Origin of the sequence: Lactococcus cremoris subsp. cremoris KW2 (genome assembly GCF_000468955.1) — a bacterium.
GTDB lineage: Bacteria > Bacillota > Bacilli > Lactobacillales > Streptococcaceae > Lactococcus > Lactococcus cremoris.
On record NC_022369.1, the window covers coordinates 2,018,496 to 2,076,166 of the forward strand.

Sequence of the window (57,671 nt, forward strand, 5' to 3'; positions counted from 1 at the left end):
ACTGCCTCACCAATTCCTGCACGAGCAATCTCAAAAAGATGAAATCCAAGATTGAAGCCCCCAATAATATTTAAATCACTCACTTGGCAGTCCGCCCAATCAGCCATATACTGACGAACTTCTGGTCGTTCTGAAATCAAAATTCGTTGTTTTTTAAATACTTCTGGCCTTACTTCATCTAATTCTGCAAGTTCTGAATCGGATTGTGTGAGCATCATCCAACGCTCAGGAAAGCCAATTTTTTCTACATTATATTTTTCTGTAGACGTTGGCTCTAACAAAAATCCGACATCCACAAGTCCATTATCAATCTTCCATTTGATGTCATCTGCATTTCCTGACAAGATTGTAAAAGTGATGGCAGGATACTTATTTGTGAGTGTTTGAAGAGTTTTAGCAATGCTGGAACTTGTCCACCCTTCTAAGGCTCCAATTGTCAAATGTCCTGATAATTCCGCATTTTTCCGGTCTTCAAAAACTTGGACAGTCTTACTGGTCAGCTGTAAAATCTCTTCAGCTTTGATTTTAAGAAATTGACCATCTTCAGTCAAGATAAGCTTTTTCCCATCACGCATAAAAAGCTGAGTATCTAATTCTCGTTCAAGTTCTTTAATTTGTCTAGATAATGTTGGCTGTGTAATATATAACTGCTCAGCAGCTTTGGATACCGTCCCAGCAGTGGCAACTGTCCAAAAATACTTTAATAATCGAAGTTCCATTTATCCTTATCCTCTTCAAATTTTTATTGCTTCTGTTGAACTTTGATTCAAATTCATTTCGCTTGGAAGCATGACTTCATCATAATTTTCAATTTTAAATGTTAAATAATCTAAAGCAGATTGTTTTTCAAGAATTTCTGCTCTCAATTGTTCCACCTGACTCTTCAGAATTTCAATTCTTTCTTCTTTAGTGTTAGGATTTCCTTCAGTTACCAATGCCATATAACGTGTCAAGGGTTCTACTTGCACTCCTGCATCTCTCATATGTTTAACGAATTTTAATGTTCTAATATTCGCTTCTGAAAAATCCCTAATTCCCGACTCTGTCCGTGCAATTTTAGGAATTAGCCCAATTCTTTCATAATATCTGATATTATCTGTTTTTATCCCTGATAAGTCGGCAGCCTTTTTTATATTCATTCTTTTATTTTAACACTTGAAGTGAACTTTAAGTCAATAAAAAAACATTTAACAAAAGTTAAATGTTTCAATTTACAAATTAAGCCAAGGCTCCCATTGGATCCCATGGAAGCAGAACTTGAGGTTTTGCTTCATAAGCAGCTAATTCTTCTTCGCTTAAAAGGTCTTTGCGGACAACAATTTGATAAGTATATTCATCCATCCATTCATCAGAAGCAACGAAATATCCTTTTTGACCGGCATCTTTACCCCAAGAATTTTCAACTTTCCATTTAGTTGAATTTCCGTCAGCATCTAAATCAACACCCGCTAAAACCATGGCATGAGTCATCAGTGATTCGCCATAGTCAAGACGTCCAGCCTTACTTTGTGTGAATTCAATATCCAATGAAGATTTAAAATCATAAGAATCCATTGTCAAAAGTCCTGCTGAACGGTTTGATTCTTGACCAACATCACAACCAAACCAGACAGTTTCGCCCGCTTGCATTTGGGCAATAGCCAATTTTTTGAAACGGTCCATTTCAACGTTCAAGTGTTTGACTTCTTTACCACCGACTACATTACCAAGAAATTCAACGGTATAGCTTTTGTTATAAGGTTTATCAGCAGTTGGAGCATTAATGACCGAAACATAATTGTTCAAATCAATTCCAACATATTCATTGTAGAATTCTTTTGGTGTTCCAACAAATTTTTTGTATTCATTATCTTTGTTGCGGAAAGCAAATTCAAAATTTTGTGGTGGCAAACCTAGAGTTACAGCAAGGAAATTAAAAACTTCTTGTAAAAGTTCTTCTTTGACCGCTTGAACATCACCGTCTTGCTCAATTGTATAACGTAAGATTTCAGCATCTTGACGGAGCAATTTGTTCAAGTATTGATTCAATTCACGTGAGCTACTTGAAGCTTGTGATTCAGGATAAACAGCTTTTGGAACAATTCCATATTTGTCAAAAATGGCTACCATCATATCCCATTGACCACCATCTTGTTGTGGAGTTTGCAAGAGGAATTTCAAACGACGGTCGTCCATCGCAACATCTCCGATAATTTGTTCCATAAACCAGTTTGATTTTTCATATTTATCCCAGAAGAAAGTATAAGCTTGTGAAAACTCAAAATCTTCTGTTTTAAATTCATTAATAAATTTATGACGGAAAGTGTTCAAAGCAGCAAACATCCAGCAACGTCCAGATTGTTTTTGATTCGTTACAGGGTCTTTTGTCAAGTCAAGTGAAAACTCAGGCAAATTCGCTGCATGTGAACCACGCACTTCGAGTGATGAAAGCAAACCATTTTTAGTCACGGCATTTTCCACCGCACGCAATTTTGTGTTTTCAGCAAAATTTTCGTAGAGTTTTTGTGTGAAATCTGATGTTACTGTCATAATACCTCCCAATAAATCGAAACTTCTGACAAAAGTTTCGATAAAAATAATCATTATCGATTTTGATTAATGATATTCTATTATTTTTTACATTCTTCTATTATAATCTAAATTATCAAAAAAATCAGCTAGGAAAGCTGATTTTCTAAATCTTTCTTTGCTTCTAAAAGCCACGGGTGCGCAACTTTCAAGCCATCATTGATGATGAAGTCTATATAATAAAGTGCTGCACTTTGCAAATTTACTGACAGAGCTGTCAGTAATCCTTCTTTGAATGGTGCATTATCCCCACCATCCCAAGAAATTTTGTCAGCAAGAAAAACAATCAAATCTAACTCTGTAAAATTTTCCTTCAGTGTTGTGTGGCACTCAATCGCTGACAATATATTTTCGTCAGTAATTTTAAAATGCTCACGCGCCAGATACTTAGAAAGTTTTTGATGAATAATCAAAGGAAATTCACGCTCTTCTGTCAGTAATTCTATACCAAATAATTCTGCTTTTTCTACTCGCTGATGATTTGGATAAACCCCACCAATATCATGCATAAGTCCAGCAACAAAAGCTTGACTCTTACTGATAGACTGACTAATCTCTTTTTGTTGCACTCCATCAGTAAAAATTAGCTTCAAATTTTCGTCAGTACTTTTTGCAATTAATTTTTCTTTTTGAACTATCCCACTTTTCGCTGAATAATCAATTACCAGTTGTTCAGCTGTCTTTGCCACGGCTAAACAATGTTCAAAAAGTTGATCATTTCGCAGAAAAAGCCTAACCTCTTCAATCAACTGCAACTCATCCATTTTATCACTCTCTAAAATCACTTATTTTCTGAAAAGATACTATCCAAACCATTTATGAGTGTTTGATTTTTTAATGACTGATTATCAATATTGTAGTCCCCGATTATCCAAGAATGTTTTTTCAGATTTGCGTTTTGGTCCTCAGAAAATTGAGCAAGCATTTTGAATTGTTGGTCTGCTGTCATAAATATAATCACAGCACCAATTCCCTTAGCAAGAGGCTGCGTTTTATCCGTTCCATCATTTAACCAGTAAGTCTTTGCTTTCATTGATTTATTGGTTAAATCCTGCTGAAAAGCCTGGTTATCAATTTGTTTATAACCTTTACTGGCCAGATAATCTTTCACACTACTCAACTCAAAATAGAGTGCTGGGGAGCTAGATGATGGAATCACCTGCTTAATAGATGCACTCACTTTTGTTTGTCCCGTATGATTTGCTACATGTTGTCCACAGGCTGCTAAAATTATTAAACTAAGAACTAATGATAAACCAATTTTTGTTTTTTGTTGAGCTGACATTTAGTTTCCCCAAGTTTTTGCCAATTTTATTTATTTTCACTTTAATTGACAAGCGATAATTTGGCACTTTCGTTTGATTTATTACTTTATCACCCCTAATAAACTTTAATCAAATAAAACTCAGCTTTTTTAATAATTATACCATTTCTTCAAGCAAGCGAATCAGACCTTGGGCTGATTTTTTCCCTGCTTCAATGATGAATTTATCAAAATTAACATTGGCATCATGGTCAGCTGTATCCGACATCGCCCGAATAATTACAAAAGGTTTCCCAAGTGCTGTTGCAGCTTGTGCAATAGAAGCCCCTTCCATTTCGACTGCTAAAACATCTGGAAAATGTTCTTTAATTTCAGCAATTTTACTAGAACTACTGATGAAACTGTCAGAACTTGTAATCAACCCAACATGCACATTTTCTAAAACCTTTTTCAATTCAGAAACAAAGTATTTGCTTGATTCAAAGTACAGAGGTTGTTGAGCCATTTGTCCATAGGCATAACCAAAAGCAGTGACATCTACATCATGATAAGCAAGTTTATCAGCAACCACAACATCTCCAATTGCCAATCCTTGAGCTACCGCTCCTGCAGAACCTGTATTGATAATTGCATCAACATCAAAAATATCAACCAAAAATCCAACTGCCAAAGCTGACATGACTTTACCAATACCAGATTGAACCAAAACTACTTCGTGACGGCCAATTGAACCACTATGAAAAACTAAACCATGACGGGTATGTTTTTCAGCATTTTCTAAATTTTCAACAAGTATGCGAATTTCTTCATCCATCGCACAAATAATTCCTATTTTCATTTTTTCCCTTATTTCTAATTATTTTGTTTAAAAGTAATACAAAAAGAAAGCAACCACCAGTAAAACAACAATTAAAGTAACAATGAAAAGCCATTTATTAATTGCTTTCCCTCTTTTTTGAGCTTTAGCGTTTTCAATCCTTCGACTTTTATAAACAGAGTTTTTACTTAATTTTTTTTCAATACTGTCATATTTCTCAGCAATTTCAGTATCTTCTTCAAGCTCTCTTTGAAGCCGACGTTCAAGATTTTTCTTCTCTTGGTTTGCTTGTTCAATTACCTCATCCGTTAAAAGTGGTTTAGGCATTGTCTTCAACCTCCTTTTTAAAGTGTTGCATTTCCCAATACCAAATAGCCATAATTGTTTTTGCATCGGCAATTTGTTCAAGTTCAATCATTCTTTTCGCTTCGCTTAAAGTAACTTCAATTTGTTCCAAAAACTCTCCATCATCAGCGGGTCTTGGATGCTCTACCTTTGTTAGGTCTGACGAGAAGTACACATAAGTTTTTTCTGATGAAAAACCAGGTGTTCCATAAAAAGCTGTGATTTCTGTTAAATTTTCTGCTCGGTAGCCTGTTTCTTCCTCAAGTTCACGAAGCGCAGCAGCCTTGGGGTCTTTTTCTTCTCCTATTTCAAGCTTTCCAGCCGGAATTTCAAAAATAAATTTTTCCAATGCCTTACGATATTGACCAACCAAAATCATTTTATTATCGTGAACGGGTGCAATAGCCGTTCCACCATTATGAAAAACAAGTTCTCGAAAACTTTCTGTTCCTCCTGGCAAACTAACCGTATCCCTCACAACATGAAAAATCTTTCCTTGAAAAATTTCATCTCTAGTCAAAGTTTTTTCTTCAAATTTTTTATCATCAAAATTTAACATTGTACCCTTTCCATGGAATTTACTTTTGAAAAAGTAAAATTTCCCTCTCATCAAATCGAAGGAAAGAGCTTCACGAGAAACTCTTTCTTATTATTTTAAATTATTGTCCACGATAATGTGGCATTTTTTTCGCACGTCCAAGTTTATTCACTTGTTTTCCACGTCCAATTTCAACTGCTTCATCTGGGACATCCTCAGTCACAACAGACCCAGCTGCTGTCAAGGCATTTTTACCAATGTGCAAAGGTGCGATTATGGTTGAATTTGAACCAATAAAGGCAAAATCATCAATTTCAGTATTGAATTTATTTTTACCATCAAAGTTAGCCGTAATTGTACCAGCACCAAAGTTCACTTTTTCACCCACTGTTGCATTACCAATGTAAGTCAAATGTCCGGCCTTGGTTCCTTTACCAAGAGTTGAGCCTTTAATTTCAACAAAGTTTCCAACATGAACTTCTTCACTCAAAACAGTTCCTGGGCGTAAATGAGCATAAGGTCCAACATTACTTCCAACACTCATCCGACTTTCTTCAACTGTTGAGTTACGAACCTCACAATTTGAATGAATTTCCGAATTTTCAATGCGGCTGCCATTTGTAATCAAAACATTTTTACCAATAAAAGTGTTCCCCTTAATGGTTACATTTGCTTCAATCACCGTTTCTGCCCCAATTGTTACTTCACTGTCAATATAAGTTGTTCCAGGATCAATCAAGGTCACACCATTAACCATATGTTCATGATTAATACGTTTACGCATTGTCGCTTCAGCTTGTGAAAGAGCCACACGGTCATTCACACCTAAACTTTCATCAAAATCATCAAGAATATGAGCAGCTATCGTTTGACCTGCTTTTTTGAAGATTTCAATAACATCAGTTAAATAATATTCACCTTGCGCATTATCGGTTGTGATTTCCGTCAGTGCTTTAAAGAGAGATTTGTTATCAAAAATATAAGTCCCTGTGTTAATTTCGGTAATTGATTTTTCAAAATCATTGGCATCTTTTTGCTCAACAATTTTTTCTACTGAACCCTTTTCATCCCGAATAATTCGACCGTATCCTGTTGGATTTGGTGCAATAGCAGTCAAGATTGTTGCTGTTGCTTTTTGGGCAAAATGATAATCAAAAAGTGCTCCTAATGTTTCGCCTGTAATTAAGGGAGTATCGCCAGCGATAACTAAGGTTGCCCCTTCTTCATTAGCCAACAAATCCGCAGCAATACGTACAGCATGTCCTGTTCCTAATTGTTCTACCTGTTTAACAAATTGAGTTCCCTTAGGTAAAGTCGCAATTACACGGTCTGCTTCGTGTCCAACGATGACCACGTTTTTGGCAATCTCCACTTCGGATACACTTTTAAGCACATGCGCCAGCATTGATTTTCCAGCTACTTGATGCAACACTTTTGGAAGTGCTGATTTCATTCGTGTTCCTTTACCAGCCGCTAGGACAATAGCGAATTTATTCATAGATTTCTCCTTTTTTGTTACAAATAAAATAAAATGTTTACCTAATTATACCATAATCACTGACCATTTTCGTTATCTTTTTAATTCACCCGCCCACAGCACTTTCAAGTTTGCAAATCTTTTTTCAAAAAAATAGCTAGATTTAATTTGTGATACTAACATATCGATTTCTCGCTTTAAATTATGATAAAATGGACTGAAAGATAGAAAGGATTTTATTTATGCAAACTATAGGATTTATCGGAGTCGGAAAAATGGCCACAGCTATCATTTCTGGACTTGATAAAAATAAATTTGAAATCATCATTTCTGGTCACAATTTACCCAAGACAAAAAAACAAGCTGAGGAACTTGATGTTAAAGCTGCTGAAAATCATGAAGAACTTGTTCAACAATCAGACTTCATTGTTCTCTCTGTCAAACCACAGGTTCTTCCTTCTGTTTTAAGCCAGCTGATTAATCATTTATCAAAAGATAAAACTTTGATATCAATTGCTGCTGGATTAACTTTATCTGACTTAAAACATCTAGCTGATTCAGAAAATCAACCGATTATTCGGGTAATGCCTAATATCAATGCTCAAATCGGTCAATCTACCTCTGCGATTGTCAAAAATGAATTTGTTGATGATTCAGCTTACACAATAGCCCAAGAAATTTTTAAAGCAGTCGGCTCTGTCCACGAGATTGCTGAAAAAGATTTTTCAACTTTTGCAGCAATCGCTGGATCAAGTCCTGCATTTATTTATATGTTTATTGATGCTATGGCTCGCGCCGGTGTACTTCATGGACTTCCTAAAGATCAAGCTACTGCTATTGTTTCTGAAACAGTCAAAGCCTCAGCTGAAATGCTTCTACAGAGTGGTGAAAATCCTTGGTCTTTAGTTGATAAGGTTTCAAGTCCTGGTGGAACTACTGTAGCAGGTGTAGTAAGCTTAGAACAAAACCATTTTGGTGGAACAGTTATTGATGCAATTTCTGCAACAATCGAAAGAGAAAAACATCTTAAATAAATTTAAAAATCTAAAAAAGAAGAATTTCTTTTTTAGATTTTTAATTTCAAATAATAAAAAAAATGCCAAATGGCATTTTTTTATTAACGACGAAGTCCCAATGAAGCGATAAGTTCACGGTAACGTTGAACGTCTTTTCCACGAAGGTATCCAAGAAGGTTACGACGGTGACCAATTTTTTTCATCAAACCACGTTGAGTTGCGTGGTCTTTTTTATGAGATTTGATGTGGTCGTTAAGGTGGTTAATTTCCCAAGTCAATACAGCGATTTGTACTTCAGGTGAACCAGTATCGCCTTCTTTACGAGCGTATTGAGCGATGATTTCTTGTTTTTTTTCTTTTGAAATTGCCATGAGTTTTTCTCCTTTATTTGTATTGCCCAGTCCGAGTGACAGCTTGGCAAGCATGAAACCAAGAACGGGTTGTAAAAAACTACTCTACCATGATACACTTTTTTGACTGATTTTACAAGCCAATAAGAAAATAAATAGAACTAGAAATATAATCTAGTTCTATTTAAGCTTTAACTATGTGATGTTGTTGTCGAACTTGAAGTAGAATTTTCTGGCGATTGCTCAGTTGTACTTGAAGAAGACGAGCTCGTTGTTGAGCTTGAAGCTGATGTTGATTCAGAAGTTGATGTTTCTGATGTAGAAACAGAAGATTCTGAGGATGATTGCTCAACTGCCTGAGTAACCTTAACAACAATTGGGGCATCTATCGAAACCAATTCACCAACAGTTGGAGTAACTCCAAATACCCATCCTGTCGGACTTCCTGGAGTATCAATATAGTTTAAAGTAACATTAGTGAAGCCAGCTTGTTTCAAAATTGCTTTATAGCTTTCAGCATCCTGATTAGTGTAAGATGGAATGGCAATTTGTTTTCCACTTGAAACTTCAAATGTAATTTTATCACCACTTGTCACATCAAAACTAGAACCCTTTTTAGGTGTTTGTTTAATGATTGTACCTGCGGCATAAGAATCACTAGGGACAGAGGTTTGGACCACTTGACTTTCATCAATACCATAATCTTTAAGCAGAGTGGCCATTGCATCATCAATTTTTTCACCAACAAAGTCTTTCATTTTGATAATATTTTCATTTCCAGATGAAACGTAAATATCAACAGAACTTTTAGACCTTACGGTAGCCCCACTTGCTGGATCAGTTTTAATCACTTTACCTTCTGCAACGGTTGTGCTTTGTTGTTTATGAACCGTTCCCACCTTAAGATCAGCTGCTTTAATCTTTTTCTTCGCTTGATCCAATGTTAAGTTATTAGTCACATTAGGAACCTTAACATTTGTCGGTGTAGAAACAGCCCATGCAAAGGCTCCACCACCAATGACAAGAAGGAGAACAACAAGACTGATAATCAATCCTTTTTTAGACTTTTTATTTTTATTCTTATTGTTTTCTGTAGTTGATGATTCTGATTGCGCTTTTTCCTGATCATCTGTTTTCTTATCAATCAAAGGCTTAGTATCATAAGGATTAATTAGATTGGCAGGCATGATTTTTGTTTCATCATGGTCCTTGTTGAAAACTAATTTTTCTTCCCCACGTCGATCAAGACTAGTCGAAGTAGCTACATCTGTCATCATTTCTTCAACATCAGCATATCGATTGTTGATATCTTTTGCTGTTGCTTTGATGACGACATTTTCCAATGCTTGCGGAACTTCTGGGTTGAGATTTATGATGCTTGGAATATTTTCTTGGAAATGTTTGAGGGCAATTGCTACGGCTGAATCCCCATCAAAAGGTATTTGACCTGTTAAAAGCTCAAATAAAATAATCCCAATGGCATAAATGTCTGATTGTACAGTAGCATTTGAACCACGCGCTTGTTCAGGTGATAGATAATGAACTGAGCCAAACATCGTATTTGTTTGAGTGAGTGAAGTTTCAGAAAGGGCCTTTGCAATTCCGAAATCTGTTACTTTTACCGTTCCACTACTTGAAACTAAAACATTTTGTGGTTTTAAATCACGGTGAATAATTCCATGTGAATGAGCCATATCCATTGCTGATAGAATTTCTGTAATAATTTCAATGGCTTCATCATTAGCTAGAGGAGCATTTTGGTTGATGTATTGTTTGAGCGTCATACCATCAACAAATTCCATTACAATGTATTGTTGACTTTCGAATTCACCGACGTCAGAAATACCTACGATATTCGGATGAGAGAGTTCCGCCATCGCAAAAGCTTCTCTTTGAAAACGAGCGATTGCAATGTCATCATTTTCAAAATTAGAACGAAGTACTTTAATTGCAACTTTTCGATCACCAAGGAAAGTATCTTCTCCTTGATAAACGTTTGCCATTCCCCCACGTCCGATTTCTTTGATAATCCGATAACGATCGGCAAAGATTTTACCGATTTGAATCATCAACTAACCTCCTGTGCTTGTGTTTCGGCTTCTGATGTTTCTTCGAACTTAATCAAAACAACAGTAATGTTATCAAGTCCTCCATGTTCATTAGCTAACCGAATCAAAGCCTCGGATTTATTATCTAAAGTCAAATCTTCTCGTTCTAAAACTTCCATAATTTCAGTGGTTGAAACCATGTTTGTCAATCCGTCAGAGTTCATTAAAATGATATCTCCAGCTTGAAGTTCTAAAGCTTGAATATCCGCTTGAACTTCATTGGTCTGCCCCAGTGAACGAGTAATGATATTTTTATTAGGATGTACTTCAGCTTCTTCTTCTGTAATTTGCCCTGCGTCTACAAGCTCTTGAACTAAAGAATGGTCTGTTGTTATTTTATTTAACTCACCATCACGCATCAAATAAGTACGACTGTCTCCCACATGGGCAGACACAATTGTGTTTCCTTTTATAACTAGAGCTTCAAGAGTTGTTCCCATTCCTTGATATTCGTCAAGTTTACCAAGACTTGCAATATTTTCATTTTCATTGCGGACTTGATTTCTAAGCCAAATTTCAAGAGTTGCTTCTGGTGTTCCCGCATCAAAAAATGTCTCTGACCAAAGTTTGCCGAGATCTTCCACGGTAAGTTTACTTGCGACATTACCTGCTTTGTGTCCACCCATACCATCAGCTAATAAAAAGAGCTGATAACCGGCACGGTTGACATAAGTACCGGCATAGTCTTGATTAGTACTACGTTTTGAACCGATATCTGATAAAATACTATATTCCACTTTTTCTCCTTAACAAGAATAAAGTTTTATTTTTAGGTCTAAAAATTACTGATAGAGTTTAAAAATTTTCGAGAAAAAATGATTCTTTCTCAAATTCTCAAAACAAAATATTCGTCAGTAAATTATTCACCTATTTTTTTAAATTTCGCGATGAAGAATCCATCCGTATGATACATTTCAGGGGTAATGAAAAGACAGCCCTCTTTAATCACTTCTGGTTTTTCATTTGAAATTTCAACTTGTTCAAAATTTGGATGATTTTCAAGGAACTCATGAACAACGTCAAAGTTTTCTTCATCAAAAATTGTACAAGTACTGTACACCATTATACCACTTTTTTTCAGGCTTTTCGAGGCGCTGTTTAGAATTTCTAATTGAATTTTTTGTAAATCTATGAAATCCGAACTTTCTTTCCGGTAACGGATATCTGGTTTACGGCGAATTAATCCAATTCCTGAACATGGAGCATCGACTAGAATTCGATCAAATTTTTCTGGACCAAAATTCTCATAAATCATTGTCGCATCAGCTTTTTGAGTGGTAATTTTATCCGCAACATGCTGACGTTGTGCATTTTGATTAATTAAATCAAGTTTATGCTCGTATAAATCCAATGCCGTGATATGACCAGTTGTCAAATATTGAGCCATATGTGTGCTTTTCCCACCTGGGGCAGCACAGGCATCAAGAACTTCTTCTGTTCCTTCTAATTCAAGTTGAGGAGCAACTAATTGACTTGTTTCATCTTGAATCGTAATTCTTCCAGTTTGAAACTCTTCTGTAATTGAAAAATTTCCGCTGTCAGCAATTAATGCTGTTTCTGTCAGTAAAGACGGACGAGTCCCAGCAATTTCTACAGTTGGATCAATTTTTCTTAAGCTCACATGACTTGGTTTTTCAAGACTTTCGAGGATTTCTCCTGTTCTTTTCCCACCGAATTGGCGAACCATTTTATCCAATAACAGTTTTGGCATTGAATATTTAGTTTCCCAATCTTTAGGTTCTTCATTTCTGTGCTCAGAACGCATAAAGTTTCTTAAAACAGCATTAATAAAATTAGCTGTTGCTTGTCCATCATGTCGTTTAGCAATTTTTACAGCTTCATCAACTGCTGCCGAAGTAGGCACCTTATCCATAAATAGGACTTGATAAATTGTGAGTAATAAAAGCATTTTAGCCCAAGGTTTAGGCTCTTTTTTTAATAAAGGAGTAATGTACCACTCTAATAAAGCTTTTTTAGAAACTACACCGTAGACAAGGGCTGTTACAAAGCCTTTATCCACTGTGGATAGTTCAGAATCTCGCAAATTTCGATCCAATGAAATATTTGCATAGGCATCATTACCAAAAATATCATTTAGTACATCGAGTGCGGTTTGTCTTGCATTTTTTGTCATAGAGCTATTATACCCTTAGTAGTCAATAGCTGTCAATGACTTTTCTTAGATGATTGCTCTATAACTAATAAAAACTAAGCTACTTATTCTCTTTCTTGTATTATATAGCTTACTTTTACTCTCTTTATTTGAAATAAAATTATTTCAAAGATAAATAAAAAAACTGGCATAATGCCAGTTTTTTTTATTGATTTTATTTCACGCGGGAGTCATCACCCATATCATCAACTTTTTCTTTAACTTTGTCTACCTGATCAGATGTAAATTTCCCTGTTGTTTGAGCTGCGCCAACCACACGATCTTGTAAACTTTTTTCATCATCTTTTTGTTGTTCTTTTGTCTTAATATCTACGACCGTTACATTGACTTCAACAACTTCCAAATCAGTCATATCCGAAACTTCTTTACGGATAACTTCTTTGATTTTTTGGTAGATATCTGGAACATTCTTTTTATATTCTGTTACTACCTTAAGGTCCACGGCAACTTGCTTTTTGCCGACTTCAACGCCAACACCAGCGGTGACATCCTCTGTATTTACAAGTTTTCCTGTGAGATTTGAGAAAAATCCTCCATCAACAGCAAGTAATCCATTGACAGATTCAAGGGCAAGTCCGACAATTTTTTGGATGACTTTGTCTTCATATGCTAAGTTGCCTTTAACTTCAGTTGTTTCCGTTTTTGTGTTTTCTTGTACCATAATTTCCTCCTATTTTTTCTTCTTTATTTGTTCAATGATTCCCGTGCGTTGAAGATAGAGACCTACAAAAATCCCTAACCCAATAAGCAAGAAGAGAAGAATCATTTTCCAAAATCCGATTGTGAAGATACAAACTGCAATAATACAGCCTATTATTCCGCCAATAATCGGGTATCGATATCTTTCGAAAAGATCCATTTCTACCTCCTTAGACTACGCGTGGACTTGTCGAGTCTTTCTTTTCAACAATTGAGCTGACTTTGATTTTTAATTTCACCTCATGATTCAAACCAAAGAAATTTTTTAAACTTTCTTTGATTTCTTGCTCAATCGCTTTTGTTTTTTCAACAATTTCAACTCTGGGAATAATTTCTCCTTGTACATCAATTTTTATTGTGGACTGATATAAAGTCACATTTATTTTAGGGTTTCTAATATAGCCATTGTCAAGCACGAGCTCTCTAACTAATCCTTCGATTGCTGAACGTTTTAGAGTCAAACTTCCTGCTTTATCATCTAATAAAATCTCCATATAGGTTTTGGGATAAAAGATGACAACCAACAAGGCAAATAATAAGAGTATTCCTAAAATTGAAGCGCTGATAAATATATATTGGGGAAGTTTTTCTCCAATGTAAGGAATTTCTGATGAGGGACTAAGCTCCCAACGAAAATTCATTTGATTAAAATAATCCCATAAAATTGGTATGAGAATGGTGAGGAAAAATAAATCAGCCAGAATAAAAATAAATTTTTTTCCTTTTGACACGATACCTCCTCTCTGTTATTGTTTCTTCTAGTTGTTTGCCTTACCTAAAAAGAATGAAACAACAGCTACAACGATGACAGCACCTATAATAGAGGGAATTAGAGCCATTCCGGCCAGCTTTGGTCCCCATGTTCCTAGGAGTCCTTGACCTACTGCAGCCCCAACAAGTCCAGCTAAAATATTAGCAATCCATCCCATTGATTTGCCTTTATTGGTAATAGCTCCTGCAATTACACCAATAATGGCTCCGACAATTAACGACCAAATCATAAAGCACCTCTTTCTAGTACAGTTCCTGTACATTTTTACTATAACAAACTTTGAGGCATTTATAAAATAATCCGCTTTCTTTTTATTACATTTAACCTTTTTTACGATATTTTAGTAAACAAAAAATTCCATCATTAGAAATGATAGAACTTTTTTAGAGATAAATTGTACCTCAGGTCTCATACTTTTAGTTTCTGTGGATAAATATTTCTATTTGAAATATCTTATTTTTATCTAATCCCCAAGTTTATCCCCAACTTGCATTTTTTGACCTAAACCATTAAGAAAACTAACAATGTCCATTTTAGGTTTGCCTGCCGGTTGGACGGTTAAAAGCTCGAGAATTCCATTGCCCGTAGCAACTTTTAATGATTTTTTTGTTTTTTCCACAATTTGACCAGCCTGTAAGGGATTAGCAGAATTGTTAACAATTTCGTCAGCTACTTTGCTTTCATAAATCTTAAAGCGTTCCCCATTCCACAGGGTATGGGCGACTGGAAAAGGATTCATGCCACGAACTTTATTGAAAATTTCACGTGCGGATTTGTTCCAATCGATTTTTTCTTCTTCTGGTGAAATATTTGGACTAAAAGTCACTTCATCTTCATTTTGAGCTTGAGCTTTGAGTTGACCCTCCAGATACTTGGGTAATGTTTCAAGGAGTAAATCACGTCCCACAAAAGCCAATTTTTCAAACATAGTGCCGACATTGTCTTCTTCAAGAATTGGAGTAGAATTTTGAGCAATCATGTCACCGGCATCCATTTTACGAATCATTTCCATAATTGTCACACCAGCTTCTTTTTCGTCATTCATAATGGCATAATGAATCGGTGCTCCACCGCGATATTTCGGTAGTAAGGAAGCGTGTGTATTTACCGCAAAACGAGCGACATCTAATAATTTCCCTGGCAAAAATTGTCCAAATGCGGCAGTCACAATTCCAACTTCTCCTGATTCAAGGAGCGTCATGATTTGAGTCATTTCTACTGAGCCAGATAGCTTTTCTGGTTGAAGAACAGGCAAGTTAACCGTTAAGGCAAGTTCTTTAACTGGTGTCATTCTTAATTCCTGTTTTCGACCAACTTTACGGTCTGGTTGGGTCACAACTGCTAGGATTTCATATTGATTAGAGTCAATCAAGCCTTTCAAAACGGTCGCAGCAAATTGTGGCGTCCCCATAAAGATAATTTTTGTTTTTGTCATAAGTTTTCAAACTCCTCGATAATAATTTTCTTTTGTTTCATTAATACTTGAACGGCCTTGTCACCTTTTGCCATTAATTGACCCAGATTTTCTGGAATGATTTGCCAAGAAAGGCCAAATTTGTCTTTGCACCAACCACACTGTTCGGCTTCTTTAACATGAGAAAGCTTTGACCAATAATCATCAATTTCGGCTTGATTTTTACAAGTCACAGTGAAACTGACTGCTTCATTAAATTTAAAAATTGGCCCACCGTCAAGACAGACAAACTCAAGTCCATTCAGACTAAATTCACCATTTAATACTTTTCCAGACATTCCTACGAAATGCTCATCTAGCTTTTCATCAGGATAATATTCGATGTTTTTGATTTTTGAATTTGGAAATACAGATACATAATAGTTCATTGCTTCTTCGGCATTATTGTTAAACCAAAGGCTTGGGATAATTTTTGCTTCCATAATTGACCTTCCAATCTCTGTAAATTTCGGCTTTATCCACATGGGGATAGTTATTGACTTCAGCAATTACTTTTAGGACAAGTGGAGATGAATTTTCTACTGACAATTCTGTCACTAATTTCCAAACTGCTCTGTCAGAATCGTTTTTTCCATCAGCAACAAATTGTGGTAGTTTTTTGGATACATGATTTAATTTTACATCAAAAAGGTTAAAAATGTGGTGACTAACGACTCGACGGTCATTTTCATAAATCCAAGCCGAATAGAGGCGACTCTTAGCACTTGAAAGGACAGTAAATCCAGTTTCTTCAAGAATTTCTCGTTCAAGAGTTTCAATCATTGATTCACCAACTTCTTGAGACCCTCCGGGCAAATCATAACGATTTTGGTAAGGACCTGAATTTTTTTCAATGACAAGTAATTTCTCATTGTCAATTGCCACTCCGTATACTCCAAAATGTTTCAATAAATCAAATTTCTCAACCATATTTTACCTCATTTTACTTCAAAAATGGACGAAATTTTTCATGTTTTTGTTCAAATTCTTGAATTTGACAAATTTTATTTCCAGAAAATTTAACAAGAGAAATTCCATCAAAAATATTTTCTTCCCCTTTATAGACATAATGGAAAGTCCATGTGAAAAAACTCTTTCATTATCTACATAAGACTTATCCACAGTCCATGATTTCACTTGATTTTCCACAGGATTATTCCACTGACGGAACCACTTTTCAATTTCTGCTTTTCCATGATATTGAGCTCCATAACATTCTGTGTAAATAATATCTGCTGACAGACCACTTAATAACTTATTGATATCTTTGGTCAGCCAAGCGTCAATTGTTTGTTGAAAAAGTTCACTTTTGGTCATTTTCTTTGCACCAACCTTTCACATATTCGACTTTTTCACAGTGATTGAATGCTCTAAAAACTTCTACACATGTGGAAAAAGCCTCCTTGCGTGACTTGCTAAAAACTTCGTTGTCTTCTAGCCAAAAGTTTTTAACAAGCAAAACTTTTTCTTTAGTATGTCGCTCAATTTCCAGACGGCCAACAAAACGATTTTTGTAAAGGACTGGAAGAACATATGCCCCATATTTTCTTTTTTCCTTTGGAGTGTAAATTTCCCATTTGTAGTCAAAATCAAAGATTTCTCGAATCAAATTTCGGTCCCAAAGCAAATTGTCAAGCGGAGCAAGGAATTCCATTCGTACTGGCGATTTTGGATTTACTGACAGACTGTCAGAGCGATCAGGGACAAGGTGCGAACTTGTCAGCAACTTTTCATCTTCTTTTTTCATATAAAAAATTGTTGAAATTCCTTCAATTTGAATTTCTGTAATTTTTTTATCTTCTAAAAGACTTTGAAAAGCTTGATTTCTCTCAAAAGTTTTGAAATGCTCAATCCCCAACCAAGCATCACTTCGCTTGTTCCATAAAAATCCAATCGTGCCAATTCGTCTCAAAACAAGTTGCTGATGATAATCAAGTTCACTTTCAAAAGGACTTTTCGCGCTCAAAAGTTTTGCTGACAAAAATTTTTCTGCCAAGGCATAAGCTTTTTGCCGTCCATTTTTATGATGAATAATCAGCTCACCTTTAAAATACATGGTTTCAAGCGCGGCTCTTGCCACAGATGAAGAGGCACCCCAATCCCAAATCAAATTTCCACTTTCCAAATGACGCAAATCTTTGGCAAAAATATATTCTTTTTCAGAGAGTATTTTTCTGATTTCAATCATCATTTGTAGAACAGGTTCACTTTGTCTACGCGCCATTGCTTCTGCATAGCTGATTCCCGCATATTTTCGAGTAAAAACTGTCAAATCTTCTATTGGCAAAATACAAAGATTTTTGTCAAAAAAATCAATCAAAAGACGGTCTTGATAAAGTAATTCATCAAGCATTTCTTTAGTGAAATACTCAATTCGCGCCTGCAAAGTCAGTTCTGGACTAGTTCCACAAACATCCACCGGATCAAACTGTACCGAACCTGCCTGCCTGACAAAATCCATAAGCCCTTCTTTTCCTGAAAACTGTTTATGACCAAGCAAACCCTGCTTAGTCAATAAAAAATTTCTGGCTTCTTCTTTGGTTAATCTAATCATTTTTAACCTCATCAACTCTGATTTTATACAAAATTTTGTGGTTCGCTATCAATCAAGATTCGTAAATTTTTATTGTCACGAAGTTGGGTTAATTCAAGCACTTGATTCAAAGCGGACTCTAATTCTTCTTCAAAACGATATTTAACTAAAATTTGATAATGATAAAGATTATGTGTTCTGGCAATTGGTCTGGCAGTTGGTCCCAAAATTTTGGCTTTTTCTGTCAGATTTTGCTTTAAAATTTGGGAAATTTCATAGGATTTTTGAATGGCAACTTCTTCCTCTTGATGAGAAACAAGCACTTGAACCGTGAAATAATAAGGTGGATAGGAAAGTTCACGACGAAATCTCATTTCCATTTCATAAAATTTTTCATAATCTTGAGCTTTGGTCATTTCAATGGCATAATGATGTGGATTAAAGGTTTGAATCAAAACTTCACCTTTTTTATCCGCACGTCCAGCTCGTCCAGCCACCTGCATCAGCAATTCAAACGAGCGTTCACTGGCCCGAAAATCAGGTAAATTTAGACCGGTATCTGCATTAATGACACCAACTAAAGTTACGTTTGGAAAATCTAATCCTTTGGCAATCATCTGAGTTCCTAAAAGGATATCAGCTTCATGGTTACCAAATTTTTCAAGAATTTTTTCGTGAGCATTTTTCGTTCGAGTTGTATCCACGTCCATTCGTAATACTCGAGCTTCAGGCATGATTTCTCGAAGTTCTTCTTCGACTTTTTGCGTTCCAGAACCATAATAACGAATTTTTCGCGATTGACAGTTGGGACAAGTTTGAGGAATGCCTTGAACGTGACCACAATAATGACAATTCAGCGTTCTGGTGTCCATGTGAAGGGTTAATGAAATGTCACAGTTGGGACAATCAACAACGAAACCACATTCTCGACACATGACAAATGAAGAATAACCTCGACGATTTAGCATCAAAATGACTTGTTCGTCTTTGTCAATTTTTTCTTTAATTTTTGCCAGTAATGATTGTGAGAAATTTGCTGACTGGTCAGAAATTTCACTGCGCATATCAATGATTTTAATTTCTGGCAAGATTGCTGCTTCATTTGCTCGCTTTGTCAGCAATAATAGCTCATAAACGCCACGCATGGCACGCGCCCGTGATTCTAAACTTGGCGTTGCTGAACCCAAAACAAGGGTGGCTCCATGCCATTTTGCTCGCAAAAGTGCAATATCTCTGGCATGATAACGAGGACTAGAATCTTGCTTATAGGAAGTTTCGTGCTCCTCATCAATGATGATAATACCTAAATTTTCGACTGGCGTAAAAATTGCCGAGCGAGCACCGACAACGACTTGAGCTTTTCCAGACTTAATTTTACGCCATTCATCATATTTTTCACCGTCAGACAAACCTGAGTGCATGATGGCCACTTTGTCACCAAAACGAGCAATAAATCGATTGGTAATCTGCGGCGTCAGTGAAATTTCCGGCACAAGCATGATGGCCGTTTTTCCCATTTGTAGAAAATGGTCAATGGTCTGTAAGTAAACTTCTGTTTTACCTGAGCCAGTGATGCCTTCCAACAAAAATGGTTTGTCAGAAGAAGCAATTATTTTTTCATAAGCTGATTCTTGTTCAGAATTCAGCACTTTGGCGCTATCATTTTCAATCGCTTCAAATTTATCTTTTGTCCGAGAAATTTCAACTTCCTCAATTTTTACCAAATCATGCTCAATGAAAAATTTGATAATTTGTGAAGAAAAATTTAAAGATTTTAGAGCAATTTTTTCTTCGGTCATTCGTAAGAGAAAATATTTTAGCTCCAAGCGTTTTTTCGCTCGTTTTTCAATTTCAAATTCAGCCAATTTTTCCAAATCCGGAATAGATAAATATTTTTCGATCTTCCGATTTTCTTTGGATTTGGCTAAATATTCTACTGACAGCTGTCCAGCACGCACCGCTTTTGCTGACGAAATTTTTTCTTCTTCTGTCAACTGTGACCATTTGCTGACAGCTCCGTCAGCAGATTTCAAGAGTTTGTCATAATTAGAATTCAAAAGATTAGGCAGCATCGCTTTCAAACAAGAAATTTTATATGAGAAAACCGAGTGGCGCATTTCATCAGCTAACCAGAGTTGTTCTTCGGTCAGTACCGGTTCAACATCCAGTAACTCAGCAATATCTTTCAAATTTACTGACGAATTTTCTGCATCCTTTTCTTCCTCAATCCCAACAATAATTCCTTGAACCAAACGATTTCCTGTCCCAAAAGGAACATGAACCCGCATTCCCAGTTCAATCAAACTTTGAAATTCTTTTGAAATGGCATAAGAAAAAGGCTTATCAGTCTGCATCAGAGGCAGGTCAACGATTACTTTAGCAATTTTCATTCAGTTTTGACCTCCGTAATTCTTCTTTTAATTATAACACAGTTCACTATTTGATATTTGCCAATTACGACTAGACAATGGAATAAACTTTGATTCTGTCAGATGTCCTATATCCGCTAATATTAATAAAAATCAGTAAAACAAAATAAAAAAAGCGCCAATTGACGCCTAAAAAATTATTCCACAGCAGCTGCTTTAGCCGCACGACTATTTTTTTGTTTTGCTTCTTCTTCAGCTTCTTCTTTTGCAATTTGTTCTTTGATAAGTTGTTCCTTCATTTTCGCTTGCAAACGTTCCAACTCACGTTTTTCAACCAAAGTTTCGCGCTTCAATTCAGGTGCTGGGTGAATTTTAACTGTTCCATCAGCAATTTCTTCCAAAGCTTGCAAAGTCCGTTTTACGGCTTTAAATTCTTTTGTTGGACGTTCTTTATCACGCAATTCATGAGCGCGTTTTGCTTCCAAAACAACTAAAGAGTATTTTGAGTCCACTTGATCCAATAATTTGTCAATTGAAGGTTCTAACATCATAATCCATTACCTCATTTTCTAAACTTTTCATTTTAATATTTCTGACTTGGCTGTCAGTATTTTTTATATTAAGCTTTTACATCATCAATCATATGAACATAACGTTCAATCACGCGGTCCACTCGATAATGTTCAGCCTCAATAATTTTCTTGACACGTTCAGCAGCAAGTTCAACTTTATCATTGACAACCGCATAATCATATTCACTCATCAAACGAATTTCTTCTTTTGCTTTTTCAAGTCGTGAAGCAATGACCTCAGCTGAATCTGTTCCACGTCCCACCAAACGTCCACGCAATTCTTCCAAATCTGGTGGAGTCAAGAAGACAAAAACACCATCTGGAACTTTTTCTTTCACTTGGAGTGCACCTTGCACTTCAATTTCTAGAAAAACATCTTTTCCTTCATCCAATGTCTGATTGACATAAGTTAAAGGTGTGCCATAGTAATTTCCAACATATTCAGCATATTCGAGCATTTGTCCATTGCGAATCATTTCTTCAAATTCATCACGTGTCCGGAAATAATAATCTTTTCCATCTACTTCACCAGGACGTTGCTTTCTTGTTGTCATCGACACTGAATATTCAAAGTTGTTGTCACTTTCAAAAATTTTAGCACGAACTGTTCCTTTTCCAACACCAGAAGGCCCAGAAAAAACAATTAATAAACCACGCTCACGCATTTTTTCCTCCGATATATCTTTAATTCTCTATATAAATCAACGATTAAGTTCATTCTATCAAAACTCCACTCTAGAAACTAGCTTTTGTAACCCAAAAGATATATAACTTAGTAATCCGAAATAAAAAAACCGTCCTAAGACAGTTTTTTTATTTTGCGTAGTCAATCGCTCGAGTTTCTCGGATAACGGTAACTTTAATATTACCGGGATAGTCCATCTCATCTTCGATTCGATTTTTCACATCACGCGCCAAAATTACGATTTGGTCATCCGTCAATTTATCTGGTTTAACCATTACTCGAATTTCACGTCCAGCTTGCAGAGCAAAGGCTGTTTCCACACCATCAAAGCTTGTTGAAATTGCTTCGAGGTCTTTCAAACGTTTGATGTAATTTTCAATTGATTCACGACGAGCTCCAGGACGTGCTGCTGACAATGCATCTGCTGCTGCAACAAGTACTGCGATGTTACTTAATGGTTCTGTATCGCCATGGTGACTAGCAATTGTGTTGATTACAATTGGATTTTCCTTGTACTTACGTGCAAGTTCTGTACCAATCTCAACGTGGCTTCCCTCAACCTCATGGTCAAGTGCTTTACCAATATCATGCAAGAATCCTGCACGTTTGGCAAGAGCCTCATTTTCTCCCATTTCACCAGCTAAATTACCAGCAATATGAGCCACTTCAACAGAATGGTCAAGCACATTTTGACCATAAGAAGTACGGAAGTGTAAACGTCCCATAATCTTCATCAAGTCAGGATGCAAATTATGCGCGCCCACTTCAAATGCAGCTTGTTCCCCATATTCACGCATCTTGTGATCAAGGGCCTTACGATTTTTCTCAACCAACTCTTCAATGCGAGCTGGATGAATTCGACCATCTTGAACTAATTGTTCAAGTGTCATTCGAGCAATTTCACGACGAATTGGATCAAATCCTGAAAGTACAACTGCTTCTGGCGTATCATCAATGATGACATCAATTCCAGTCAAAGCTTCAAAAGTACGAATATTACGACCTTCACGACCGATAATCCGACCCTTCATGCCATCATCTGGTAAATTGACAACTGAAACAGTTTGTTCAGCTACCGAATCAGATGAAACACGTTGAATGGCAAGTGAAATAATATTTTTAGCTCTTTTATCTGCTTCTGCTTGAGCTTTTTCTTCACTTTGACGAATTGTTTGAGCCATCTCTTTTGTTAAACCATCACGGGTTTCACTCAAGATAATTTCACGAGCATCATCCATGCTCAAATTTGAAATACGCTCCAATTCCAGTCGTTTCTTTTCTTCAATATGCGCTAATTGTTCTTCTCGCTTACTGAGCGTATCAGTTTTTCTAACGAGGTTTTCCTCTTTAGAATCTAAGTTTTCTTCTTTTTTCGTTAAGGTATCATCCTTACGGTCTAAGATTTCTTCACGTTGTTTTAGGCGCTTTTCAGTCTCCTTTAACTCCTGACGTTCCTGCTTAAATTCATCTTCGATTTCGCGACGTTGCTTTTGTTCTTCTTCACGAAGGGTGTAACGGGCTTCTTTTTTGAAGGCTTCAGCCTCCCTTTTCAAAGACTCCGCCTCACGTTTAGCACTCGCCATCACCTCATTTGCTTTATTTTCTGCTTCGTTAAAAAGAGATTCAGCATCTTGCTTATTTTTCTTAATATTTTGGGCATAAAAAATAAATGCGACAACTAATACAACCAATAAGACCAAGAGAACGATAGAAATAATGTCCATTAGTCTCCTCTAAAGTGAGTAATCATTCCAATAAATTCTACTCACAGTTTGATTATAAATTAATGTATTTTGCATAGCAAAACACTCATTAATTATATCATTTTAAGCTTCAATATTCAATGAAAGATAGTGTAACGCTTTCAGAATATTTTAAAGTCATTTATGTCATGATAAATAGACTTCAAAAAAAGTAAATAAAAACAGCTACTTCAATAACTGTCTTTATTTATTCTTTAATCTTCAAGTAAAGCTGCTGCTGCCTCATCTAAAATAAAGGTAATATTTGGATGCGTTCGCAAAATCGAAGCAGGAACTTCCTCCGTTATTGGCCCTTCAAGAACTTTTTTCATAATCTCTGCTTTATTTTTTCCATCAGCAAAGACTAAAAGTTGCTTGCTTGCTAGAACTGTTCGTGGCCCAAAAGTGACATAAGGAGAAGCCGGTTCTTTATCTGTCAGCTCTTTGATTGACCGATAAATTTCATCCCCTTCTTCAAATGGAACAGCAAAAACTTCTCGCTCAAAACTTGTATGTCCTGGCATATTTGCACAAAAATGACCATCTTCTCCTATCCCCATGACAATCAAATCAATCCCACCATCCTGCAAGATTTTTTGATCAAAAACTTGATTATTTTGAGAATTTAACTCATGGAGATTCCCATCATCAATATGCACTCGGTCATAAAAAGCCATTTTTAAAGCACTCATTGTCAAACCATAACGTTCTCCAGCAAGAGGCACTTCATCAAAATTATAATAATGGATATTTGAGCGGTCAAAATTCATTTTTTGTAGTCGATCAAAGAGAATTTCATACATCCCAAGAGGAGTATTCCCCGCTGTTAGCGAAAGATTCACTCTTTTTGGCTGCATCATCTTATCAAGAACAATCGCTGCAGCAAGTTCACTCATCGTTGCATAGTCTTTAGTGATTATTTTTTTCATAGAAGCTCCTTTTTTTATCGTTACTTCTATTTTACAGGATTAAGTATTCTATTGAAAGCAACTCTACTCGTTGAAAATAAAAAAGCGGAAATCCGCTTTTTTATTATTTTTCAAGCATTGCTTTCAATTCATTAGCCTTGTCTGTTTGTTCCCATGGCAATTCAATATCCGTACGGCCGAAGTGCCTTTTTGTCATTCGCTTTAGCGGATAGACAAAATGGACAGCGGAGCTGACAAAGTCAGGTCAGACCGAACATAGTTCGGCGAGGCATTTTATTTAGCTAAAACAGCTTTCAATTCTTCAACCTTGTCCGTTTGTTCCCATGGCAATTCAATATCCGTACGGCCGAAGTGCCCATAAGCTGCTGTTTGTCCATAAATTGGACGAAGCAAGTCAAGCATTTGGATAATTCCTGCTGGACGGAGGTCAAAGACCTTGCGGATCGCGGCCAAAAGTTCATCATCTGAAACTTTACCTGTACCAAAAGTCTCAACATTGATTGATGTAGGAGTGGCCACACCAATCGCATAAGAAAGTTGAATTTGAGCTTTATCAGCAAGTCCAGCAGCCACAATGTTTTTTGCGACATAACGAGCCGCGTAAGAAGCTGAACGGTCAACCTTAGTTGCATCCTTACCTGAGAAGGCCCCACCACCATGTGGTGCATAACCACCGTAAGTATCAACAATAATCTTACGGCCAGTCAAACCTGAGTCTCCTTGAGGACCACCGATAACAAAACGTCCTGTTGGATTGATAAAGTATTTTGTTTCATCATCCAAAAGTTCGGCAGGAATAATAGCCTTAATCACTTTGTTAATCACATCATCATGAATTTCTTCATTTGTTGCTGTAGCAGCATGTTGAGTCGAGATAACGACGGTATCAACACGTTTTGCTTTTCCATTATTATCATATTCTACAGTCACTTGTGATTTTGCATCTGGACGCAAGTATGAAATTTCACCTGATTTACGCAAATCAGCCAATTTCTTAACTAATTTATGTGAAAGTGAAATGGCAAGTGGCATATATTCGGCAGTTTCGTTAGTTGCAAAACCGAACATCATTCCTTGGTCACCAGCACCAATCAAATCAAGTGGGTCAACTAACTGACCATTTTTATCGCGAACTTCTTCAGCTTCGTTTACCCCTTGAGCAATATCGCTTGATTGCTCAACGAGTGAGACGTGAACACCGACTGATTTGTAATCAAAACCATTTTCGCTGTCAGTATAGCCAATTTTTTTGATGGTTTCGCGAACAACATGGGCAATATCAACGTAAGCTGATGTTGATATTTCTCCAAAGACATTGACTGTCCCTGTATATACGACCGTTTCACAAGCAACGTGTGCATGTGGGTCTTGTGCGAGAATGGCATCAAGAATGGCATCTGAGATTTGGTCAGCAACCTTATCTGGATGGCCTTCTGATACTGATTCTGATGTAAATAAATGTTTTTCTGACATTAAAAATGTCCCCCAATCTAAATTTTGGTTACAAGGCGTCTTTAAACTTATTCAATTTTACTGACAGAAAGTTCTGTCATAAGATAGCTGTTATTACTTCAGCAATTTACAGATATCCTAGTATTTTCATCATAGGATAGCCGTTGGCGCTTCAGCGCTTACGGATATGCTAGTTTTTTCATCAGTACTTTTTAAAATAGGTCAAATCCTTTCGGGACTCGTAACTCTCTTATTTTACCTCTTTTTTGGAAAAAATGCACTCTTTCCTTAACATGTTTTAAAAATAAATTTACTGATGAGTTTCATTTCTGTCATAGAATAGCCATGGACGATTCGCCCTACAAGCAAATGCTTCAGGTAGCACGAAGTGCATAGATAGCGATTACGGATATGCTAGTATTTTCATCATAGGATAGCTGTTATTGCTTTAGCAATTTACAGATATGCTAGTATTTTCGTCATAGGATAGCCGTTGGCGCTTCAGTGCTTACGGATATGCTAGTATTTTCATCAGTAAATTTGAAATAAGTTGTTCTTATGATAATTCAGACCCGAAACACTGAATGGTCTTGCTTTTCAACTTATCAATTGTCAAACTTAATGTTTTTTAAACATGTATTCGCGTGTCATTGGCAAGCCTTGTCCTGAGGCTCCTTTGGTCAAGAGATATTGAACGACGTCAATATTTCCAGCTTCAAAACTTGCGGCACAAGCTTGAAGATAAAGAGTCCACATGCGAGCAAATGGTCTACCCATTTCTTTTTCAACTTCACCAAATACTTCAAGATAATTCTCATTCCAAATTTCAAGGGTTTTTTGGTAATGACGTCGAAGAGGTTCAAGGTCGTCCATTTGCAAACCAGCTGTCATGATATGTTCAACATTTTCAGCGATATTTGGAATATATCCTCCGGGGAAAATATATTTTTCAATAAATGGGTCCACTCCGGCACCACGGTGTTGACCAGTAATTCCATGAATCAAGGCACGACCATTTGGTTTGAGATAATCAGACACTTTTTGGAAATACATTTCCAAGTTTTCTTTACCAACATGTTCAAACATTCCGACAGAGGTAATGTAATCAAATGGCTCTTCTTTGAGGTCACGATAGTCAACTAAGTAAACTTTAACCTTGTCAGAAAGTCCCAAATCATCAGCTTTTTTACGAACATAATAATATTGTTCTTCTGAAAGTGTCACTCCTACTGCTGAAAGTCCGTATTCTTGCACGGCTTTAAACATCAAAGTTCCCCAACCACATCCAATGTCAAGTAAACGGCCACCAGGTTTGCTATCAAGTTTGTCCAAGATATGATGAACTTTAGCAATTTGTGCTTCTTCAAGTGTCATTTCTTCATGTTCAAAATATGCACATGAGTAAGTCATTGTTGGATCAAGCCATTTGTTGTAAAAGTCATTTCCGATGTCATAATGACTATGAATATCTTCACGAGATTGTTTTTGAGAATGATTTCCCAAAAGTTTGAGCATTGATTTACCAAAGCCAGATTGGTCAGTTAAAAAACTGTCCGCTTTACGGTAAGCTGATGCAACAAGCTCTTGGATACTCCCTTCAATCTCAATTTCTTCATTCATATAAGCCTCAGCTAATACCAAGGTTGGCATTGATGATAAATCGCTAAATGAGAATTTTTTATTGAAAGTGATGTGAACCTGAGTTTCTCCTTCACCATACTTTTCTGTTTTTCCATCCCAATAAGTCACTGCAATGGGGATATCGAAAGCAACTGCAAGTGCTTTGTTCAAGACTGTTTTTTCAAATACCAAGTTATTTTTCCCTTTCCTAACTTTGTTCTAATAAAACTATACTCCGTAGACAATTGAAAGTCAAATACTTACTATCGTTAGACTTTTCTGAAAACTTTCATCAGCTCTAAAATCGTAAAAAAGAATAAGAGAATAGTTTTTTGATATAATAAAAAAATGAATGACAAACTCGAAAAATCTATCATTTTACAAAAAAATCCTTGGCTATCTGATGTTAAGATTGTTGCTGAATCTGAATCAACTCAAAAAGATGCCAAATTAGATGGCCAAGAAAATTGTCTCTATCTAACAGAAAAACAAAATCAAACTTATGGTCGATTTGGCCGTCAGTATTTTGCTGCGGACTCCGGTGGAATTTATATGAGTTTGTCTCTTATGCCATCAGTTGCACCAGAAAAATTGCCAGAATTTACTTTACTTACTGGTGCCGCGGTTGTATCCGCCATTGAAAAACTTACTGACAAAAAACCACAAATCAAATGGGTTAATGATCTTTATTTAAATAATAAAAAGTTTGTCGGTATCCTTGCCGAAACTTCTCTAAATCCAGCTAAGGGAACTCAGGTTGTAATTGGAGTCGGAATTAATTTTTCTATTTCTCAATTTCCACCTGAAATCGAGAATAAAGCAACTTCTCTATTTTACAATGAAAAGCCAAACATCAATCGTTCAGAATTAATTGCCGAAATCTGGTCAGAGTTTCATCGCCTATCCACTGGAACTTTTTTTGATATCTATAAATCACACTCTTTTATTCTTGGAAAAGAAGTTGAGTTTGTTCAATCTGGTCAGAACTTTTCAGGAATCGCTACAGATTTGACTTCCAACGGTGAGCTCATTGTTAAGCTAGCTAATGGTCAACAAAAAATACTTTCCAGCGGTGAAATATCACTAAAAAAATGGACTTAATCAAGTCCATTTTTCCAGTTATTATTATTATATTATATAGGAGGCCAGTTTTAGGTCATGGTGGACCAGTTATGAATGACTGACAGAACAACTTATGATGAACTTGCAGTTCTGTCAGTTAAATTTATTAAAAATCTGACCAGTCATCTTCTTTTTCTTTTTCAACTGGTTGAGCTTCTTTAGTCTTACGACCTTTGGGTTCTTCCCACGGATTTCCCCATTGGTTTGAATCTTGTTGATTTTGGCGCCCTTTATCTTCATAACGGCGTGCCCAATTATTCATTTTATCTGAATAACGTTCTGACCAACGATCCATTTTTTCATCAAAATGTTGCGCTTTGCGGTTCCATTTTTCTTGATAATCATTTTCTGAATCATCATAGTAATTTCGTGGTCTAGCACTTGGAATAATCCAACTTGCTACGAAATACAAGGGAATCAAGCCACCCCAGCTACCAAAAGCTAGGACGACAAACAATATCCGAAGAATCGTCACAACATCACGACCTAGACCAAAATATTCTGCAATCCCTGCAATGACACCGCTCACTCGACGATTTGTCACCGATTTTGTTAATTGTCTTTGAGACATAATTTATCCTTTCTTTTAATAATTGAGTTATCCCTGTGACGGTGTCATTAATAGACTCGCAATCACATAAACAATGAGTAATGTTCCCCAACTTCCGAAAGTACCAAGCACAATCAGAACCCGAATTACATTAATTACTGTACGGCTCAAGCCAAAGTATTCCCCAAGTCCCCCGACGGTTCCTGCTATGACTCGATTGCTACTTGATCTTTTCAGAGGTTTCTTAGCCATTTCTCACCTTTCTTCTCAAAATTTACTGACAGCCATCTTATTTTACTAACAAACTCTGACAGACTTGTCATAAGCTGTTAGCGGCTTCATCTAGTAGATTTTAATTAATTTTCTTCTTTGTCAGTCATTTCGGTATCTTTAAGCCAAATTGTTCCTGATTTTGTTTCGAATTCGAAGGTTAATGATTCTGCTCCTTGACGGACAACAGCTGCACCATTACGTCCTGCTTCAAATGGACTATCAAGATTTAAACGTGTTTTGTACCCGCCAAAGACTGTCCGAACATGTCCAACTAAGCCTAAGCTTTCAGGCACTGAAACTTTAATGTCCCCATTTACATTTTTAACGTTTAATTTGTGAGCCGTTCCTGTTTTTTCGGTCAGCAATATATTTCCGTTAACGAGAGAGATATCACCAGATTCGAAAGCCGTTGTAATTCTAATATTACCATTAACAGCAGTTAATTCCAAATCTGAATTTGTTCCATCAAGAACCTTGATTTCCCCATTTTTATTATTAATTTTTAATTCATCACTATTTACTTCGACAACTTCAGCTGTCCCATTAATGAGATTAATGTTTAATTTTTGAGTTGAAATTTTTTCAACTTTAAGTTCTGCATGAGGTGCATTGATTTCGATATTTTCGTAATCTTTAATTGGTAAATAGAGTTCAATATCTGCAGAAATTCGACCATTTGCTTCAATTTCAAGCACATCATCTTCAACTTCAAGTTTAGTTTTTTCAGCGATATAAGCTTCTACATTTCCATCTTCAACTGCCCCGTAAACTTTGTATTCTACTTTTACATGAGCATTCTCACCTGGCAAGATACTTACCTTACCACTTTTAAGATTGAGATCAATTTTTTTGAAATCTTCTTCAATATCTTTTTCTACGATATGAGAAGTTGATTTAACTTTTGGAAAGCCTTTTGAAAAATCAATATTATCATCAACTGATTTAGCTACCCCTTGAAAAATTTCTTTTCCTCTAGCAAACAAACTTTCTGCAACATTTTTCATTGCATCAGGAAAATCTACATCGTGATTAACATATCCTTCTTTGTCTGTATATGAGAATTCTTTTGAATCTGTTTTTTCATCCGAAGTTTCTGAATCAACTGAACCATTTTTTTCAAGTAGCTCTAAAGCTTCATCTTCCGTGATAATTCCACGACGCATCAAATCCATTATTCTATCTTTTTTATTAGCCATTTTTTTAGATCCTTTCTCTGCTCATTCAAGCATTCAATATCTTAAAAACTTTTTTTATTGAGATTGTCTTTATCTCGTACACTTATTATCTCAAACTTTTGCCAAATAAAAATCAGCCTTTGGGCTGATTTTTAATCTCTTCTTTTTATAATTAGATAAAGTATTCCTAATTTTAAATTTTTGATGTTTTTTTATTCTATCATTACTAATTATTTAGGTTGGATATAAGTTGCTAACGCGGCAACACCAGCGGAAATATGGCGTTCACTGACAATATTATTTCCTTTTACATTCATTTCAGAAACTAAAATAGAATTATCTGGATAAACTTTCTCAACAAAAGCTACATGTCCATATTCTGGACTAGAACCAGCTACACCTGGTGGGAAACTGACAGCATAACCCTCAGTAGGAACAGTTGTCGTAAAGTAACCTTGAGCTTGAGCATTGATACCCCATTCTCCACCATTACCCATATGAGTCCCAATTTGTCCACCAAGCTGAATAATTCGATTATAAACATATTGAGTACAGTTACCAAAAGCATAACTATCTGCTCCAGGATATTCCACCCCATTATAATCTGGATAAGTTGATGAATCTAATTTTGAAGCGACAAGTGGACTTTCTGGAATATTACTATCTAAAACTTGAGTCGTACTGTCGACATTATCATAAAAATTCAAGTTATATTCTTCAATAATTTCAATCAATTTTTGAGCATATTCAGGGTCTGTAGCAAAGATACCTTGTAAAGCTTGAGCTGCTTCTTGATAAGTTTTCGCATGAGATTTCCAAGCACCAGCATAAATTTCTGAATTCCAAGTTGTCCCCTTAATCATTAAGTTAATATAATCATCTAAAGCTTGGTCATAGTTGCTATAAACTCTAAAACTTTGCTCAATATAATAAGGATTATTCCCAGAAAATTCTTCTGTTTTAAATGAAATTGATTTTCCTAAATAAGCTCCCGTAATATTGAAAATATTAAAATATTGTTGGGTCATATTACTTTGCCCAGAACCAGATTCCAAAATCGCTTGCGCCAAAATAATTGAAGCATATAAATTATTTTTACCTGCTAAAATTCGTACTCGATCGGCGATACTCTTAATAAAAGCTTCTGTGCTAGAAGAATCAATTTTTTCAATTGGTTTAGCAGCTTCGATTTTTTTCAATACAGGCCCACTATATACAGAGGCTGCTGAATCTGATGAAGAATTAGGAATTTGCGCTGCAGTTGACGTTTGATTATAAGAGCTATTTTGATAATAATTAGAAGGTGCCGTTGTAGATGGTGTTGCTGATGGTGCCGTCGTAGATGGTGCTACTGGAGGCGCTTGTGTAGTTGTAGAAGGTTTAGTAGCCGAATTATTATTTGATGATGAATTAGATGTACTTGGTTTTGATGATGAATTAGACGTACTTGGTTTTGATGATGAATTAGATGTACTTGGTTTTGATGATGAATCAGATGTACTTGGTTTTGATGATGAATCAGACGTACTTGGTTTTGATGATGAATCAGATGTACTTGGTTTTGATGATGAATTGGACGTACTTGGTTTTGATGATGAATTGGACGTACTTGGTTTTGATGATGAATCAGATGTACTTGGTTTTGATGATGAATCAGATGTCTCAGTTTTTTGTAATGAATCAGAACCATCACTAGTACCTGAAATATTTGATTGAGTACCTACACTAATCGTCTTAGAAGGCGCACTTTCAGAATCTACTGTTAAAGTGACTTTACTTTCTGATACAGTATTTGCATTCTCAGTCGTTGATGAAACACCTTCAGTAGACGTTTTTACACTTTCCTGATTATCATTATCTACTTTTGAGTTATCTACTCCACCATTTGTATTTGAAGAAGAAAGGTCATCAGCCTTACCAACCATACCAAATGTTGCCATACCTAAAAGCAGAGCAGTCCCTGCAATAAATTTTTGCTTTTTCACTCGCTTCACTTGCGTATTTACCAATGTATTTTATCCTCCATAGCTTACAATAGTATAATTTCAACATCATTTCTTCAAGACGTTTACATTTACACAATTGTAACACTTTTAATCATTCAAGTCAACTTAACAACTTTTAATTATCACTTGTATATTATATGATACATATCTACTAAAAATCACCTTCCTTTGAGTAAGTAGTATAATATAGAAAAGACTTGGAACACCTATATCACATTTTAAAACTTAATTAATTGAGCAACTAAACCATTAGTTCTCATTTCATATTCTATTCTTATTCTACCGTAATATGCACTCTTAAATCAAAAAAAAGAAACTGCTTCATAGCAATTTCTTTTTTATATTAGTTTCACAAGCAAATTAAGCTTTGTTTGCTGAACCGAATACATCGATACGTTCTTCAACTGACGCAGTAATTGCATCGAAACCAGGTTTCAAGAATTTACGTGGGTCAAAGAGTTTTTTCTTCATGTATTCTGCTTCATTAGCGTCAAATTCATTAACGAATTTACGAGTAGCAGCTGCGAAAGCAAGTTGGCATTCAGTGTTAACGTTAACTTTAGCTACACCGTTAGCGATAGCTTCTCTGATTTGGTCATCAGGGATACCAGAACCACCGTGAAGTACGATTGGCACATTGTGTCCCATAGCTTCAACAAGTGCTTTGTTCAATTTTTCAAGGTGATCAATGTGAAGACCTTTCCAGTTTTCTGGGTAAGGACCGTGGATGTTACCGATACCTGCTGCAAGGAAGTCAACACCAAGTTTAGCCATTGCAACTGCATCATCGATAGGAGCAAGTTCACCTTCACCAACGATACCGTCTTCTTCACCACCAATTGAACCAACTTCACACTCAACTGAAATGCCTTTAGCGTGAGCTTTAGCGATAACTTCTTCAGCAAGTTTAAGGTTTTCTTCGATTGGAAGATGTGAGCCGTCAAACATCAATGATGAGTAACCAACTTCAATACATTCCAATGCATCATCAAAATGACCGTGGTCAAGGTGAATTGCAACTGGAACTGTGATTCCCATTGATTCTACAAGAGTTTCAATGAGGAGTTTACACATTTTGTAACCACCCATGTATTTAGCCGCACCCATAGAAGTTTGGATCAATACTGGAGTCTTTTTAGCTTCTGCTGCGCGCAAGATAGCTTGAGTCCATTCAAGGTTGTTTGTGTTGAAACCACCGATAGCGTATCCGTTATCACGAGCGGCTTGTACGAATTTTTCTGCTGAAACGATTGCCATTTCAAAATTCCTCCGAATATTTTTTTACCTACCTAGTATAGCATTTTGTGAAGTTTTTTTCTAGTCCAAGCTCACAAAAATCCAAAGTAACCGCTTTATTAAGCCATTCTTAAATAAAAATAAAAAAAGATTAATAGCTAAAACTATTAATCTTATCATATCCCGAGGACCGGTTTCGAACCGGTACGAAGGTTACCCCTCGCAGGATTTTAAGTCCTGTGCGTCTGCCAGTTCCGCCACCCCGGGTATTATACAAAAACTCCCGTAGGGAGATTTATCAAGCGAACGACGAGATTCGAACTCGCGACCCCAACCATGGCAAGGTTGTGTTCTACCCCTGAACTACGTTCGCACTTAAACTTTGTGTCTTACGACAATGCCGACTACATGATTCGAACACGCGACCCTCTGATTACAAATCAGATGCTCTACCAACTGAGCTAAGTCGGCTAATAACCTAGTATGCGGATGAAGGGACTTGAACCCCCACGCCGTTAAGCGCTAGATCCTAAATCTAGTGCGTCTGCCAATTCCGCCACATCCGCTAGGAATTATGACCCGTGCTGGGCTCGAACCAGCGACCCTTTGATTAAAAGTCAAATGCTCTACCAACTGAGCTAACGAGTCATTAGTATTACTACTAACGGTTCTGACGGGAATCGAACCCGCGATCTTCGCCGTGACAGGGCGACGTGATAACCGCTACACTACAGAACCTTTATTCAATTAATGGCTGAAACAACCAATGGGAGTTAACGGGATCGAACCGCTGACCCTCTGCTTGTAAGGCAGATGCTCTCCCAGCTGAGCTAAACTCCCAAACTTGGCCACTCGCATATCTCCCAGGGGGCAACCCCCAAGTACTTCCGCCGTAGATGGACTTAACTTCTGTGTTCGACATGGGAACAGGTGTATCTCCATCGCAATGATGACCAAATCATTAAATGTTACTTTGAACATTCAAAACTAAATAACAATTCTTCTAACTTCTAAACCATAAGCATTTTATATTTGACTCTTTTGGTAAAGTCCTCGAGCGATTAGTACTGGTCCGCTCCAAGTCTCGCAACTCTTCCACTTCCAGCCTATCTACCAGATCATCTCTCTGGGCTCTTAATTCTTACGAATGGGTAATCTCATCTTGAGGTGGGCTTCGCACTTAGATGCTTTCAGCGCTTATCCCTTCCCTACATAGCTATCCAGCCGTGCTCCTGGCGGAACAACTGGTACACCAGCGGTAAGTCCATCCCGGTCCTCTCGTACTAAGGACAGATCCTCTCAAATTACCTACGCCCGCGACGGATAGGGACCGAACTGTCTCACGACGTTCTGAACCCAGCTCGCGTGCCGCTTTAATGGGCGAACAGCCCAACCCTTGGGACCGACTACAGCCCCAGGATGCGACGAGCCGACATCGAGGTGCCAAACCTCCCCGTCGATGTGAACTCTTGGGGGAGATAAGCCTGTTATCCCCAGGGTAGCTTTTATCCGTTGAGCGATGGCCCTTCCATGCGGTACCACCGGATCACTAAGTCCTAGTTTCCTACCTGCTCGAGTTGTAGCTCTCGCAGTCAAGCTGGCTTTTACCTTTACACTCTACGATTGATTTCCAACCAATCTGAGCCAACCTTTGAGCGCCTCCGTTACTCTTTAGGAGGCGACCGCCCCAGTCAAACTGTCCGTCAGACACTGTCTCCCTGGCCGATTATGCCAGCGGGTTAGAGTAACCATAAGTCAAGGGTAGTATCCCAACAACGCCTCAATAGAAACTAGCGTCCCTATTTCAATGGCTCCTACCTATCCTGTACATGACTTACAGGTACTCAATATCAAACTACAGTAAAGCTCCATGGGGTCTTTCCGTCCTGTCGCGGGTAACCTGCATCTTCACAGGTACTAAAATTTCACCGAGTCTCTCGTTGAGACAGTGCCCAAATCATTACGCCTTTCGTGCGGGTCGGAACTTACCCGACAAGGAATTTCGCTACCTTAGGACCGTTATAGTTACGGCCGCCGTTTACTGGGGCTTCAATTCATACCTTCGACTTACGTCTAAGCACTCCTCTTAACCTTCCAGCACCGGGCAGGCGTCACCCCCTATACATCACCTTGCGGTTTAGCAGAGAGCTGTGTTTTTGATAAACAGTTGCTTGGGCCTATTCACTGCGGCTGGCTTTTACACCAGCACCCCTTCTCCCGAAGTTACGGGGCTATTTTGCCGAGTTCCTTAACGAGAGTTCTCTCGATCACCTGAGGCTACTCGCCTCGACTACCTGTGTCGGTTTGCGGTACGGGTAGATATGACTTTACGCTAGAAGCTTTTCTTGGCAGTGTGACATCAGAGAGTTCGCAACCGTAGTTGCTTCCCCATCACAGCTCAATGTTAGAGAGAAATGCATTTGACACATCTCACACCTCACTGCTTAGACCAGAATCCATTAACTGGCATCTCTTAGCCTACTGCGTCCCTCCATCACGATCATATCTAGTACTGGAATATCAACCAGTTGTCCATCGACTACGCCTTTCGGCCTCGCCTTAGGTCCCGACTAACCCAGGGCGGACGAGCCTTCCCCTGGAAACCTTAGTCTTACGGTGGATAAGATTCTCACTTATCTTGCGCTACTCATACCGGCATTCTCACTTCTTAACGCTCCAGCACTCCTCACGGTATACCTTCATCGCGGTTAAGAACGCTCTCCTACCATTGATAAAATATCAATCCAAAGCTTCGGTAATATGTTTAGCCCCGGTACATTTTCGGCGCAGGGTCACTCGACTAGTGAGCTATTACGCACTCTTTGAATGATAGCTGCTTCTGAGCTAACATCCTAGTTGTCTGTGCAACCCCACATCCTTTTCCACTTAACATATATTTTGGGACCTTAGCTGTTGGTCTGGGCTGTTTCCCTTTCGACTACGGATCTTAGCACTCGCAGTCTGACTGCCGAACATGTGTATTAGCATTCGGAGTTTATCTGAGATTGGTAATCCTAGACGGACCCCTCACCCAAACAGTGCTCTACCTCCAATACACTTACATTTCGACGCTAGCCCTAAAGCTATTTCGGAGAGAACCAGCTATCTCCCAGTTCGTTTGGAATTTCTCCGCTATCCACAAGTCATCCAAACACTTTTCAACGTGTCCTGGTTCGGGCCTCCAGTGCGTCTTACCACACCTTCACCCTGCTCATGGATAGGTCACTAGGTTTCGGGTCTACATCATGATACTAAGTCGCCCTATTCAGACTCGGTTTCCCTACGGCTCCGTCTCTTCAACTTAACCTCGCATCATAACGTAACTCGCCGGTTCATTCTACAAAAGGCACGCTCTCACCCATTAACGGGCTCGAACTTCTTGTAGGCACACGGTTTCAGGTGCTATTTCACTCCCCTCTCGGGGTTCTTTTCACCTTTCCCTCACGGTACTGGTTCACTATCGGTCACTAAGGAGTATTTAGGGTTGGGAGATGGTCCTCCCGGATTCAAACTGGATTTCGCGTGTCCAGCCCTACTCAGGATACTGCTAGGTATAAGCGCTATTTCGTCTACGGGATTATTACCCTCTTTGATTAACCTTCCCAGGTTATTCGACTATAATGCTTAAGTCCACGTTGCAGTCCTACAACCCCAAGAAGCAAGCTTCTTGGTTTGCCCTTCTTCGCGTTCGCTCGCCGCTACTTACGAAATCGTTTTTACTTTCTCTTCCTGCAGGTACTTAGATGTTTCAGTTCTCTGCGTTACCTTTACATGAGCTATGTATTCACTCATGAATAACTGCTAGTAGCAGCTGGGTTTCCCCATTCGGAGACCTAGGGATCAATGCGTACTTACTGCTCCCCCTAGAATATCGTCGTTAGTCACGTCCTTCATCGGCTCTTAGTGCCAAGGCATCCACCGTGCGCCCTTATTAACTTTGCCATGATGATTTATAATCATCGTTTTTCAAGTATAAGTTTGTAAATTCTTTAAAATTCACAGCTTTTGGTTTATTTATCGTTATTAGATATTGTTATTTAGTTTTCAATGTTCAAGTGATTTTAACGTCTTGTCTGACAATGGAGCCTAGCGGGATCGAACCGCTGACCTCCTGCGTGCAAAGCAGGCGCTCTCCCAGCTGAGCTAAGGCCCCACAATCAAGAATTTGATTCTTGCTTAGGTTTATGACTAAACCCCTCAAAACTGAATAAAGTTGAATGCTCACGTCTTTGTATATATTCCTTAGAAAGGAGGTGATCCAGCCGCACCTTCCGATACGGCTACCTTGTTACGACTTCACCCCAGTCATCGGTCTTACCTTAGGAAGCGCCCTCCTTGCGGTTAGGCAACCTACTTCGGGTACTCCCAACTCCCGTGGTGTGACGGGCGGTGTGTACAAGGCCCGGGAACGTATTCACCGCGGCGTGCTGATCCGCGATTACTAGCGATTCCGACTTCATGTAGGCGAGTTGCAGCCTACAATCCGAACTGAGAATGGTTTTAAGAGATTAGCTAAACATCACTGTCTCGCGACTCGTTGTACCATCCATTGTAGCACGTGTGTAGCCCAGGTCATAAGGGGCATGATGATTTGACGTCATCCCCACCTTCCTCCGGTTTATCACCGGCAGTCTCGTTAGAGTGCCCAACTTAATGATGGCAACTAACAATAGGGGTTGCGCTCGTTGCGGGACTTAACCCAACATCTCACGACACGAGCTGACGACAACCATGCACCACCTGTATCCCGTGTCCCGAAGGAACTTCCTATCTCTAGGAATAGCACGAGTATGTCAAGACCTGGTAAGGTTCTTCGCGTTGCTTCGAATTAAACCACATGCTCCACCGCTTGTGCGGGCCCCCGTCAATTCCTTTGAGTTTCAACCTTGCGGTCGTACTCCCCAGGCGGAGTGCTTATTGCGTTAGCTGCGATACAGAGAACTTATAGCTCCCTACATCTAGCACTCATCGTTTACGGCGTGGACTACCAGGGTATCTAATCCTGTTTGCTCCCCACGCTTTCGAGCCTCAGTGTCAGTTACAGGCCAGAGAGCCGCTTTCGCCACCGGTGTTCCTCCATATATCTACGCATTTCACCGCTACACATGGAATTCCACTCTCCTCTCCTGCACTCAAGTCTACCAGTTTCCAATGCATACAATGGTTGAGCCACTGCCTTTTACACCAGACTTAATAAACCACCTGCGCTCGCTTTACGCCCAATAAATCCGGACAACGCTCGGGACCTACGTATTACCGCGGCTGCTGGCACGTAGTTAGCCGTCCCTTTCTGGGTAGTTACCGTCACTTGATGAGCTTTCCACTCTCACCAACGTTCTTCTCTACCAACAGAGTTTTACGATCCGAAAACCTTCTTCACTCACGCGGCGTTGCTCGGTCAGACTTTCGTCCATTGCCGAAGATTCCCTACTGCTGCCTCCCGTAGGAGTTTGGGCCGTGTCTCAGTCCCAATGTGGCCGATCACCCTCTCAGGTCGGCTATGTATCATCGCCTTGGTGAGCCTTTACCTCACCAACTAGCTAATACAACGCGGGATCATCTTTGAGTGATGCAATTGCATCTTTCAAACTTAAAACTTGTGTTTAAAGTTGTTATGCGGTATTAGCATTCGTTTCCAAATGTTGTCCCCCGCTCAAAGGCAGATTCCCCACGCGTTACTCACCCGTTCGCTGCTCTTCAAATTGGTGCAAGCACCAATCTTCATCGCTCAACTTGCATGTATTAGGCACGCCGCCAGCGTTCGTCCTGAGCCAGGATCAAACTCTCAAATAAAGTATTTAAGTCACCGAAGTGACTGGCTTGTCTTTCATTATTGATTGACAGATTTTTGATGTATTGCTACATCACATGAGTCATTCTTCTTTATTCAGTTTTCAATGGTCTAGCTTGTCGCGCTTCAACGCTCGTCTCTCGCGACAACTATTATATTCTATCAAACCTATCTCTCCCTGTCAAGAATTTAATGTGGCTTTTTCAATCTTTTTTTATCTTCGTTCGACAAAGCCTATGGTTATCAAGTTCTTAACCTTTATTTAATATTCTATTCTTGGTAAATTTAGCTTCTTTTGTTCTGATATTATACGAACAAGTACGATAAAAATGACAGAGATAAATAATGAGAGGTTGTGACTAATTTCTGATTGGAGATATACATAAAGAATTCCTCCTATTATACAAGGCAAAGCGTAGATATTTTCTCTAAAAATCATTGGGACCTGATTAGCGATGATATCTCGAATCATTCCGCCACCAACACCAGTAAGTACTCCTAAAAATACAACAAAAAATATATTTTGTGAATAACCATGGGCTATTCCTGCATCAATTCCTAATACGGTAAATATTCCCAAACCGATTGCATCTGAAACCAAGAGAAGATTATTATAGAAGCGAGCCGCTTTAAAAATATTCAAGGCATTTCTTTTAGATTTTACAATCCAAGCAACAAACATGGCTATTATAGAAGCAATTATAGAAATTATAATAAAAAATGGTGATTTCAATGCTGAAGGCGGAGTCGCTCCCAAAAGCAAATCACGAAAGATTCCTCCTCCTACCGCTGTAATAACTGACATTACGAGCACTCCAAAAACATCCAATTTATGGTTAATCCCGACTACTGTTCCCGAAATGGCAAATGCCACTGTCCCTAAAATTTCTAAAAACAAGTAAAAACTGCTTATCACTTCCATATTTCTCTTTATTCTATCCTTATTGTCATTTTAATACCATTTATTATACCTTATATTGATACAACAGTATAAAAAAAAGACTATTTTTCAACAGTCTTTTTTAATTTAGTCAACTCGGCTAAAATTAGCTACATCGGCACTGATTTTTTCAATAAAATCTTCAAACGGTATGACTTCTGTTTCTTTTGAGCCATAACGACGAATATTTACTGTACCATCGGCCTGTTCTTGGTCACCAATAACGATTTGGTAAGGAATTTTGTGAGTTTGTGATTGGCGAATTTTCCAACCCATTTTTTCGTTGGCTTCATCAACAACAACACGGAAGCCTTTGTCTTGAAGTTCACGTTGAATTTTCCAAGCATAATCGGCATGAATTTCATTATTTACTGGAATAATCGTTGCTTGAGTTGGAGCAAGCCATGTTGGAAAAGCCCCTTTGTAAACTTCGATAAGGTAGGCAATGAAACGTTCAAGTGTTGAAATTACACCACGGTGAATCATCACTGGACGATGTTTTTCTCCATCAGCCCCAACATATGAGATGTCAAAGTTTTCTGGATTGAGGAAGTCTAACTGAATAGTTGAGAGCGTTTCTTCATTTCCGAGGGCTGTTTTAACTTGAATGTCAAGTTTGGGACCGTAAAATGCAGCTTCCCCTTCTGCTTCAACATATTCAAGTTTCATGTCGTCCATTGTTGCTTTAAGCATTGCTTGAGATTTTTCCCACATTTCATCATCTGGGAAGTATTTAACTGTATCTTTAGGGTCACGATAGCTGAGACGGAAACTGTAATCATTGATTCCAAAGTCACGGTACATGTCCATAATCAATTGAAGAATTTTACTAAATTCTTCTTGGACTTGTTCTAACATCACGAATGTATGACCATCATTCAGAGTCATTTCACGCACACGTTGAAGTCCTGAGAGTGCACCTGATTTTTCATAACGATGCATCATTCCAAATTCGGCGATACGAATTGGGAGTTCACGATAAGAGTGGACATGGTGCTTATAGATGGCAATATGGCTTGGGCAGTTCATTGGACGAAGTTCCATTTCTTCGCCGTCTCCCATATCCATTGGTGGGTACATATCTTCATGGTAATGTTGCCAATGACCTGATTGTTTGTAAGTATTAAGGTTCATCATGACTGGTGTGATAACATGTTGATAACCATTTTTCACTTCTTGGTCAACGACAAAACGTTCAATGATTCGACGAATAGTAGCACCAGCTGGGAGCCAGTAAGCTGTACCTGCACCAAGTTCTGCGTCGTTAAAGAACAAATCGAGTTCACGACCGAGTTTACGGTGATCACGTTCTTTTGCTTCTTCACGAAGTTTAAGATTTGCTTCTAATTCTTCTTTTGAAAACCAGGCTGTACCGTAAATACGTTGCATCATCTTGTTATCAGAATTACCGCGCCAGTAAGCACCGGCAACGTTGAGAAGGTGGAAAAATTTGATGACACCAGTTGACGGAACATGTGGGCCACGACAAAGGTCAGTGTATTCCCCTTGAGTGTAGATAGTGAGTCCACCTTCATCTTCGTTATGTTCTTCAATGAGTTCAAGTTTGTAAGGGTCATTTGCAAAAATTTCTTTTGCTTCAGCTTTGCTGACTTCTTTACGCTCTGATTTGAAGTTTTCTTTGACAATTTTCTTCATTTCAGCTTCAATTGTTGCTAAGTCGTCATTTGAAATTTGGCCTGCTTCATTATCTGTATCATAATAAAATCCATCTTGAATAGCTGGTCCAACACCCAAATGAATATTCGGGAAGTGACGTTTTGCTGCTTGAGCAAAAAGGTGAGCGGCTGAATGGCGTAGAATTCCAAGCGCATCTTCATGGTCTGGCGTTACAATTTCAAAATCGCTATCTTCATTGATTGCACGTGTCGCATCAATCAACTTCCCGTTAACCTTACCTGCAAGTGTTTTTTTGGCAAGACTTGGTGAGATTGATTTGGCAATTTCAAATGTTGTTACACCTGACTCAAATTCTTTTATGTTGCCATCTGGAAATGTTATTTTAATCATTTTATGTGCCTTTCTTTTTATCATTTTTAGTTTACTGACAAAACTTTTTTATCTATTAGTAGTGCTGTCAGTAATTTATGGAAATAAAAAAACGCAAATCTCATCCCTTAAAGGACGCTATCTGCGTGTTACCACCTTTGTTTCATTTACTGACTCTTCTTTATGTCAAAAATCACCACAATTACTACTTACAGAACTGCTTGGATTCTTGACCTAGGATAGCCATTGAAGCCATAGCGCTCATGGTCATGCTAGAATTTTCATCAGTAAACTTCTCTTCTTTGACGTAACGTGTCAGCAACGCTTTTCTGTTGTCCAGAAAGAATTTATTTTACAAGTCAAGCTTGTAAGGTTGAGTGGTATTTTTAGTTGCCATTTTCAGACTCGCATCAACCGTCTGATTTCTTAGAAATTTTCACTAAAAACATGTCTCTATCTATATTGTAAAGCTTGCTCTAAAATTTGTCAAGAATGAATTTAAGTTTCTTATAAAATTCATAAATAAAACTTTTTTTGGATTAATTAACAGCAAGTTGCGTCAATAAAATAGCTAAAAATTACTTTTTATTCTATTTGCTCTTTTTACTCTTTCAAAATTACTGACAGATATTTTTTTGTTCAATTTAGTCCTTTTGTCAGTAGATTTTTCAAAAAAAGAACCGATTAGGTTCTTTTTGTATATAATGAACTTTTTAATGTCTTTGCTCGATATTTTGCTTTGTTTTGTAAGCGAGAAAGTCGCGCGCAACATCTTTATCAAAGTCATTGAGTTGTTTAATCACTTGATTTTGAATGGTTTCAATCTCAATTTTTTCAAAAGAAAGCTCAGCAATTACTTTTTCAACGACCTTAGTGACATTATTGGCAATCATATTGGCATGGAGGGGTTTGTCTTTATACTTACCATTGATTGCTGCTTTAAATACTGCTGTTTGAATCCGGAAACTATCCCAGTCAACGACATGACCGTTACGTTTGATGACTACTTTATTAACTAATTTTGCTTGCATCATTTTCTCCTCATTTTTTAATCTTCTTACAAAACTATTATAGCAAATTTTTTAGAATTATTTAAAAGTTTCGACGATTAATACGATATTGAGTAGGGTTACAAAAATCCCCGTTGCCAATAAAAGCCACTTAGTGAACCAAACGTTCTTATATTTCCCCATCACTTTTTTAGAACTTGTCAAATAAATTTGTAAAAAGATGGTAATTGGTAATTGAATACTCAGGAAAACTTGTGAATAAATTAAAATATTGAATGATGACGTTACAAAACTCAATCCACAAATTGCCAGAGTTGCACCAATAATTGTAATTAAAACGCCTAACTTACTGTGAGGATCTTGGGCATCATAAGGTTCTGCAAAGATTCCTGCAAAAATTGACCCTCCTGCCATTCCAGCTGTGACTGACGAAGCAACTCCTGCAAAAAGAAAGGCAATGGCAAAGAGAATAGCAGCTACTGGACCAAGCAGAGGAACAAGCATTTCTTGAGCCTGACTAATTTCGGTGACGATACGTGGGAAAAATAAAGCGGCAGCAATGATAATAATCGCAGAATTAATGACCCAACCTAAAAACATTGAAAAAATTGTATCAAAGAATTCAAAACGTAATTGTCTTTCCATTACGGCTTCGTCTTTTAAATTCCACTGACGACTTTGAATGACTTCCGAGTGCAAAAATAGATTGTGAGGCATAACTACAGCCCCTAAAGCTGACATAATAATAGGCATAGATTTTGCATCAACAAAAGGAATGACCATTCCTTTAGCAGCCTGTCCCCAGTTAATATGAGGAATAATAAAAATCTCTAGCAAAAGTGCAATCCCAATCAAACTTACAAAACCAATAATTACTTTTTCAATCTTTGGATAAGAATTGCTGAATAAAAACCAGATAACCAAGCCAGCCGTTAAAATTGCACCTATTACAATCGGCAATTTAAAAAGCATTTGCAAAGCTATCGCTCCACCCAAAATTTCGGCAACTGCTGTTGAAATAGATGCTAGGACTCCTGTCCCCAAAATAGTTCTACTGAGCCAGGGCCTGAGATATTGGGTCGCATTTTCTGATAAACATTTCCCTGTGACAATTCCCAAGTGAGCCACATTATGCTGAAGAAACGCCAACATAATTGTTGATAAAGTGATTACCCAGAGTAGTTTATAGCCAAATTGTGAGCCTGCTGCTAGGTTAGCCGCCCAATTCCCAGGGTCAATAAAGCCGACCGCAACAATTAATCCAGGACCAACATATTTCAAAAAATCAAGGGCAGGATGTCTTTTATCTTGTAAAAATCGCCTCATTTTTATCTTTTTCATTTCCACTTCCTTTTGGACAATTATAGCATGGAGCTTTTTAGAGTTCAACCTTACAAAATAAAAAACCGTCAGTAAATTTTACTGACGGTCATTAAAAATAATTGATTATTTAGCAACGATGAAACGGTCAGCATCATCCATGAAAGTTTTTTCACCAGCTGGTGCTTCGATTGAACCAAATACGAGTTGTCCACGAAGTTTCCAGCTTTCTGGAAGATTCCATTCTTTAGCAACTGCTTCGTCAATCAATGGATTGTAATGTTGCAAGTTAGCACCTAAGCCAAGTTCAGCAAGTGCTGTCCAAACGTTAACAGAAATAATTCCTGAACCTTGTTCTGACCAAACTGGGAAGTTATCAGCGTAAAGAGCAAATTGTTCTTGAAGGTTTTTAACAACCGCTTGATCTTCAAAGAAGAGAATTGTTCCAAATGCCGCTTTAAATCCATCAAGTTTTGCACGTGTGTTATCCCAAGCTGATTCTGGAACACCTTGTGCTTCCATAGCAGCTTTAAGTTCTGGTGCAACAATTTCATCCCAAAGCTTATCTTGAGCATCCCCAGTCAGAATCAAAAGACGTCCTGTTTGTGAATTGAAAGCTGTTGGTGAAAAACGAACTGCTTCTTTAATTGTTTCAATAACTTTTGCTTCATCTTGAACATTTCTTCCAAGAGCGTAGATTGTGCGACGGTTTTCTAATGATTTAATGAATGACATAATAATTACTTCCTTTTTTGTTTTATTGTTTACATCTGTAATCTTATCAAATAAATTTACACTTGTAAACTATTTTGATTCAAAAAATTACTTTTTTTATAAAATAAAAAAATCCCCTATCTAAAAATAAGGGATTTTTTCTTATTTTGTACCGAACAAACGGTCACCAGCGTCACCAAGACCTGGAACGATATAACCATGTTCATTAAGTTTTTCATCCAAAGCTGCTGTATAAATTTCGATATCTGGATGTGCTTCTTGAAGGGCTTTTACACCTTCTGGTGCGGCAACAAGACAAACGAATTTAATATTTTCTGCTTTAGCATTACGTTTTTTAAGAGAATCAACTGCCAAAATTGCTGAACCACCTGTTGCAAGCATTGGGTCAACAAGGAAAATTTGACGGTCAGCAATATCTGCTGGAAGTTTTACTAAATACTCAACTGGTTTAAGTGTTTCTTCATCACGGTACATTCCGATATGTCCCACACGAGCAGCTGGAATTAATTTCAAAATTCCATCAACCATCCCGATACCTGCACGTAAGATTGGCACAATCGCTAATTTTTTACCCGCGATTTGTTTAACTGTCGTTTTTTGAACAGGTGTTTCAATTTCGACATCTTCGAGAGGTAAATCTCTTGATACTTCGTAGGCCATAAGCATTCCGATTTCGTCAACAAGCTCACGGAATTCTTTTGTTGACGCCTCTTTACGACGCAAGATTGAGAGTTTGTGTTGAATCAATGGATGTTCTACGACTTGAAATTTTGACATTTTGATTTTCCTTTCGCTAGATCCCTTTGCTAAGCAAAGTTCAGATTTGTAAACTGCCATTATATGGCAATTTTGCTAATTTTAGGCAAAATTTTTTAGAGCATAGCAGATGGCGCCATTCTCTAAAAGCATTTTTTCTATTTTACCACTTTTTCAGTCTTTTTTGGGGAATAAGATGAAATTTTAAAAATTATTTTTTCCTTAATTATCATATTTTTTCAAGACTAACTTGATTAAAAATGGAGCTAGGACAGTTGCTAAAATTATGACAATGACCAATTCAGAATAAACTTCATCAGTAATAATGGCACTTGTCAGTCCAATTTGTGCCACAATCAAGGCCATTTCTCCACGTGAAATCATTCCCGTCCCAATCAGCATACTTTCCCCGGTACTCAATTTATTAGATTTCCCAACAAAATAGGCAGGAATAAATTTGGTCAAAATCGCTAGAAGTGTAAAGAGCAAAATAATCCATGGATGATGAATTAAACTGTCAAATTGAACGGATATGGCAATGAGTACAAAGAAGACTGGGATAAAAATCACATACCCAATGGCTGAAGTATATTCTTCAATTTTATGACTGACTTCTGTTTGTGAAATAGCAAGTCCTGCAAAGAAGCTCCCTATCACGGCTGACATTCCCACACTATCTGCAAGTAAACTCAATCCTAAACAGATGATCAAAGCAACAATCGTATTCTTGTTGGCGATTGGCAGTTTTTGGACAAACTTCCAAAATCTGGGAATCAATTTATGGACAACAAATAAAAAGGCAAAAAAGAGAAGTTCAAGTAAAAACTGGAAGAAAAGATGAGTCCCAGACCCTCCATTTTTGAAACTGGTAAAAATTGATAAAATCAAAACGGCTAAAATATCATCAACAACCGCTGCTCCTAGAATAATTGAGCCGGCACGTGTACTGAGTTTGCCATATTCTTGCAAAACTTCAACGGTAATTGAAACCGATGTTGCGGCAAAAACAATTCCGTAAAAGAAACTCGTAGACATTCCGTAGCCAAAACTAAAAGCTACTAGGCCAAAAACTATTAAAGGAACAATCACACCGCCAATGGCTACAAGCATTGATGCTTTGAAATTTTTCTTTAAAACCGTTAAATCACTCTCAAGACCCGCTAAAAACATGAGTAAAATCACACCGATTTCTGACATCACTTCTAAAACATGTCCGCTATGAACAAGCCCTAGAACTGACGGAGCAATCAAAATTCCAACAAGCATCTGTCCAACAACAGCAGGAATTTTAAGACGCCGTGAAGCAAGGGTTGCAATTAGCGAGGCAATTAAAACAATTGTAAGTTGTAAAATATCATTCATAAGTTGATTATATCATAACCGATAAGACGAAACGAGCTTTTGTCTTATTCGTTTTTATCTCTTATGACCGAACGAAACACAGGATAGCTGTTGCCAGTTTACTGGCTTACAGATATGCTAGTTGTTTCATCTAGGAACGATAATTTCCTACTGAAGTGAGTGCGGCTCAACTTGTTGTTTTAGCCACTTAGCGAAAGTGGACATTGCAGCGAAGCGAAGATAGCGTGTTATAAACAGTGAAGCTTAAAGATACTTTTTCAACTAAAATCGTTAAATAGCAAAGGTTTCGACAAGTCTTTTTGTTGCCTCCTCAATTAAAGAAAATGGGGCTGCAGCATTCAATCGGGCATGAGCCTGTCCTGCCTGTCCAAAACTTGCTCCTTTATTTAAAATAACTTCCGCTTCTTCTGATAACTTTTTATCCAATTCTTTATCATTTAATTTATAGTCAGAAAAATCAAGCCAAATTAAATAAGTTCCTTGGGGTTTCATCACTTTTATTTTCGTTTTTTGATGAAGTTCTGACTCAACATAAGTAATATTTTTTTCCAATACTTCTTTGAGTTCACTCAACCACTGTGCCCCTTTATTGTAAGCAACTTGAGTTGCAAGCATGCCTAAACTGCTGATTTCTTGTTGATTATTCATTAATCTTCTTTGTAAGTATTTCTCGCGTAAATTTTTATTTTCAATAATTGCATAAGCACATTTTACACCAGCAATATTAAAGCTTTTAGTGGCCGAGGATAAAAGAACTGAAAATTCTTTGAAGTCTGGAGCAATCTTATTGAAAGTATGATGTTCATGCCCAAACAGAGTCAAATCTTGGTGGATTTCATCTGAGACCAACAAAACATTGTGTTTTTGACATATTTGACCAATTTTTAGCAATTCTTCTTTGGTCCACACGCGCCCACCCGGATTGTGAGGGTTACAGAGAATATATAATTTTACGGAATTTTCAACAATATCTTTTTCAAAAGTTTTGAAATCAATTAAAAACTCGCCATTTTTTTCAAGAAGAGCATTCTCAACCAATTTTCGATTATTTAATTTAACTGTTCGAGCAAAGGGGGGATATACAGGGGTATTGATTAAAACAGCATCATTTTCTTTCGTTAGTGCTTGAATGGCCAGACCAATTCCTGGAACTACTCCTTCAACTAGTATTAGACTTTCTTTAGAAAATTCATACTGATGTTGATTTTTTTCCCAATTTTGCACACTTTCTATCAGGCTATCTTCCACATAAGCATAGCCATAAACACCGTAATCAGCGTAATCATGGATGCTTTGTTTAATTTCTGGCAAGGCCAGAAAATCCATATCAGCTACCCATAAGGGAAGTTTATGGGGATTTTCTTTTATTTCTTGCCATTTTACAGAATTATGTTCAAGTCGATTTGGAATGGTTGTAAAATCATATTTTGTCATTTTTATACTCTCTTCTTTTTTCGTTTCTGTCAGTAATTTTTATACTGACAGAGTCTAATTTTAACACTTACGGATTTATTTTCTTACTGACATAAGATGCCTGTTACTGCCTTACCCTTTTATCATTCGCTTACGACTTGCGTCGGTGCTTTAGCACCTTACAGCAAGTAGACATTCGAGCGTAGCGAAGATTAGTGGATAGAGAAATGGTACAGCGAAACTCAGAACCCATGGACAGCTATTACAGATATGTTAGTTCTTTCATCAGTAAATATTTAATTTTCTAGTGCTTCTTTAAGGTCTTCTATTAAATCACGTACATCTTCTATACCAATAGAAAGGCGAAGCAAGTCATCAGTTAGACCATAACTTTCTCTAATTTCAAGTGGAATATCATGGTGGGTTTGTTCTGCAGGATAGGTAATTAAAGACTCAACACCTCCTAAACTTTCAGCGAAAGTAAAAACTTGTAAGTGATTTAAAATGTCTGGAATTTTATTTTTGTCAATCACCTTTAAAGAAATCATTCCTCCCAATCCCGGATAGAGCACTTCTTTTACTGACGGAAGCTTTTTTAGAAAAGCCACAATTTTAAGCGCATTTTTAGTTGCTCTTTCCATTCTTAGGCTTAAGGTCTTTAAACCTCGCATGACGAGATAACTATCAAAAGGAGAAAGAACTGCTCCAGTAGTATTAAGTTTATAGACTAATTTTTCATAAAGCTTTTCATCATGAACAATGACCGCTCCAGCCAAAACGTCGTTATGCCCTGACAGATATTTTGTCGCCGAATGAATGACAATGTCAGCCCCCAGCTCCAATGGTCTCTGATAGATTGGAGTATAAAAAGTATTATCAACAATCACTTTCGCATGATTTGCTTGCGCCTTATTCGCAATCTTTTCAATGTTATACTTAATCATCATTGGATTTGTTGGACTTTCAATATAAACAATATCTGTCGATTCATCAATTAAATCAAGCATTTCTTTTTCATTATTGGCATAAGTAAATGAAAAACGTCCTTCTTTTTCTTGTTCGTCAAACCAGCGAAAAGAGCCACCATATAAATCTCTAGAGGCCACGATTTTAGCTCCAACAGGAAAAACCTCAAATGCTAAAACAATTGCAGCCATTCCTGACGAAGTTGCCAAAGCGAATTGCCCTGATTCAATTGAAGCAAGTGCTTCTTCTAAAGTCGCTCGTGTGGGATTTTTCGTTCGAGTATAATCAAATCCAGTCGATTTCCCATATTCTGGATGTTGATAGGTCGTTGAAAAATGCAAAGGACTGACTAAAGCCCCAGTAGCTTCATCTTGATGAATTCCGACTTGTGCCAATAAAGTATCTAATCTTTTATCCATAAATTTTCTCCTATAGAAAACACCTTTGTTCTACTCTTTTTGATTAAAATCATAATTCTCTTCACCGCAATGATGACCAAGACGTTCTCCCAAATAGGGCGTTCCTTGATAAACGGCATAATTCAGCCAATTTGAAAAAAAGAGTGAGGCAGCTGAAGCCCAGCTCATTTGTGGTTTCTCCTTATCATTATCTTTTGGAAAATAATTTTTAGGGAGAGCAGGCTTTAAGCCTTCTTCCTTATCTCTTTCATATTCCCAAGCTAGAGTTTCTCGGTCGTATTCTAAATGACCAAAAAGATAAACTTCACGTAAATTTTTTTTGGCTAAAATAGAAAAACCAGTTTCTTTGGATGTTGACAAGACTTCTAAATCAGGAATTTTATTTATTACTGATGGATTTGATTGGGTATATCGTGACTGTGGATAATAAAAAGAGTCATCAAAACCTCTAAATAATGGATTTTTAGGTTGCTCTACTGAGCTTTTATAAATACCACACAATTTTTGTGGAAGATTTTCTTTTGTTACCTCATAACGGGCATAAAGTGCTGCTTGTGCTCCCCAACAAATATGTAAACTAGAATAAACATGGCTTTTTGACCACTTCACAATTTCTAAAAACTCAGACCAATAATCTACTTCCTCAAATTCAAGTTGCTCAACAGGTGCACCCGTTATAATCAAACCATCATAGTAGTCATCTTTAATTTCAGAAAAAGATTTATAGAAGGAGTCCAAATGCGATTGCTTAGTATTTTTGAATTCATGACTAGCCATAAACAAAAAATCAACATTAATTTGAAGTGGAGTGTTTGATAATAAGCGTAAAATTTGCCGCTCAGTAATCAATTTACGTGGCATGAGATTGACCACCAGCAAATTCAAAGGGCGAATATTTTGATTTTTCGCTCGTTCATTATCCATAATAAAGATATTATCTGCTCTCAGCTCATCAATGGCAGGCAGACCTTCAATCACTTTTACTGGCATCTCTCACTCAACTTTCACATAGAATTAGACTCAATTATAGCCCTTCATGAATTATTTGCAATAGCCTCGTATTATAATTCCGTAATGGGATAATTTAAAAATTTTAATCATAAAATAAAACTTGCCTAAGGCAAGTCTTATTTTATGATTCGAGAAATAATTTTATCGTAAATGATTCTCATTTCTTTCTCAGAAGATTTTTCCGAAAATTCTTCTAAAGGAATCCAACCTAAACCGTCTGTTTCATCTGTATTCTTTTGAAGTGAACTATTTTCCTTTGCTTCAAATAAAAAAGTGACATTTAGATGAATATGAGCGCTGACATAACCATACTTACGGTGAATGTGACCAAAAACAGGCAAGGCTTCAATCGAAATCGGTTTTTCTGAAAGTTTTCTAAATTCTTGAAGTCCCGTTTCTTCTTGAACCTCTTTTTCTGCCACAGCTAATAAGTCAGAATTGCCATCAGCATGACCACCTACCCAACCCCAGCTTTGATAAATTTTATGATAAATCCCTAAAATCTTATCATGGGCTTCATTAAGAACAAAAGCACTGGCTGTAAAATGAGCAATTGAATCCCGACTTAAATTTTCTTCATCAGCTGCAAATTTTTGAAAAACTTTAAGGTCAATTTGTTCTTGCTGACCTTCTGGCACAAAATTTTCTAATAACTTTTCTATTTTATTTTTCATTTTTCACCTCACAAAACAATCACAATAATACTCATTAAAATCAAAGAAATAAACATGGATAAACTAATGACAAGTCCCGCCAAAGCCTTATCATTTCCAAGCTCTATGGCTTGAATCATGTGCAAAAAGGACATCGGACAAAAGAAAATTAACAAGAGAACTTCTTTTATTATGGCTGGAAAAGGAGCGAAAAAATAAACCAAACTAGCTAAAATAAAAGCTAGTAAATAACGCCAAGTCAATATTTTCAACAGAAGTTTTAATTTTCCTTTCGGCAAGCGAAATTCCATAAAAAGTCCAATTGTAAAAATTGATAACAATGTATTAGCATTTGCCAATGGTCGAATTGGAATCAACCAATCATCAGGAAAAGATAAGCCAAAAATCGCTAAAATAAACATAAAAATATAAACAACAAAGGGTGGATTACGAAATAAGACGCCAAATATTTCTTGCAAAATAAAGCCGTGTTTCTTTCGGCCACTTGAAAGTTCAACAATTGCTTGAGTCGTTCCAGTCACCATTAAGGAATTACCCATATCAAACATGGCTAAAAAAGGAATAGCCGCTGGAAAAAAGCTTGAGACAAAAGGAATTGAAAAATTTCCAATGTTATAGCCCGATAAATCAAACATATAAAGGCCTCGTTCTTGCACACTAGCCTTTCGTCCAATAAATTTCCCCAGAAAAACCAAAAGGAGATTAGAAAAAAGTCCCATAAACATCAGAATAAAAAAGATGCCGGAGAGCTTTGTATGATTTACTCCGATTAATATCGTTGCTGGTAAGGTCAAGTAAACAACCAATTTAGAAGTAAGGGCTCCATCTTCTTGGCGAAGCAGACCGATTTTTTTGAGTAAAAGGGCTAAAAACAAAACAAGCAGAATACTCAAGGCATTGAGAAGAATTGTGGTCATTAGAGTTTTACTTTCTATCAGTAGTTTTATCTTCTGTCAGTAATTTCATAATGCTTAGTTTACTGACAGCACGTCTAAATTAATTCTAGCATTTTTTTAAATAAAAACTCCCGTAAAAATACGAGAGTAGTCAATTAATTGATTTCAATAGTATATTCACAAGAGAAGCTTCCCTCTGGCGCTAATTGATTAATCCCAAATTTCGTTGTGATGTCGCCGTCAGTATTTTCATCGTCAGCAATTCCAGACCATGGCTCGATACAAACAAAGGGTGCTTCATTTGGATAAGGTGACCATAAGCCAAAATAGGGCATATCTTTCCAAGTCACAGTAACCCCATGTTCATCTAATTTGTTGGTCAATGAAACTTTCATCTCATCTGATGATGTATAAACTAGAGCATCTTTATCAAAAAGTTCTCTTGTTAATGGAAGAGTATTTACTTGCGTCTCCACTCTTTCATCTAATTTCAATGTTCCTGATGGTGGGTCAAGCGGAATAAAAGTTCGTTTTTCATCTGGTGAAACGGTTAACTGATAGTCTTCAAAAGTCCCATTTTTTAAAGGGACATTAAATGCTGGGTGAGCCCCAACACCAAAAGACATGAATTTTTCGTCTTCATTTTTCACTTCGTAACGGACTCTGATTTTATTTTCCACCAATTTGTAAGAAACTCGAAAGTTAAAATGGAAAGGATAGTGATTCAAGCTATCTTCATTATCACGGAGCTCAAAAACGAGTTCATTATCGGATTTTTTAATTAATTCAAAATCATTATCACGTGCAAAACCATGTCCACCCATTTGATAAGTTTGCTCATTATAATGATATTGGCCATTTTTTAATTTCCCAACGATTGGAAAGAGAACAGGAGCATGACGTCCCCAAAATTTTGGATCGGCTTGCCATAAATATTCAATATCATCATGTTGGATGGAATGCATTTCTGCCCCAAAAGTGTCCACAATAACACTCAATTGGTCATTTTTCAAAGTGTAATTCATAAAAAACTCCTTAATATTTTTATCTTCTTTCTATTTTACCATTTTTACTGACAAAAATTTCTGTCAGCAAAAAAACCGTGTAAGCACGGTTTAATCTTTTCTTGGTTTATAAAAGTTACGATTAGACAAAGCCCAAACCCGCTGACTAAATTGACCAGGGTCGAGCGTTTGAGTCGCCGTAGTCATCATCATCATGTTGGCATCCATGACATCAATTTGATGAATCATTTCTGCTTCCATAATTTGTGGGCGAACAGGACTACCATACTCCAACTCCCCATGATGGCTCAATAAACAATGGCGAAGCATCAATAAATCTTCATTATCATCATCAAATCCAAGTTCAATGGCGGCTTTACTCACTTCTTCATCAATCAAAACAATATGTCCAAGCAAGTTTCCTCTTAAAGTATAAGAAGTATTTTCGGCACCTGTAAATTCCAAACATTTTGCCATGTCATGAAGTAATACACCAGCAAACATCAAATTTTCGTTGAGTTGTGGATAAACTTCGCAAACTTTTTCTGCTAAATGAAGCATGGTTGTTGTATGATAAGCAAGCCCTCCTTCAAAGGCATGGTGATTAGTTTTGGCTGCAGGAAATTCATAAAATTCCTTATCAAATTTTTTCAAAATCGTGCGTACAATTCGATTTAAGGTTGCATTTTCAATTTTAAAAAGAATCGATTGAACATATTCACGTAAATCTTTTTCTTGAACAGGTGAGCTTTCCCGATAATCATGAGGTTGATTGGGTTCACTATCTGTCGCTAAACGCAATTGTATTTTATTAACTTGAGGCATTCCATTATAGAGTTCTTTGAGCGCCTTCATATGCACGACCCGACCAGCTCGAAACTGTTCAACCGCTTTTGGATTAGCATCCCAAATATTTCCATTGATTGTTCCCGTTCGGTCTTGAAAACTCAAAGCTAAAAAGTCTTTCCCCGCCCGCGTTTGACGTAATTCAACTGATTTAATCAGGTAAAATCCTTCAAAAAATTCGCCAATTTCTAAGTTTTTAATGAGCACCATGTTTTCTCCTTTAAGATGTAAGCCCGACTCTTTGGGTGACCTAGCCAAGCGATATAAAATATTAATACTTTGTCAATCTAAATCCAAAAGTTTGCTGCTTTCACTATCATCTATCCGGTCAATATTCGTCAGCGCTTTTTTCATGACATTTGTTCTTGTCGTAATCAGATTATTAATTTCTTTTTCTGATTGCTGAATTTTTTGTTGAACTTTGATGAGCGAACCTTCAAATTTATCAAACTCTGTTTTGACTGCTCCTAGCATTTCATAAACTTCAGCTGATTTTTGTTCGATTTGCAAGGTTTTAAAGCCCATTTGCAAACTGTTTAAGACGGCGGTCATCGTCGTTGGCCCTGTCACATTGATCTTATAGTCACGGCTGATTTGCTCATAAAGTTCAGGATTATTAACCACTTCCATAAACAGCCCTTCAGTTGGTAAAAACATAATGGCAAAATCCGTTGTTTTTGGCGGGACAATATATTTTTCACTGATTGATTTAGCTTGAGCTTTAACAGCATTAAACAATGCTTTTCTCGTCTTATCAATTTCCACGGGTTCATTAGATTCCAAAGCCATTTGCAAGCGTTGATAATCTTCCATGGGGAATTTTGAGTCAATTGGGAGTAAGAGTTCTGACCCCTCTGATTTTCCAGGCAAAATCAAGGCATAATCCACAGCGTTAGCGCCTTGAATATTGACTTGTTCTCGATATTGACTGCTTGTAAACATCTGCTCTAAAATTCGTCCTAGCTGAATTTCACCAACAATCCCGCGTGTTTTAACACCCGTCATTACCTTTTGCAAGCTGTCCACATCACTGGCAAGATTTCTCATTTCTCCCAAGCCCTCTTCGACATTTTTCAAATGTAAAGTGACCTGTTCAAAAGATTGTGAAATTCTGCGATTCAATGTTTCTTGCAATTTTTCATCGACCGTTTCCTGAATTTGACTCAATCTCTTATCATTAGAATCTTGTAATTCTTTAAATTTACGGTCAAATTTGTCTGTCATTGCCTCTGTCAGTTCTGACAGTTTTGTGACCGTTCTATCAGTAGATTCTACCAAACTTACAGAGATTTTTTCTAATTTTTGCTCATTTGAACTTTGCAAATCTTTAAACTGCCAGTCAAATTTGCTATTGATATTTTCTGTCAGTGTTGCAAAATCATTATTGACCGAGCGTAAACTACTTGAAAGTTCTTGTCGATTTTGCGCCAGTTGCTGATTAACATCCGAGCGCATTTCCGCTAAATTTTGATTAAGATAATTTAACTGATGACTCGTATTTGCTTTGTCAGTCTTTTTGAAAAAATTGGCAAGGGACAGTAAAATCAAAAGTATGAGTAATATGATAATAATAACTTCCATCTTGATTTTTTATTTTCCTATATTTCTAACACATTTAAATGAAAGCCCGAAGTTACTGACAGAAAAACTGTCAGCATCCTCGTAGCTCTTTATAAGTTCTCACGAAGTTTTTCGATGTTTTTTTCTACTTCACCATTAAAAACAAACGACCCAGCAACAAAGATATTGGCACCAGCAGCTTTTGCGACTTTAATTGTTTGGTCGTCAATGCCACCATCCACTTCAATTTCAAAATTAAGCTTTTTGTCAGTTCGAATTTGAGTGAGTTCACGTACTTTATCCATCATTTCAGGAATAAATTTTTGACCGCCAAAACCAGGATTGACTGTCATCACTAAAACCATATCCACGAGTGGTAAGACGGTTTTAATCGCCTCTACAGGAGTTCCAGGATTAATCACTACCGAAGCTTTCATTCCAGCATTCTTAATTTTTTGCAGCGCTCCATGGATATGATTGGTTGCTTCAACATGAATACTCATGCTATCTGCACCTGCTTTTGCAAAGTCATCCACATATTTTTCTGGATTCTCAACCATCATATGAACATCAAAAAACAAACTTGTTTGCGAGCGAAGTGCCGAAACAACTCCAGCTCCGAAGGTTAAATTATCTACAAAATGTCCGTCCATCACATCAATATGTACAAGGTCAGCGCCGGCAGCCTCTAAATGTTTAACATCTCTTGCAAAATTCCCGAAATCTGCTGACAAAATTGATGGAGCAATTTTATTTTTCATTTTTATCCTCTCTCTAAAGAATACTACGATTCTTATTTAAAAAACAACTCTCAACAAAAAAATCACAAAACCCTTATTCACCACTATTATCTGATGATTCATCATGAAGTTCTTCTTTAACAATTGTCTTCCAAGCATCTCCCTCACGTTTGTGTTCTACAACGGTTGCCGCACGAACGCCAAGAACAATTGCCAAACCTAAAGCAATAACCGTTAAGAAATCCATCACAAAATTAGGTGTGCCATTTTTGAAAACAAACATTTCCAATACTTGGCAAAGAAGGGCAAAAAGAACCGCTAAAAAGGCTTCTGTTTTCAATCTTTTTTTCATTTTTCTTTATCCTGCGAACTCTCTA

General features: G+C 37.3%; 54 protein-coding genes, 8 tRNA genes and 3 rRNA genes (2 of these 65 cut by a window edge). 2 read left to right on the top strand and 63 right to left on the bottom strand.

The genetic code is table 11. The features are described 5' to 3' along the window. The 9 genes from KW2_RS09610 to glmU form a co-directional block, all read right to left on the bottom strand. Positions 1–719 carry the 5' portion of a LysR family transcriptional regulator gene (locus KW2_RS09610; RefSeq protein ID WP_011835781.1) on the bottom strand. Its footprint begins 160 nt before the window's first position, so 719 of the gene's 879 nt are visible here — the first part of the coding sequence; its start codon is at positions 717–719; its stop codon lies beyond the left edge, outside the window. A 15-nt stretch (positions 720–734) separates the two neighbouring features. Then, positions 735–1,139 carry a MerR family transcriptional regulator gene (locus tag KW2_RS09615; RefSeq protein ID WP_021037823.1) on the bottom strand — a complete coding sequence of 135 codons (405 nt, stop codon included), beginning with the start codon at positions 1,137–1,139 and terminating at the stop codon, positions 735–737. A gap of 79 nt (positions 1,140–1,218) precedes the next feature. Continuing rightward, positions 1,219–2,529: an aminopeptidase C gene (gene pepC / locus KW2_RS09620; protein ID WP_011676889.1), complete on the bottom strand. Its 1,311-nt coding sequence runs from the start codon at positions 2,527–2,529 to the stop codon at positions 1,219–1,221. A gap of 128 nt (positions 2,530–2,657) precedes the next feature. Further along, positions 2,658–3,332 (bottom strand): HD domain-containing protein, encoded by a 675-nt coding sequence (locus KW2_RS09625; RefSeq protein WP_021037824.1) that lies wholly within the window; start codon positions 3,330–3,332, stop codon positions 2,658–2,660. Between the two features lie 17 nt (positions 3,333–3,349). Beyond that, the gene (locus tag KW2_RS09630) at positions 3,350–3,853 is read right to left on the bottom strand and encodes a hypothetical protein (RefSeq protein WP_021037825.1); all 504 of its coding nucleotides are present in this window, start codon (positions 3,851–3,853) and stop codon (positions 3,350–3,352) included. 136 nt (positions 3,854–3,989) lie between these two features. Next, positions 3,990–4,670, bottom strand: coding sequence for a 5'-methylthioadenosine/adenosylhomocysteine nucleosidase (locus KW2_RS09635; RefSeq protein WP_011676892.1), 681 nt, complete (start codon positions 4,668–4,670; stop codon positions 3,990–3,992). A 27-nt stretch (positions 4,671–4,697) separates the two neighbouring features. Further along, the gene (gene macP, locus KW2_RS09640) at positions 4,698–4,976 is read right to left on the bottom strand and encodes a cell wall synthase accessory phosphoprotein MacP (RefSeq protein ID WP_011676893.1); all 279 of its coding nucleotides are present in this window, start codon (positions 4,974–4,976) and stop codon (positions 4,698–4,700) included. Further along, complete coding sequence (locus tag KW2_RS09645) at positions 4,969–5,553, bottom strand: NUDIX hydrolase (RefSeq protein WP_021037826.1); 585 nt, start codon at positions 5,551–5,553, stop codon at positions 4,969–4,971. The genes macP and KW2_RS09645 overlap by 8 nt, the downstream gene beginning before the upstream one ends. Before the next feature lie 100 nt (positions 5,554–5,653). Continuing rightward, positions 5,654–7,030, bottom strand: a complete 1,377-nt coding sequence (gene glmU, locus KW2_RS09650) for a bifunctional UDP-N-acetylglucosamine diphosphorylase/glucosamine-1-phosphate N-acetyltransferase GlmU (RefSeq protein WP_021037827.1) — start codon at positions 7,028–7,030, stop codon at positions 5,654–5,656. A 221-nt stretch (positions 7,031–7,251) separates the two neighbouring features. On the opposite strand from glmU, the gene proC reads away from it, so the two are divergent. Further along, positions 7,252–8,043, top strand: a complete 792-nt coding sequence (gene proC / locus KW2_RS09655; RefSeq protein ID WP_021037828.1) for a pyrroline-5-carboxylate reductase — start codon at positions 7,252–7,254, stop codon at positions 8,041–8,043. A gap of 83 nt (positions 8,044–8,126) precedes the next feature. Here the strand turns inward: proC and rpsO are convergent, their stop codons facing one another. The 20 genes from rpsO to KW2_RS09755 form a co-directional block, all read right to left on the bottom strand. Further along, a complete protein-coding gene (gene rpsO, locus KW2_RS09660; RefSeq protein ID WP_010906184.1) occupies positions 8,127–8,396 on the bottom strand; it encodes a 30S ribosomal protein S15 in 270 nt (89 codons plus the stop codon). 170 nt (positions 8,397–8,566) lie between these two features. Then, entirely contained in the window at positions 8,567–10,444 is a 1,878-nt protein-coding gene (pknB, locus tag KW2_RS09665; RefSeq protein ID WP_021037829.1) for a Stk1 family PASTA domain-containing Ser/Thr kinase, read from the bottom strand. Continuing rightward, positions 10,444–11,220, bottom strand: coding sequence for a Stp1/IreP family PP2C-type Ser/Thr phosphatase (locus KW2_RS09670; protein WP_011676898.1), 777 nt, complete (start codon positions 11,218–11,220; stop codon positions 10,444–10,446). Before KW2_RS09670 ends, pknB begins: the two co-directional genes overlap by 1 nt. Positions 11,221–11,342: 122 nt before the next feature. After that, entirely contained in the window at positions 11,343–12,617 is a 1,275-nt protein-coding gene (gene rsmB / locus KW2_RS09675) for a 16S rRNA (cytosine(967)-C(5))-methyltransferase RsmB (protein WP_021037830.1), read from the bottom strand. Positions 12,618–12,810: 193 nt separating this feature from the next. Further along, the gene (locus KW2_RS09680; RefSeq protein ID WP_011676957.1) at positions 12,811–13,317 is read right to left on the bottom strand and encodes an Asp23/Gls24 family envelope stress response protein; all 507 of its coding nucleotides are present in this window, start codon (positions 13,315–13,317) and stop codon (positions 12,811–12,813) included. A gap of 9 nt (positions 13,318–13,326) precedes the next feature. Next, complete coding sequence (locus KW2_RS09685; protein ID WP_011676958.1) at positions 13,327–13,515, bottom strand: DUF2273 domain-containing protein; 189 nt, start codon at positions 13,513–13,515, stop codon at positions 13,327–13,329. A 10-nt stretch (positions 13,516–13,525) separates the two neighbouring features. Further along, complete coding sequence (gene amaP / locus KW2_RS09690; protein ID WP_021037831.1) at positions 13,526–14,086, bottom strand: alkaline shock response membrane anchor protein AmaP; 561 nt, start codon at positions 14,084–14,086, stop codon at positions 13,526–13,528. 27 nt (positions 14,087–14,113) lie between these two features. Beyond that, entirely contained in the window at positions 14,114–14,356 is a 243-nt protein-coding gene (locus KW2_RS09695) for a GlsB/YeaQ/YmgE family stress response membrane protein (RefSeq protein WP_011676960.1), read from the bottom strand. 234 nt (positions 14,357–14,590) lie between these two features. Beyond that, the gene (gene fmt, locus KW2_RS09700; protein WP_021037832.1) at positions 14,591–15,562 is read right to left on the bottom strand and encodes a methionyl-tRNA formyltransferase; all 972 of its coding nucleotides are present in this window, start codon (positions 15,560–15,562) and stop codon (positions 14,591–14,593) included. Beyond that, positions 15,559–16,023, bottom strand: a complete 465-nt coding sequence (locus KW2_RS09705; RefSeq protein WP_021037833.1) for a VOC family protein — start codon at positions 16,021–16,023, stop codon at positions 15,559–15,561. The genes fmt and KW2_RS09705 overlap by 4 nt, the downstream gene beginning before the upstream one ends. Next, a complete protein-coding gene (locus KW2_RS09710; RefSeq protein WP_021037834.1) occupies positions 15,989–16,510 on the bottom strand; it encodes an NUDIX hydrolase in 522 nt (173 codons plus the stop codon). The genes KW2_RS09705 and KW2_RS09710 overlap by 35 nt, the downstream gene beginning before the upstream one ends. Before the next feature lie 18 nt (positions 16,511–16,528). Further along, positions 16,529–16,897 carry a nuclear transport factor 2 family protein gene (locus KW2_RS09715; protein WP_021037835.1) on the bottom strand — a complete coding sequence of 123 codons (369 nt, stop codon included), beginning with the start codon at positions 16,895–16,897 and terminating at the stop codon, positions 16,529–16,531. Beyond that, a complete protein-coding gene (locus tag KW2_RS09720) occupies positions 16,884–18,134 on the bottom strand; it encodes a winged helix-turn-helix domain-containing protein (RefSeq protein ID WP_021037836.1) in 1,251 nt (416 codons plus the stop codon). The genes KW2_RS09715 and KW2_RS09720 overlap by 14 nt, the downstream gene beginning before the upstream one ends. A gap of 23 nt (positions 18,135–18,157) precedes the next feature. Further along, positions 18,158–20,503 carry a primosomal protein N' gene (locus KW2_RS09725; RefSeq protein ID WP_021037837.1) on the bottom strand — a complete coding sequence of 782 codons (2,346 nt, stop codon included), beginning with the start codon at positions 20,501–20,503 and terminating at the stop codon, positions 18,158–18,160. A gap of 176 nt (positions 20,504–20,679) precedes the next feature. Next, positions 20,680–21,033: a DNA-directed RNA polymerase subunit omega gene (gene rpoZ / locus KW2_RS09730; protein WP_021037838.1), complete on the bottom strand. Its 354-nt coding sequence runs from the start codon at positions 21,031–21,033 to the stop codon at positions 20,680–20,682. A 68-nt stretch (positions 21,034–21,101) separates the two neighbouring features. Continuing rightward, the gene (gene gmk / locus KW2_RS09735; RefSeq protein WP_011835859.1) at positions 21,102–21,719 is read right to left on the bottom strand and encodes a guanylate kinase; all 618 of its coding nucleotides are present in this window, start codon (positions 21,717–21,719) and stop codon (positions 21,102–21,104) included. A 148-nt stretch (positions 21,720–21,867) separates the two neighbouring features. Beyond that, positions 21,868–23,463: a ribonuclease Y gene (gene rny, locus KW2_RS09740; RefSeq protein ID WP_021037839.1), complete on the bottom strand. Its 1,596-nt coding sequence runs from the start codon at positions 23,461–23,463 to the stop codon at positions 21,868–21,870. A gap of 233 nt (positions 23,464–23,696) precedes the next feature. Further along, complete coding sequence (locus KW2_RS09745; protein ID WP_011676970.1) at positions 23,697–24,410, bottom strand: glucosamine-6-phosphate deaminase; 714 nt, start codon at positions 24,408–24,410, stop codon at positions 23,697–23,699. A gap of 273 nt (positions 24,411–24,683) precedes the next feature. Beyond that, the gene (metK, locus tag KW2_RS09750; protein ID WP_021037840.1) at positions 24,684–25,883 is read right to left on the bottom strand and encodes a methionine adenosyltransferase; all 1,200 of its coding nucleotides are present in this window, start codon (positions 25,881–25,883) and stop codon (positions 24,684–24,686) included. Between the two features lie 597 nt (positions 25,884–26,480). Beyond that, positions 26,481–27,674 carry an SAM-dependent methyltransferase gene (locus tag KW2_RS09755; protein ID WP_021037841.1) on the bottom strand — a complete coding sequence of 398 codons (1,194 nt, stop codon included), beginning with the start codon at positions 27,672–27,674 and terminating at the stop codon, positions 26,481–26,483. Positions 27,675–27,830: 156 nt separating this feature from the next. Here KW2_RS09755 and KW2_RS09760 point away from each other — a divergent pair, with 156 nt between their 5' ends. After that, complete coding sequence (locus KW2_RS09760; protein WP_021037842.1) at positions 27,831–28,583, top strand: biotin--[acetyl-CoA-carboxylase] ligase; 753 nt, start codon at positions 27,831–27,833, stop codon at positions 28,581–28,583. A gap of 127 nt (positions 28,584–28,710) precedes the next feature. Here the strand turns inward: KW2_RS09760 and KW2_RS09765 are convergent, their stop codons facing one another. From KW2_RS09765 to KW2_RS09930, 34 genes are all read right to left on the bottom strand, one after another. Continuing rightward, the gene (locus KW2_RS09765; protein ID WP_011835867.1) at positions 28,711–29,175 is read right to left on the bottom strand and encodes a PspC domain-containing protein; all 465 of its coding nucleotides are present in this window, start codon (positions 29,173–29,175) and stop codon (positions 28,711–28,713) included. A 27-nt stretch (positions 29,176–29,202) separates the two neighbouring features. Next, positions 29,203–29,406, bottom strand: coding sequence for a PspC domain-containing protein (locus KW2_RS09770; RefSeq protein WP_021037843.1), 204 nt, complete (start codon positions 29,404–29,406; stop codon positions 29,203–29,205). A 104-nt stretch (positions 29,407–29,510) separates the two neighbouring features. Continuing rightward, positions 29,511–30,623, bottom strand: coding sequence for a DUF4097 family beta strand repeat-containing protein (locus KW2_RS09775; protein WP_011676974.1), 1,113 nt, complete (start codon positions 30,621–30,623; stop codon positions 29,511–29,513). A gap of 209 nt (positions 30,624–30,832) precedes the next feature. Continuing rightward, positions 30,833–32,611: an amidase domain-containing protein gene (locus KW2_RS09780; protein ID WP_021037844.1), complete on the bottom strand. Its 1,779-nt coding sequence runs from the start codon at positions 32,609–32,611 to the stop codon at positions 30,833–30,835. Positions 32,612–32,968: 357 nt separating this feature from the next. Further along, a complete protein-coding gene (locus KW2_RS09785) occupies positions 32,969–33,865 on the bottom strand; it encodes a class II fructose-bisphosphate aldolase (protein WP_003131457.1) in 897 nt (298 codons plus the stop codon). Positions 33,866–34,025: 160 nt separating this feature from the next. Beyond that, a tRNA-Leu gene (locus KW2_RS09790) sits at positions 34,026–34,111 on the bottom strand. Positions 34,112–34,145: 34 nt separating this feature from the next. Continuing rightward, positions 34,146–34,217: transfer RNA gene (locus KW2_RS09795), tRNA-Gly, on the bottom strand. 25 nt (positions 34,218–34,242) lie between these two features. Next, positions 34,243–34,315, bottom strand: a tRNA-Thr gene (locus KW2_RS09800). Between the two features lie 13 nt (positions 34,316–34,328). Then, positions 34,329–34,410: transfer RNA gene (locus KW2_RS09805), tRNA-Leu, on the bottom strand. Positions 34,411–34,419: 9 nt separating this feature from the next. Beyond that, positions 34,420–34,492 (bottom strand) — tRNA-Lys (locus tag KW2_RS09810). A gap of 17 nt (positions 34,493–34,509) precedes the next feature. After that, positions 34,510–34,582, bottom strand: a tRNA-Asp gene (locus KW2_RS09815). A 29-nt stretch (positions 34,583–34,611) separates the two neighbouring features. Then, positions 34,612–34,684 (bottom strand) — tRNA-Val (locus KW2_RS09820). Positions 34,685–34,686: 2 nt separating this feature from the next. Then, positions 34,687–34,802: ribosomal RNA gene (rrf, locus tag KW2_RS09825) — 5S ribosomal RNA — on the bottom strand. An 83-nt stretch (positions 34,803–34,885) separates the two neighbouring features. Further along, positions 34,886–37,786 (bottom strand): 23S ribosomal RNA (locus KW2_RS09830). Between the two features lie 138 nt (positions 37,787–37,924). Next, positions 37,925–37,997: transfer RNA gene (locus KW2_RS09835), tRNA-Ala, on the bottom strand. Positions 37,998–38,090: 93 nt separating this feature from the next. Beyond that, positions 38,091–39,637, bottom strand: a 16S ribosomal RNA gene (locus KW2_RS09840). The 16S, 23S and 5S rRNA genes sit together here with 8 tRNA genes alongside, the layout of an rRNA operon. 260 nt (positions 39,638–39,897) lie before the next feature. Further along, positions 39,898–40,557: a trimeric intracellular cation channel family protein gene (locus tag KW2_RS09845; RefSeq protein ID WP_011676977.1), complete on the bottom strand. Its 660-nt coding sequence runs from the start codon at positions 40,555–40,557 to the stop codon at positions 39,898–39,900. A 105-nt stretch (positions 40,558–40,662) separates the two neighbouring features. Beyond that, positions 40,663–42,603 carry a threonine--tRNA ligase gene (thrS, locus tag KW2_RS09850; protein WP_021037845.1) on the bottom strand — a complete coding sequence of 647 codons (1,941 nt, stop codon included), beginning with the start codon at positions 42,601–42,603 and terminating at the stop codon, positions 40,663–40,665. A 692-nt stretch (positions 42,604–43,295) separates the two neighbouring features. Next, complete coding sequence (locus KW2_RS09855; RefSeq protein WP_004254946.1) at positions 43,296–43,613, bottom strand: ATP cone domain-containing protein; 318 nt, start codon at positions 43,611–43,613, stop codon at positions 43,296–43,298. A 57-nt stretch (positions 43,614–43,670) separates the two neighbouring features. Then, complete coding sequence (locus tag KW2_RS09860; protein WP_021037846.1) at positions 43,671–44,933, bottom strand: Nramp family divalent metal transporter; 1,263 nt, start codon at positions 44,931–44,933, stop codon at positions 43,671–43,673. A gap of 105 nt (positions 44,934–45,038) precedes the next feature. Next, the gene (locus KW2_RS09865) at positions 45,039–45,647 is read right to left on the bottom strand and encodes a nitroreductase family protein (protein ID WP_011676980.1); all 609 of its coding nucleotides are present in this window, start codon (positions 45,645–45,647) and stop codon (positions 45,039–45,041) included. A gap of 141 nt (positions 45,648–45,788) precedes the next feature. Beyond that, entirely contained in the window at positions 45,789–46,424 is a 636-nt protein-coding gene (upp, locus tag KW2_RS09870) for a uracil phosphoribosyltransferase (protein ID WP_011835873.1), read from the bottom strand. A gap of 201 nt (positions 46,425–46,625) precedes the next feature. After that, positions 46,626–47,765: a cation:proton antiporter gene (locus KW2_RS09875; protein ID WP_021037847.1), complete on the bottom strand. Its 1,140-nt coding sequence runs from the start codon at positions 47,763–47,765 to the stop codon at positions 46,626–46,628. Between the two features lie 270 nt (positions 47,766–48,035). Then, the gene (locus KW2_RS09880; RefSeq protein WP_021037848.1) at positions 48,036–49,199 is read right to left on the bottom strand and encodes a MalY/PatB family protein; all 1,164 of its coding nucleotides are present in this window, start codon (positions 49,197–49,199) and stop codon (positions 48,036–48,038) included. A 275-nt stretch (positions 49,200–49,474) separates the two neighbouring features. After that, positions 49,475–50,563 (bottom strand): cystathionine gamma-synthase, encoded by a 1,089-nt coding sequence (locus KW2_RS09885; RefSeq protein ID WP_021037849.1) that lies wholly within the window; start codon positions 50,561–50,563, stop codon positions 49,475–49,477. A 30-nt stretch (positions 50,564–50,593) separates the two neighbouring features. Continuing rightward, the gene (locus KW2_RS09890) at positions 50,594–51,553 is read right to left on the bottom strand and encodes a homoserine O-succinyltransferase (protein ID WP_021037850.1); all 960 of its coding nucleotides are present in this window, start codon (positions 51,551–51,553) and stop codon (positions 50,594–50,596) included. A gap of 137 nt (positions 51,554–51,690) precedes the next feature. Beyond that, entirely contained in the window at positions 51,691–52,248 is a 558-nt protein-coding gene (locus tag KW2_RS09895) for an NUDIX hydrolase (RefSeq protein WP_021037851.1), read from the bottom strand. Between the two features lie 8 nt (positions 52,249–52,256). Beyond that, a complete protein-coding gene (locus KW2_RS09900) occupies positions 52,257–53,165 on the bottom strand; it encodes an AEC family transporter (protein ID WP_021037852.1) in 909 nt (302 codons plus the stop codon). A gap of 134 nt (positions 53,166–53,299) precedes the next feature. Beyond that, positions 53,300–54,169 carry an aldose 1-epimerase family protein gene (locus KW2_RS09905; RefSeq protein ID WP_021037853.1) on the bottom strand — a complete coding sequence of 290 codons (870 nt, stop codon included), beginning with the start codon at positions 54,167–54,169 and terminating at the stop codon, positions 53,300–53,302. 90 nt (positions 54,170–54,259) lie between these two features. Beyond that, positions 54,260–55,204 carry a 3'-5' exoribonuclease YhaM family protein gene (locus tag KW2_RS09910; RefSeq protein WP_011835880.1) on the bottom strand — a complete coding sequence of 315 codons (945 nt, stop codon included), beginning with the start codon at positions 55,202–55,204 and terminating at the stop codon, positions 54,260–54,262. A 72-nt stretch (positions 55,205–55,276) separates the two neighbouring features. After that, the gene (locus KW2_RS09915; RefSeq protein ID WP_021037854.1) at positions 55,277–56,575 is read right to left on the bottom strand and encodes a DNA recombination protein RmuC; all 1,299 of its coding nucleotides are present in this window, start codon (positions 56,573–56,575) and stop codon (positions 55,277–55,279) included. Positions 56,576–56,664: 89 nt separating this feature from the next. Next, the gene (gene rpe / locus KW2_RS09920; RefSeq protein WP_021037855.1) at positions 56,665–57,315 is read right to left on the bottom strand and encodes a ribulose-phosphate 3-epimerase; all 651 of its coding nucleotides are present in this window, start codon (positions 57,313–57,315) and stop codon (positions 56,665–56,667) included. 73 nt (positions 57,316–57,388) lie between these two features. Next, a complete protein-coding gene (locus KW2_RS09925) occupies positions 57,389–57,646 on the bottom strand; it encodes a hypothetical protein (protein ID WP_021037856.1) in 258 nt (85 codons plus the stop codon). Further along, positions 57,643–57,671, bottom strand: partial view of a hypothetical protein gene (locus KW2_RS09930; protein WP_011676991.1) — the end only. The gene runs 226 nt beyond the window's last position; 29 of the gene's 255 nt are visible here — the last part of the coding sequence; the start codon falls outside the window, past its right edge — the gene reads right to left on this strand; its stop codon occupies positions 57,643–57,645. The genes KW2_RS09925 and KW2_RS09930 overlap by 4 nt, the downstream gene beginning before the upstream one ends.

What these genes read in the sequence shown, in the direction of transcription:
- KW2_RS09895 (WP_021037851.1), bottom strand. Translation starts at nt 52,248, where the DNA reads ATGAAAAATAAAATAGAAAAGTTATTAGAAAATTTTGTGCCAGAAGGT.
- KW2_RS09685 (WP_011676958.1), bottom strand. Translation starts at nt 13,515, where the DNA reads ATGGATCTTTTCGAAAGATATCGATACCCGATTATTGGCGGAATAATA.
- rny (WP_021037839.1), bottom strand. Translation starts at nt 23,463, where the DNA reads ATGGACATTATTTCTATCGTTCTCTTGGTCTTATTGGTTGTATTAGTT.
- KW2_RS09845 (WP_011676977.1), bottom strand. Translation starts at nt 40,557, where the DNA reads ATGGAAGTGATAAGCAGTTTTTACTTGTTTTTAGAAATTTTAGGGACA.
- KW2_RS09880 (WP_021037848.1), bottom strand. Translation starts at nt 49,199, where the DNA reads ATGACAAAATATGATTTTACAACCATTCCAAATCGACTTGAACATAAT.
- rsmB (WP_021037830.1), bottom strand. Translation starts at nt 12,617, where the DNA reads ATGACAAAAAATGCAAGACAAACCGCACTCGATGTACTAAATGATATT.
- metK (WP_021037840.1), bottom strand. Translation starts at nt 25,883, where the DNA reads ATGTCAGAAAAACATTTATTTACATCAGAATCAGTATCAGAAGGCCAT.
- KW2_RS09925 (WP_021037856.1), bottom strand. Translation starts at nt 57,646, where the DNA reads ATGAAAAAAAGATTGAAAACAGAAGCCTTTTTAGCGGTTCTTTTTGCC.
- KW2_RS09770 (WP_021037843.1), bottom strand. Translation starts at nt 29,406, where the DNA reads ATGGCTAAGAAACCTCTGAAAAGATCAAGTAGCAATCGAGTCATAGCA.
- KW2_RS09775 (WP_011676974.1), bottom strand. Translation starts at nt 30,623, where the DNA reads ATGGCTAATAAAAAAGATAGAATAATGGATTTGATGCGTCGTGGAATT.
- rpe (WP_021037855.1), bottom strand. Translation starts at nt 57,315, where the DNA reads ATGAAAAATAAAATTGCTCCATCAATTTTGTCAGCAGATTTCGGGAAT.
- KW2_RS09760 (WP_021037842.1), top strand. Translation starts at nt 27,831, where the DNA reads ATGAATGACAAACTCGAAAAATCTATCATTTTACAAAAAAATCCTTGG.
- KW2_RS09890 (WP_021037850.1), bottom strand. Translation starts at nt 51,553, where the DNA reads ATGCCAGTAAAAGTGATTGAAGGTCTGCCTGCCATTGATGAGCTGAGA.
- KW2_RS09635 (WP_011676892.1), bottom strand. Translation starts at nt 4,670, where the DNA reads ATGAAAATAGGAATTATTTGTGCGATGGATGAAGAAATTCGCATACTT.
- KW2_RS09785 (WP_003131457.1), bottom strand. Translation starts at nt 33,865, where the DNA reads ATGGCAATCGTTTCAGCAGAAAAATTCGTACAAGCCGCTCGTGATAAC.
- pknB (WP_021037829.1), bottom strand. Translation starts at nt 10,444, where the DNA reads ATGATTCAAATCGGTAAAATCTTTGCCGATCGTTATCGGATTATCAAA.
- KW2_RS09745 (WP_011676970.1), bottom strand. Translation starts at nt 24,410, where the DNA reads ATGAAAAAAATAATCACTAAAGACTATGCAACGATGAGTGAACTTGCT.
- glmU (WP_021037827.1), bottom strand. Translation starts at nt 7,030, where the DNA reads ATGAATAAATTCGCTATTGTCCTAGCGGCTGGTAAAGGAACACGAATG.
- KW2_RS09910 (WP_011835880.1), bottom strand. Translation starts at nt 55,204, where the DNA reads ATGGTGCTCATTAAAAACTTAGAAATTGGCGAATTTTTTGAAGGATTT.
- KW2_RS09720 (WP_021037836.1), bottom strand. Translation starts at nt 18,134, where the DNA reads ATGATTAGATTAACCAAAGAAGAAGCCAGAAATTTTTTATTGACTAAG.
- KW2_RS09680 (WP_011676957.1), bottom strand. Translation starts at nt 13,317, where the DNA reads ATGGTACAAGAAAACACAAAAACGGAAACAACTGAAGTTAAAGGCAAC.
- KW2_RS09725 (WP_021037837.1), bottom strand. Translation starts at nt 20,503, where the DNA reads ATGAAAATTGCTAAAGTAATCGTTGACCTGCCTCTGATGCAGACTGAT.
- KW2_RS09900 (WP_021037852.1), bottom strand. Translation starts at nt 53,165, where the DNA reads ATGACCACAATTCTTCTCAATGCCTTGAGTATTCTGCTTGTTTTGTTT.
- KW2_RS09865 (WP_011676980.1), bottom strand. Translation starts at nt 45,647, where the DNA reads ATGTCATTCATTAAATCATTAGAAAACCGTCGCACAATCTACGCTCTT.
- KW2_RS09710 (WP_021037834.1), bottom strand. Translation starts at nt 16,510, where the DNA reads ATGGTTGAGAAATTTGATTTATTGAAACATTTTGGAGTATACGGAGTG.
- thrS (WP_021037845.1), bottom strand. Translation starts at nt 42,603, where the DNA reads ATGATTAAAATAACATTTCCAGATGGCAACATAAAAGAATTTGAGTCA.
- gmk (WP_011835859.1), bottom strand. Translation starts at nt 21,719, where the DNA reads ATGCGTGAGCGTGGTTTATTAATTGTTTTTTCTGGGCCTTCTGGTGTT.
- upp (WP_011835873.1), bottom strand. Translation starts at nt 46,424, where the DNA reads ATGTCAAAATTTCAAGTCGTAGAACATCCATTGATTCAACACAAACTC.
- fmt (WP_021037832.1), bottom strand. Translation starts at nt 15,562, where the DNA reads ATGACAAAAACAAAAATTATCTTTATGGGGACGCCACAATTTGCTGCG.
- KW2_RS09885 (WP_021037849.1), bottom strand. Translation starts at nt 50,563, where the DNA reads ATGGATAAAAGATTAGATACTTTATTGGCACAAGTCGGAATTCATCAA.
- macP (WP_011676893.1), bottom strand. Translation starts at nt 4,976, where the DNA reads ATGCCTAAACCACTTTTAACGGATGAGGTAATTGAACAAGCAAACCAA.
- KW2_RS09905 (WP_021037853.1), bottom strand. Translation starts at nt 54,169, where the DNA reads ATGAATTACACTTTGAAAAATGACCAATTGAGTGTTATTGTGGACACT.
- KW2_RS09645 (WP_021037826.1), bottom strand. Translation starts at nt 5,553, where the DNA reads ATGTTAAATTTTGATGATAAAAAATTTGAAGAAAAAACTTTGACTAGA.
- KW2_RS09625 (WP_021037824.1), bottom strand. Translation starts at nt 3,332, where the DNA reads ATGGATGAGTTGCAGTTGATTGAAGAGGTTAGGCTTTTTCTGCGAAAT.
- rpoZ (WP_021037838.1), bottom strand. Translation starts at nt 21,033, where the DNA reads ATGATGTTAGAACCTTCAATTGACAAATTATTGGATCAAGTGGACTCA.
- KW2_RS09855 (WP_004254946.1), bottom strand. Translation starts at nt 43,613, where the DNA reads ATGCAAGCAAAATTAGTTAATAAAGTAGTCATCAAACGTAACGGTCAT.
- KW2_RS09630 (WP_021037825.1), bottom strand. Translation starts at nt 3,853, where the DNA reads ATGTCAGCTCAACAAAAAACAAAAATTGGTTTATCATTAGTTCTTAGT.
- KW2_RS09875 (WP_021037847.1), bottom strand. Translation starts at nt 47,765, where the DNA reads ATGAATGATATTTTACAACTTACAATTGTTTTAATTGCCTCGCTAATT.
- KW2_RS09715 (WP_021037835.1), bottom strand. Translation starts at nt 16,897, where the DNA reads ATGACCAAAAGTGAACTTTTTCAACAAACAATTGACGCTTGGCTGACC.
- rpsO (WP_010906184.1), bottom strand. Translation starts at nt 8,396, where the DNA reads ATGGCAATTTCAAAAGAAAAAAAACAAGAAATCATCGCTCAATACGCT.
- KW2_RS09615 (WP_021037823.1), bottom strand. Translation starts at nt 1,139, where the DNA reads ATGAATATAAAAAAGGCTGCCGACTTATCAGGGATAAAAACAGATAAT.
- KW2_RS09765 (WP_011835867.1), bottom strand. Translation starts at nt 29,175, where the DNA reads ATGTCTCAAAGACAATTAACAAAATCGGTGACAAATCGTCGAGTGAGC.
- KW2_RS09915 (WP_021037854.1), bottom strand. Translation starts at nt 56,575, where the DNA reads ATGGAAGTTATTATTATCATATTACTCATACTTTTGATTTTACTGTCC.
- pepC (WP_011676889.1), bottom strand. Translation starts at nt 2,529, where the DNA reads ATGACAGTAACATCAGATTTCACACAAAAACTCTACGAAAATTTTGCT.
- KW2_RS09705 (WP_021037833.1), bottom strand. Translation starts at nt 16,023, where the DNA reads ATGGAAGCAAAAATTATCCCAAGCCTTTGGTTTAACAATAATGCCGAA.
- proC (WP_021037828.1), top strand. Translation starts at nt 7,252, where the DNA reads ATGCAAACTATAGGATTTATCGGAGTCGGAAAAATGGCCACAGCTATC.
- KW2_RS09860 (WP_021037846.1), bottom strand. Translation starts at nt 44,933, where the DNA reads ATGAAAAAGATAAAAATGAGGCGATTTTTACAAGATAAAAGACATCCT.
- KW2_RS09695 (WP_011676960.1), bottom strand. Translation starts at nt 14,356, where the DNA reads ATGATTTGGTCGTTAATTGTCGGAGCCATTATTGGTGTAATTGCAGGA.